The sequence below is a fragment of the Acidovorax sp. ACV01 genome, from assembly GCF_014851495.1.
GTDB classification, from domain to species: Bacteria; Pseudomonadota; Gammaproteobacteria; order Burkholderiales; family Burkholderiaceae_C; genus Acidovorax; species Acidovorax radicis.
Window position 1 is genome coordinate 222,217 of record NZ_JACUZT010000008.1, and the last position, 55,954, is coordinate 278,170.

Here is a 55,954-nt window from a genome sequence, read left to right on the forward strand (position 1 = left end):
TGTCGGCGTTGGCGTCCAGTTCGGTTTCACGCACGCGCTTGTCTTTCAGCTCCAGCGTGTAGCGCATTTTTTCCGAGGCCAGTTCTTCGGCCAGCAGGCTGTCCATGCCCCGGCGGTATTCGGCAGGCAGGTCCACCTTGCCGATCTGCAGGCTGCGCAGCGTCACGCCATCGGCAGCCAGGCGGGCGCGCAGTTCGGTTTCGATGATTTGCGAAATCTCGGCGCGCTTGGACGAGAAGATTTCACGCACCGTGTAGCGGGCAAACACCTTGTAGACCAGGCCCTGCACCGCGGGCTCCACGATGTCGACACCCACGTTGTCGGGCAGGTTGCCGGCCTTGACGGCGGGCGAGTTGGGGTCCAGGGCGTAGCGCACGCTCAGGTCCAGGCCCAGCGACAGGCCTTCCACCGACTGCAGCGGCGCGCTGCCCGTGGCCTGCCGCATGGCTTCGGGACGGTAGCTCTGGTCACGCAGCGAGAACACGCGCACCGTGTGCAGGCCAGGCACCACCCACACGCTGCCATCACGCCACAGGCTCACCGCACCGGTGAACTGGTTCAGGCGCACACCCAAGTCGCCTTGCGCCAGGTGTTGCACCGGGGGGTTGCGGTACACCATCAAGCCTGCGGCGGCCACCACCGCGCCAGCGGTCAGCCAGCGCACGGTGCGGGCGGTGGGCAGCAGGTAGGCCCAGTTCAGGCGAGGGGCATCGGCACCGCGTGCATCGGCTGCCACAGGGCTTTGCGATTCAGCGTCCAGCACGGGCTCCGTGCCTGCTTCGGACAACGGGGTAGAGCGGCGGCCCTTCAGGGTCTGCACGATGCGGTTCCAGGTGGCTTTCATGGTGTTTCTCTCTCGGGTTGGTTCGGTGTTGTTGTCGTTTCTGAGCCGTCGCCGTGGCTAGCTCATTGAGGACCGATTGTTCGGATCCACCCCGGAAGCAACAATGCAGCGCGGCCCCCAATGCGCTCACACCGCCCGCACGAACCTTCCGGCCCCGGAAGAAAAACTCACACCGGCCAGAACCGGCCACCGGGATAATCTGCCCACCCTCTACTGCCCGCCCTGCCCATGACCCGCATTGCCGTGATCGAAGACGACCAGCCCACCAGCAACCAATTGGTCGGGTGGATACGCAGCGCCAAGAGCGGCATCGTCATCGACCAGTGGTTTACCCGCGACGAGGCCGAGGCCGCGCTGGCCCGCGAGCACTACGACGCGGTGGTGCTGGACATCGAGTTAGGCCGCGAGCGCCATGCGGGCGTGGCCCTCATCAACGCCATCAACAAGCTGCGCCAGGGCACGCCGGTGCTGGTGGTGTCGGCCATGCCTGCGGCCATCTACCGCAGCATCATGAAGGCGCTGGACGCGTGGGACTACCTGCAGAAAACCACGTTCGAAGAGGCCGATTTCATCGAGACCTTTCTCGACATCCTGCGCACCACGCAGGCACAGGCCCCGGCCAGCACAGCTCCCGCCCCGGCGGGCGATGCGCTGGTGCTGGACCCGCTGTGGCAACGCACCCCCACTTGGCGCGGCGAGCGCATCAACCTGCCGCTCACGGCCCAGCGCATCCTGGCCACGCTGCACCAACGCAGTGGCGAGGTGGTGTCGTATGACGAACTCTTCGAGGTGGTGAAAAGCGGCCGCAACCGCGACAACGTGCGCAAACACGTGAGCACCATCCGCGAGGCGCTGCGTGAAGTGGATCCCAACTTTGAAGGCATTGAGAACGTGCCCATGCGCGGCTTCCGCTGGACGGGAAGGTGAACACCCCCCTGAGGCCCTGCGGGCCTTCCCCCCGCTCTCGCATTGCTGCGCAATGCGGGCAGGGGGACGCCGCCAGCGCGGCGGGGCGGCCCTTGCGCGGCGGCCCTGGCCTGGGCCATGCCAGTTTTGACCGCCCTGCACGGTACTTTCACGCGAGAGGAATGGAGTGAAACGCCTACTGCACCCCGCACTTGAAATATCGCGCCTAGAAATGCCCCGCCTGGGCCTGCCAGCGTTCCGCCTGCGCATCCTCGTGCGCGGGGTGTTCGTGCTGCTGGCACTGGCCACGGTGGCGCTGAGCGTGGTAGTGCTCAAGGACGAAAAAGAGCGCGCCTGGCAGGCTTACCAGCATGGGTTTGTGCGCAGCCAGGCCGAGGTGATGGCACGGCTGCGCCACCCCTCGGGCCAGTTGGCGCTGCTCAACGCCAGCCATCTAGGCCAGGGCGTGACGCCGCTGGCGCCGCTGCTGCTGCCCTACGCCGCCATCGACTTTGACGATCCCCAAAAATCGCAACAGGCCGTGGAGATGGCGGGCTGCTCCGTGCAGTACCCCGATGGCGCCTCGGTGTGCGCGGCGATTGGCAACAACCCCTATGCGGGCGGCTTCATTTACCTGGTGGGCAGTTTTTATGCAGGCGAGCTGATACCCCGCGAACGCGGCGCCTTGGTGCCCGCCGAGGCACACCGTGCGCGCATCACCCTGGACATGCGGGGTGCCACCTACCGCTGGATTGCGCCGTACGAGGCCATGCCTCCACAGGGCAGCGCGGCCGTGCGCGGGCGCCTGACGGGGTTTGTGGACAACGGCACGCCGCAGCTCGACGCCCGCGCGCGGCCGGTGCGCGACTTTCGCGGCTGGCTGTGGCAAAACGGCCAGTGCCGTGACCTGCCGCCCCCATCAGCCCAACAACCTTCTGGCGGGGCCGCCATCACCTCCGACTGCCTGCGCCGCACCCACTACTCCATCCGCCTGCCGGTCGAACTGTTCCGCGAAGCGCTGTTTCGCAAGGACGAGCGCCTGGTCTGGCCGCCGGAAGACCTGGGGCAGATGCGCGTGCGGGTGGAGATGCTGGCGCCGGGCGAAGACACCAAACCGCTGTTCGACAGCGACGCACCCGGCGCGCAACTGGCCGCATCGCTGAACGACCTCTCGCGCAGCCTGCTGCCGGGCGAACGTGTGCAGATCCGCAAGCTGGGCAGTGACGAGGCCAGCGCCATCACACTCAAGGGCGTCGAAGTGCAGGCCGATCCCTCAGCCCCCTGGCTGCTGCGCCTGATCCGCTGGCTGCCGCTGGAGGCTGCAGGTGTGGGCCCGGCAGCAGCCACGCCCGCCGCCCCCACAGCACTGGACATTCTGGACACGCCCACGGGCAACTACGTGGTGAATTTCACCGGCCACCTGCGCGGCGTGGAGCAAGGCCTGGCCGCTGTGGCCACGCGCCTGTCGTGGTACCTGGGCGCCATGCTGGGCGCCATTGCGCTGGCCTGGCTGGTGGTGGAGGTGGGCCTGATCCGCCGCGTGACCGCCCTGACCCGCCGCGCCGCTGCGGTGTCGTACAACGTGCAGCCCGGCCACACCGGACCCCGGCTGGGCGACCTGGATGTGTCGGACCTGCGCGGCTCGGACGAGCTGGGCATTCTGGCCGGGGGCCTGGCCGACCTGCTGCAGCGCGTGAAGGACGACCTGCAGCGCGAGCAGCTGCGCGCCCAGCAAGAGCGCGACATGTGGCACGCCGTAGGGCACGAGATCATGTCGCCCCTGCAGTCGCTGATGGCGCTGAACGGACCACAAGACCCCGGCCACCGCTATGTGCAGCGCATGCAGCAGGCCATCCATGTGTTGTATGGCACGGCATCGCCCGCCGAAGCGCTGCAGGCCGCCGATGTGCCAGAGGGGCGGCTGGACCTGGATGCCTTCTTGCGCAACGTGGCCGACAACGCCCACTTTGCGGGCATTCTGGATGTGGTGTACGACCTGGGCCCAGGCCACCCTGGCCCGGTCATCGTGCGGGCCGATGAGTTTGCGCTCGAAGACGTGGTGACCCACATCTTGCGCAATGCCGACCGCTATCGCCCCACGGGCAGCCCGATCAGGCTGACGCTCACGGCGTCGGAATCCACCGCCAGCGCTACGCTGCACAACCAGGGCTCCACCATTGCAGACGAACTGCTGGAGCGGATTTTTGAACTGGGCGTTTCCGACCCCGCCAGCCCCACCCCGCTGGGCGAGGGCGAGCACCGCGGCCAAGGCCTGTTTGTGGCCAAGACCTACATGGCCAAGATGGGCGGCACGATCAACGCGCGCAATACGGCCGACGGCGTGGCCTTCGTCCTGACTTTTCAGCGCCTGGGCTGACGAGGCCCGAAACGCGCGCCCCGCGCACGGCAGGGGGCGGCACTGTCCGACAGGGACACGCAGCAGGGGGGCCTACCCTGCAGGCATACGTTCAGACCACCGTCTGCAATTGCCCCAGGAGCCCTTTCATGAAACGCATTCCCTTTGCCACCCCCCTCTTCACCGCCGCCTTGTTGCTGGCATGCGCGGGTGCATCCGCGCAAATGCCGCCTCAGGACGCGCGGGCACGCTATGAGCAAGAGCGGGAAAAGTGCATGACCAACAACACGCAGGACAGCTTGGCCACCTGCCTTCGCGAGGCCAACAACGCGCTGGATGCTTCGCGCAAGGGCGATCTGAGCAACCCTGGAGCCGCCGCAAACGACAACGCCACACAGCGTTGTGCTGCGTTCCAGACGGCCGCCGACCAGGCTGATTGCATGCGCCGTGTGCAAAGCAGCCCGGCGAGTGGCTCGGTGTCCGGCGGCGGCGTGTTGCGTGAATCGACCACCACGACGATCACCGTCCCTGCGCAACAATAACCAAGATCCAGGAAGGCGTGGTCTGTAAAAACGGCCACCGCGCAAAGTCTGCGCAGCGGCTCAGGAGATCACCCCAGTTCTGCGCGCATCGCGTCGATGACGCCTTGGTAGTCGGGCTTGCCAAAGATGGCGCTGCCCGCGACAAAGGTGTCAGCACCCGCATCGGCCACGCGGCGGATGTTGTCGGTCTTGATGCCGCCATCCACTTCCAGGCGGATGTCCTTGCCCGAGGCGTCGATGCGCTTGCGCACAGCTTCGATCTTGCGCAGGGCCGAGTCGATGAAGCTCTGGCCCCCAAACCCGGGGTTGACGCTCATGATGAGGATCAGGTCGATGTCGTCAATCACCCAGTCGAGCACATCCAGCGGCTCGGCCGGATTGAACACCAGACCCGGTTTGACACCCTTGGAACGGATGGCCTGGATGCTGCGGTGCACATGGCCCGAAGCGTCGGGATGAAAGCTGATGTAGTCCGCACCGGCGTCGGCAAATGCGGCTGCGAGGGCGTCCACCGGCTGGATCATCAGGTGCACATCGATCGGAACGGCCACACCGGCGGCGGTCTTGGCATGGGGCTTGAGCGCCTGGCACACCATGGGGCCGAAGGTGAGGTTGGGCACGTAATGGTTGTCCATCACGTCGAAGTGGATCCAGTCTGCGCCAGCGGCAATGACATTGCGCACCTCTTCACCCAGGCGGGCGAAGTCGGCGGAGAGGATGGAGGGGGCGATTCGGAATGTGCGGCTCATCCCCCGATTGTCGCAAAGCGCAGAAGGTCTGGGGTTTTACCCCATGGACATGCACTTTCGGAGAATCTCCACGGTTACCATTCGCCCCATGCCAAAGTACCAGTTTGACGTGGAAGTGCTGCCCGAATACCTGCCCGAGCAGTCTGCGCCGGACACCGGGGTGTTCAGCTTCGCCTACACCATCACCATCACCAATTCCGGGGACGCGCCCGCGCAGCTGATTTCGCGCCACTGGATCATCAGCGATTCCCGGGGCCACACCGAAGAGGTCAAGGGCTTGGGCGTAGTGGGCCACCAGCCGCTGCTCAAGCCGGGTGAATCGTTCCAGTACACCAGCGGCTGCAGGCTGCGCACCGCCAGCGGCACCATGCACGGCACCTTTCACTGCGTGGCCGAAGATGGCGAGCCCTTCAATACCCCCGTACCCCTCTTTGTATTGGAAGCGATCAACCACGGCCCCTCGGGTGAGCCGCTGAGTGGACGGGTGCTGCATTGAAGAGTCGCCCCCACGCTCCCCACTTCGTGTGGTCGCTGCCCCCCGAGGGGGCCGCTTTTCATCTTGGGGCGGCCCGGCGATGAAAAACCGCGCCAATACCGACCTGGCCAGCCTGCTGGCGGCGCTCGACCCCACGGCCGGCCTGGCCCATCGCCACCTGTGGCTCATCCACCTGCTGGACTGGGTGCGTGGCCAGCGGGACTCGGTTCCGGCGTCCGTGGGGCGGGTGCAGCTTTTCATCGACGCCATCGCCGCCCGGCCCGACCTCCAGCAGCGGCTGCAGTCCTGGTGGGCGACGCTGGTGGACCAGGTCGATGTCACCACCTTGCTGGCGGACTTTGGCTTTGCGCCCCGCACTGCGCTGGTCAGCGAGATCGCCGAGCGCCTGCGCACCAAGTTGCTGCCGGGCAGTCCCGAGACCATCGATGCCTCCGAGCTCTTCATGCTGGCCCTGCCCAGCGCTTTTGACGCCCAGTGGCTTGCGGCGCTCGACGAAGCCCAGCTGAACCGGCTGGTCGACCTACTGGCCCCCGCCGGTGGCAACGACAGCCCCGGTGGGGCTACGCGCTGGCACCGAGCCTTGCTCGACGCGATCACCTACTGTGCGGGGCAGATTCTCTCGACCGGCTTTGCCCCCGAGCTGCGGTTGCGCATGAGCGAATCCGCGCGCGAGGCTCAGCCCTTTCATGCACTGATCCGCGATGTGGAAAGCCTGCGCGTAGAGGTGCTGCATGCGCTGCGCACGCCTGACCGTCTCAACGAGTCAGCCCAGCGCCTGCGCGAGCGCCTGGAGGCCTGCCGCGCGGCGGCGGCCACCGTGTATGCGCATTTCGAAGACAACGGCATTTCGGTGGGCCTGGTGTTCCGCCTGCGGCAGCTGCGCGAACGCATCCTGCGCGTGCGGGAGTTGCTCGATTGTCTGCTGTCGGCCCAATCGGCCGTCACGGCGGCGCAGCTCATGGCGCACCTGGTGATGGTGGGGCAGGAGCGGCGCAGCCTGCGTGCACTGCTGGCATCCAATTCCTCGCTACTGGCGGCCAAGGTGGCCGAGCGCAGTGCCGAGACAGGTGAGCACTACATTACCCGCACGGGCACCGAATACCGCTCCATGCTGCGCAAGGCGGCGGGCGGCGGCGCCCTGATGGCGTTCACCACACTGGCGAAGTTCGGCCTCTATGCGCTGGCACTGTCGGCGTTCTGGGGTGGCTTCATGGCGGGCATCAATTACGCCGTGAGCTTTGTGCTGATCCAGCTGCTGCACTTCACGGTGGCCACCAAACAACCAGCCATGACGGCGCCGGCGATGGCGGCCAAACTCAAGGAACTGGGTTCAGGCAGCGCCATCGAGGCGTTTGTGGACGAGATCACCCACCTGGTGCGCTCCCAGGTGGCGGCCGTGCTGGGCAATGTGCTGGTGGTCTTCCCGGCCGTGCTTGCGCTCGCCACGCTGATTGCCCTGGCCACGGGCGGCCCGGCCATCAGCCTGAAGGAGGCCGAGCATGTGTTCGCATCCCTGCACCTGCTCGGGCCTTCGCTGTTCTTCGCAGCCTTTACCGGGGTGCTGCTGTTTGCGTCCAGCATCATTGCGGGCTGGACAGAGAACTGGTTTGTGCTCCACCGCATGGACTCGGCCCTGCACTACAACCCGCGCATCACGGGGCTGTTGGGCACCGAGCGCGCCGCGCGTTGGGCCCGCTTCCTTCGCGAAAACCTCTCGGGCCTTGCTGCCAACGTCTCGCTGGGTTTCATGCTCGGCCTGGTACCCGCGTTTGCCGCGTTTTTCGGGCTGGGGCTGGATGTGCGCCACGTCACGCTGTCCACGGGCCAGGTCGCGGCAGCCAGCGCCACACTGGGCCTGCAGGTCCTGCATTTGCCGGCGTTCTGGTGGGCCGTGGCCTCGCTGCCATTTCTGGGGGCCCTGAATGTGTCGGTGAGTTTCTACCTGGCCTTCAGCCTGGCGCTGCGTGCGCAGAACGTCAGCGGTGTAGACCGCTCGCGCATCTACGCAGCAATTCGCGCCCGCCTGCGCAGCGCGCCCCTGAGCTTTTTTGTGCCAGAGCGGACGGCCGGCGCGGGGGTATCGTCACAGGCCTGAACCCGGGCAACCGCCGCATCTGTCCTACACGGCCGGAGTGTTTCGGCCTGTAAATTCGGGGCACCAACGCCCAAGCGCACCCCCTCCCCCCTGCGGAGGGCCTGTGCGCCGGCCCTTTCACACCAACGGGCACCGCCCGTCTGACGCAGAGGTTCCATGACATGAATGAAATCCTGAGCTTCTGGGCGCAGTGGCTGCGCCCCTCAGCCGGGTTGCCCACGGTGCAATGGTCACTGCTGTTGGCCGTGGCGGCCATGGCAGGCTATCTCACGCAGCGCCATACAGGCCTGCCCAAGGTGCTCGGTTATTCGCTGGTGGGTACCGCCGCCGGGCTGGCCGGGTTCAGCGGGGCGGTGTGGCCGCTGCAGGGCATCGGCCTGTTCCTGCTGGAGCTGGGCATTGCCCTCGTCCTCTTTGAATGTGGCGGCCGCATTCCGCTGCGCTGGTTTCGCCACAACCCCATGGTGTTGGTGCAGAGCATTGCCGAATCGGTATTGACCTATTTTGCCGTGTACTGGGTGCTGGTCTGGCTGAACCTGCCCACCCAGGTGGCCGGCCCGTTGGCCCTGGTGGCCTTGGCCGCCTCGCCTGCCGTGCTCACCCGCGTGGTGGCCGACACCCGCGCGGCGGGCCCGGTCACAGAGCGCGCCATCGTGCTCACCACCTTGTCCACGCTGTATGCGCTGACACTGGGCAGCGCCAAGGCCGAGCTGATCAACCGCCAAAGCCTTACCGTGGTGGAGACCGTGTACCCCGTGATGGTGGTGCTGGGCGTCTCCATCATCGTGGCCGCCGTGCTGGCCCTGGTGCTGCGCATGGCGCTGCGCTTCATGAGCCCCACGAGCGAAAACACCTCCATGCTTTTTCTGGCGCTGGTGGCGGCGGGCACCGCCGTGGCAGCGCACATGGGAGGCTCAGCCCCCCTGGCCGCGCTGCTGGGCGGCATGCTGCTCAAGCAGCTCAACCCCCGCCCCTGGGCCTGGCCGCGCCAGCTGGGCAACGCATCGTCGCTGCTCACCATGCTGATGTTCGTGCTGGTCTCCACCGTGGCTGCGCAGGCCGACTGGAGCGCCCCCGTGGCCGGCGTGGTGCTGGCCCTGATTGCCGTGCGCCTGGTGGCCAAGGCCACCGGCGTGGCACTGGGCAACGTGGGCAGCGGCGCAAGCTGGAAGCAGGCCCTGTGGGTGGGCTGCGCGATGACACCGATGTCGTCCATCGCGCTCTTGATCGCCTCGCAGTTCGTGCTGGCCTCGCCCTCGACCGGCCACGTGATTGCCGGTGTGGCGTTGCCTGCCATTTTGCTGATGGAAGTCCTGGGCGCCGTGATTGCCACCGTGGCCATTTACCGTGCGGGCGAAAGCTCGAAACCCTGGGCGCCACTGACCCGTGGCCACAACGGAGAGAATAGCCGTGAGTCTTGAAGCCTTCAACCATTCCGAACCGCTGACGCTGGGCGTCGAGCTGGAGTTGCAGCTCGTCAACACCAACGACTACGACCTGGCCCCCTACGCCGAGGACATGCTGCGCCTCATGAAGAAAACCCCGCTGCCCGGCAGCGTGGTGCCCGAGATGACGAACAGCATGATCGAGATTTCCACCGGCATCTGCCACTCGGCCAGCGAGGTGCTGGGCCAGCTCACGCCCATCCGCGATGCACTGGTCAAGAGCGCGGACAAGCTCAACATCGCCGTGGTGGGCGGAGGCACGCACCCTTTCCAGCAGTGGCACGAGCGGCGCATCTACGACAAGCCGCGTTTTCGCGAGCTGTCCGAGCTGTATGGCTACCTGTCCAAGCAGTTCACCATCTTCGGCCAGCATGTGCACATCGGCTGCCCCGACGCGAATGCCGCACTGCTCATGCTGCACCGCATGTCGCGCTACATCCCGCACTTCATCGCGCTGTCGGCATCGAGCCCCTACGTGCAGGGCCAGGATACGGCCTTTGACTCGGCGCGGCTGAACTCGGTGTTTGCGTTTCCGCTGTCAGGCCGCGCGCCCATGGCTCTGACCTGGGATGACTTCACCACGTACTTCGACAAGATGACGCGCACCGGCGTGGTCAAGAGCATGAAGGACTTTTACTGGGACATCCGCCCCAAGCCCGAGTTCGGCACCATCGAGATCCGTGTGTTCGACACGCCACTGACCATCGAGCGCGCCGCCGCGCTGGCGGGCTACGTGCAGTCGCTGGGCGCATGGTTTCTGGCCGAGCAGCCCTTCATGCCCGCCGAAGACGACTACCTTGTGTACACCTACAACCGCTTCCAGGCCTGCCGTTTTGGCATGGACGCGGTGTATGTGGACCCGGCCACCGGCGACCACATGCCGCTGCGCGAGCACATCCTCAAGACCATGGACAAGATCGCCGGGCACGCCGCCGTGCAAGGCGCTTCGAGCGCCATGCACATGCTGCGCACCGAAGCGGAAGCGGGCCAGAACGATGCGCGCTGGCTGCGCGAGCGCCAGCGCGAGGAGCAACTGCTGGCCGAGGTCAGCCGCCAGGCGGCGCAGCGCTTTCGCGGCGCGCCAGCCTGAACGCCTCGTCTCGCATCCGCACCTTCACGCCGCCAGCGCCAGTTTGCGCGCCTGCTGCGTGCGCCCGCCATAGCCCCAGTCGCTGGCAGGCAGCTCACGCACCACCACGTAGCTGGCGGGGGCCAGCGCGCCGTCACCGGCCAGCTGGCGCTGCAGTTCAGCAAACGCGGCCTGGATGAAGGCAGCCTTCTCCTCCTGCGTGTTCGTGCCTTGCGTGATGCTGATCTCCAGCAACGCCGTGGGCTGCTCGACCGGCACACCACCGATGTGCCAACGCGCAGCGGGCAGGTCGTCAATAACCACCGCCGTCACCTCGCGGCGCTTGCCCAGCAGGTGCACGGTCAGGTCCGTGAGCGCGCTGGCCAGTTGCCGGTAGCGCTCGGGGTTTTGCAGCGGGGCCAGTTTTAGAACGAGGGTTGGCATGGTGTTTTCAGCTCCGGGGTGGAAGGGTTCGTTGGCGCGGCTTCATCAGCAGTCCGCGCGAGGTGGAAAACCCGGCGGGCCATGCGCAGGAACCCGCGCGCCACCCTGGCATGGGCGGCGCGAATCGCCTCCTGGCGCAACTGCAGTGCGTGGCGCCTGGCCTCATCGTGCAGGCGCTGGTAGTCATCGGGGTATTGATGGGGGTACATGTGCATTCCTTTCGGGGTGAAGCCACTGTAGGCAGCGCCAGGCGCGGCGGAAACCGCCCACGGGGCAAGACCGTTTTGCACGGATCGCAAGGGTGTCTCTGCATGAATCGAGCGCGACGATTCGTGCAGGGGCTCCCAGGCCCCGCCGTTACCATTGCCCGATGCGCGATATCCGCTTTGATGACATGCACCTGTTCGTGCGCGTGGCCGACCTGGGCTCGCTCTCGGCGGTAGCGCGCGAGCGCGATGCGCCCGTGAGCCAGGTCTCCCGCACCCTGGCGCGCATCGAGAAGGCTTGCGGCGCACGGCTGCTGCACCGCACCACCCACGGCCTCACGCTCACGGCCGAAGGGCAGACCTTTCTGGACTACTGCCGCCGCCTCACCGGCATGCTCGACGAGCTGGAGGGCGAGTTCGCCCAGCAAAGTGGCCAGCCCAGCGGCTGGGTGCGCGTGGCGTCCAGCTCGGTGGTGGCCGAGCACCTGCTGATCCCCAGCTTTGACAGCCTGCAGCAAAAGTACCCGCAACTGCGTGTGGAACTGGTGGTGGACGACCGCATGGCCGACATGGCGCAGGGCGGCATCGACATCGCCATTCGCACCGGCCCACCGCTCACCGACACTGTGGTGGCGCGACCGCTGGGCAGCTTGGCACGCGCCCTGTACGCCACGCCCTGCTACCTGCAGGCACATGGCATGCCAGAGCGCCCCGGCGATCTGCGCCAGCACCGGCTCATCACCAACAGCGCGGTGGCGTTTCTGAACCACTGGCCTTTCCAGATCGACGGTGCGCCCTATGTGCTGGTGGCCGAGGGCCACTGGCGCTCGGGCAGCACGGCCATCACAGCGCGTTTGGCGCTGCAGGGCCTGGGCATTGCGCGCCTGGCCACGGTGGTGGCGGAGCCCCTGGTACGCCAGGGCCTGCTGGCACCGGTGCTGGCCGATTGCGTGGACCTGCAGCCCAGCCCCATCCACGCCATCACCCTCACCCGCAGGCACCGGCTACCCAAGATTCAGGCCTGCATCGACCACTGGGCGCAGTGGTTTTCTGCCGCAGCGCCGAGCGCCTGAGCGGGTTCGCGCCGTTTTCTTCCTCCGATTCCTTAGGACCGTACCGTGGGTGAATTCGACCTGATTGCACGTTACTTCACGCGCCCCGCGCGCCCCGGCGGTGCCGTGGCCCTCGGCGTGGGAGACGACTGCGCGCTGCTGGCGCCAGCACCCGGCATGCAGCTGGCCATCTCCAGCGACATGCTGGTGACGGACCGCCACTTCTTTGCGGACGTGGACCCCGAAGCCCTGGGCCACAAGGCGCTCGCAGTGAACCTGTCGGACCTGGCGGCCTGTGGCGCGCGCCCGCTGGCGTTCACATTGGCCTTGTCCTTGCCCCGGGTGGATGAGGCCTGGCTGGAAAGCTTCTCGCGCGGGATGTGGGCGCTGGCCGATGCCCACGGCTGCGAGCTGGTGGGGGGCGACACCACGCAGGGCCCGCTCAACATCTGCATCACCGTGTTTGGCGAGGTGCCCCCCGGCCAGGCCCTGCTGCGCAGCGGCGCGCGGCCCGGCGACGACATCTACGTGAGCGGCACCTTGGGCGACGCCCGCCTTGCACTGGAAGCCCTGCTGGGCCACACCCCCCTGCCCGCCGACGTGCTGGCCCGCGCGCGCCAGCGGCTGGAGCGCCCTACCCCGCGTGTGGCCCTGGGCCTGGCCCTGCGCGGCGTGGCCAGCAGCGCCATGGATGTGAGCGACGGGCTGCTGGGCGACCTATCGCACATCCTCAAGGCGTCAGGCGTAGGGGCCCGGATCGACACGCACATAACTTCAAAACTAATAGCTGCCAGCGCTTATCCATCAAGCGCTAGCGGCCTATTTGATGCTGAATTGATCCACCAATGCACACTGGCAGGCGGCGACGACTACGAGCTGGCCTTCACCGCCCCGCCCGCGCAGCGTGAGGCGGTGGCCGCCGCGTCGCAGGCGAGCAGCACGCCCGTCACCCGCATCGGCACGGTGCTGGCCACACCTGGCCTGCAATTGGTGGATGCACAGGGCCAACCGGTAGACAAGCGCTACGCCTCGTTTGACCATTTCCGGTAACGGGCAGCCGTGACCAGTAAAAATTTTTCGCAACCCATGAATCCTTTTGCGAAACCCGCGGCTCTTGGTGGTGGAGGCGCCCTGTGTTGGCACCTCCTTCAACCGACCAAGGAGCCAATTCCCATGCTGTACCGCAAGAACATCACCCGCCCCGAAAGCCTGCTGCGCGTTGTGGGGGGCGTCGCCCTCATCGCCGCGGGCCTCTGGTGGCTGGCCGCATCGCCGCTGGGACTTGCGCTGGCCGCCTCGGGCGTGGGCAGCATCCTGAGCGGCGCATTCGGCTACTGCCCCGCCTGCGCCATGGTGGGCCGCAAGCCTGTTGAATGACATGAAACAACACCCCCCTGAGTTGCTTCGCGCCTTCACCTCCGCTCTCACGCTGTGCGTGGGCAGGGGACCGCAGCCAGCGCGGCGGGGCGGCCCTTGCGCGGCTGCCCGCGCAGGGGTCGCACCGGTTTCACAGGCTGCGGGTGGCGCAATGCGCTGTGGAAGACCAAAACCATGACCGCACCCACACTCGCCCAGCTGCTGCCCGCCGCGCGCAGCGGCGACGCCGTGGCGATGGAGCAGCTGCTGCGCCTCACCCGCCCCGACATCCGTCGCTATGCGCTGCGCCATTGCGCAGCCACCACGGCCACCGACGACGTGGTGCAGGAGGCGCTCATCATCGTGTACCGCCGCGTGGGCGCGCTGCGCGAGGCGGCGGCGTTTGGTGGCTGGGTGGTGCGCATCGTGCAGCGCCTGTGCATGCGGCCGGTGCTGGCGTGGCTCAAGGCCGAGCCACTGGCGCAAGTCGAAGACAACCTCGCCTGGTCGCACCGCCCCGACCACGAGCTGCGCCACGACCTGGCCCTGGCCATCGATTCGCTGCCACCGATCTACCGCGATGCCCTCCTGATGCGCGACTTCGAGGAACTCACGATCGAGGAGATGGCCGGGCGCCTGGGCACCACGCGCGAGGCGGCCAAGAGTCGGCTGCACCGTGCCAGGGCCCTGGTGCGCGAGTACCTGCTGCCGCCTGCGCAGGCGGGTCGCTGAGGCCCCGTCAGGCAATCGGCCCTGCTGCGCAATAGTTCACGCAGCGGGCTCCGGGCTTGTGCGCGGCCCGTGCAACAAGGTGCAACATCGCGCTCCATGGCTTATACCTACCTGTTCTTCCAGCCCGCAAGGTTGCCGCTGTCCACCGACGAGCTCTCCCCCGACACGGTGCTGGTGCTGCGCGACATCGATCACATCAAAACATCGCTCGCGCAGATGGTGCCGGGCCTGGAATGGGCCCTGCCCACCTGGGGCCACGCCACGGTGCTGGGCCACGGGGTGGAATTCCATCTCCCCGAAGACGTGTCCGAAGGCCCGCTCGCCATGCACTGCTCGCTGCGCACTGACTACACCCCGTGGGTGCAGTCGCTCTGCGACACGCTGGGCTGGCTGGCATTCGACGAGCGGCCCATGTGCCTGCAACCCCACGGCCCACCGTTCATGGCCTGAAAAGCCAAGCCTCACGCAAGCTCCGGCGCGAAGCCTACTTCGCAATGATGGTCAGCAGCTCCTCCCGCGTGGTCGGGTCGGCCATGTATTTGGAGTAAAGCGGCGCCATGCGCCGCACGAAGGGCGAGACGTCCTTCACGCGCACGAACTGCGAGCCCTGCTTGGCGGTGGTCTCCAGCGCCTGGGCCACGCGCTTGTTCCACAGCTCGCGCATCAGCAAGGCCGACTGCGCACCCGCGTCGGCAAAGGCCTTGCGGTCCTCGGCCGAGAGCTTGGCCCACAGCGCGGTGGACACCACCAGCGCCTCGGGCGAGATCACGTGGTTGGTCACATACACGTTTTTAGCCAGCTTGTAGTGGCCGGTGGACTCGTACGACGGCATGTTGTTCTCGGCGCAGTCGATGGTGCCTTTCTCGAAACCGCCCAGCACCTCCTTGAAGGGCATCGCCACCGGCTTCGCATCCAGCAGCTTGACCATCTCGGTATAGATCTCCGACTGCTGCACGCGGATGGAAGCCCCCGCCAGGTCGCGGATGGTGGCGAGCGAGCGGTGGGCGCAGTAGAACGAACGCCCGCCACCGTCGTACCAGCCCAGCACCACAAAGCCGGCCGATTGCAAGTTGGCGGCAAAGCGCTGCCCCAGAGCGCCGTCCAGGTGGCGGAACATGTGGGCCGAGTCGGTGAAGAGGAACGGCAGGTTCAGCACCTTGATGCCGGGCACCGCATCGGACAGCGGGCCCGAGCTGAACTCGGCGATGTCAATCTCGCCGCTCTTGAGCATCTGCACGGCCTTGGGCTGATCGCCCAGGGTGGCATTGGAGAACACCTCGATCTGGTAACGCCCCTGCGTGGCCTTACCCACCTGCTGCGCAAAGCTTTTCATGGCCTCGGTGACGGGGTAGCCGTCGGGGTGGATGTTCCAGGCGCGCAGCTTGGTCTGGCCCGACGCAGCGCCTGCGTACAGCAACGCTGCCACCAACAACCCACCCACTCTCAGTCCCTTGTGCATGTCTGTCCCTCCATCCTGTTGTTGTGCGATGCATTGTTAACGTCATCATCTGACGTCGTACAAATAATCACAAATTTCTACACCGAATCCAAGGCGGTGCTGGCTCGCGCCCTCGTAGGCACAAAGGTTTCCAACTGATCTTTGAAAAACCCGAATACTTCCAGTATTCATGCGGCTTTCAAAGGCTTTTCAACCCAACGCAACAGCCCCTTCGCGCCCGATTTTGCGGCTACCAGGCCATCTGCCTGATTGGGGTAAACGCCAGTGATCGGATGAAAGCACGCGCCCAAAATCCGCGCCAAGTTGTACGACGTCTGTTGTCAAGGCGGCGTGTGGCCCGGGCCGATTGCCTTGGTGGCAGCAGGGCGCGCCCGCTTCTCCCTTTCCAGAACCCTTGCCATCCAACGAGGAGACATCCCAATGACGATGAAGCGCAGAGACTTCACCCTGAGTGCCCTGGCCCCCCTGCTGCTGAGCGCCTGCGGCGGCGGCAGCGACGACCCCGCGCCCACCTTTCCGCCCGGCCCCAAGGCCGACGCTGCCGACGCCCTGAAGCGGGCCACGCACTACATGGACGACACCGTGTCCTACCAGGGCGGCTACGTGTGGTCGTACTCGCCGGACCTGAAGCAGACCTTCGGCGAGATGGAGGCCTACCGCACCATGTGCTGGATCCAGCCGCCGGGCACGCCGTCGGTAGGCCATGTGTACCTGGACGCCTACCACGCCACCGGCGACGAACGCCACTGGCGCGCGGCCGAGCGCACCGCCACGGCCATCATGGCCGCGCAGCACAGCTCCGGCGGGTGGAACTACATCCACGACTTCGCGGGCGAGGCGTCGCTGAAAAAGTGGTACGACACCATCGGCAAGAACGGCTGGCGGCTCGAAGAGTTCCAGCACTACTACGGCAACGCCACGTTCGACGATGCGGGCACGGCCGTGGCATCGCAGTTCCTGCTGCGCATGTACCTGGAGCGGCGCGAGGCCCGCTACCTGCCGGCCGTGCAAAAGGCCATCGACTTCGTGCTCAACGCGCAGTTCGGGCCCGAGTACGGCGTGGCCAATGGTGGCTGGCCGCAGCGGTTCCCGCACTTCCCAGGCGCCGTCAGCAGCATGCCGCTGCCCAACGCATCGCAGTTGCCCGCCGGTGCCAAGGCCGGCATGGACGACGGCGACTACACGCTGCACGTGACCTTCAACGACGACGTGATGGGCGAGAACATCAAGTTCCTCACCCTGTGCGTGATGGCGCTGGGCGAGACGCGCCTGATCGCCCCCATCAACCGCGCAATGGAGTGCATGCGCCTGATGCAGCAGCCCGGCCAACAGGCCGGCTGGGGGCTGCAGCACCTCTCCCGCGAAAGGGACGGCCGGCCTGCCGGCTCGCCCGCCGGTGCCCGCAGCTACGAGCCCCGGTCGCTGGCCACGCACACCACGCAGACCAACATCCGCCAGATGTTCAACTACTTCCAGCTCACCGGCGACCGCAAGTACCTGGCGCGCCTGCCCGAGGCGATTGCCTGGCTCAAGAGCTGCCCGCTGCCGGCCGATGCCGCCACGGTGAACCCGCTGCTGGGCGGCGGCCGCACCCACCCCACCTTTGTCGAGCTGGGCACCAACGACGGCCTGTACGTGCACCGCTACGGCTCCAACATCCACAACGGCGCCTACTACTACGACAAGAACTACACCAACACCGTGAGCCACTATTCGGCCGGCCGGCCCATCGACATCGCCGGGCTGGAAGCCACGTACAACAAGCTCAATGGCATGACGGACGCGGCCGTGGCCGAGCTGGCGGCGCGCTCGCCGCTCAAGGTGACAGGCGGCGGAAAAGCGCTGCCTAAATACTTCTCGATCCGCGAGGTGGACTTTCCGGATTTGTTCACTGGTGCGGTCATGGCCACACCCGCCGTGCCCGACACGGAAGTCGCCACGCTGCTGACCGAGCTGGGCACCCGCAACTACTGGACATCGCCCGTGCCCGAGATCGTGAACCCCTACCTGGCCGACGGCCCCACCGCCCCCTACACCGGCACGGCCTACCGCAGCAAGCACGTGGGCGATGTGTACGACACCTCGCCCTACCCGGCCGACAACCCGCCCGAAGTGCCGCCGTACGTGAAGAAGGACAAGCCCCAGTTCATCGTCACCGCCGAGTGGATACGGCGCATGGGGCGGCTGATCGCGTTCGTGGCACCGGTGGCGTGACCACTCGCTCTGCGCAATTGCTATTATTTGTATAGCATTTTGCGCTTTCGCAGAAAGCGCTGGAAGGCAAAAGGGCTCAAATCCCCCGCACCAAGACAGGCCGCGCGCCGGGGGAATGGACTGCAGCCAAAAGCCGCCCGCACCGTGTTCGAGCGCTGGCGCGAGAAACCCGCCTCAGCGCATCTGGAACAGCTCCTGGTGAAAGCGCGCAGGCGAGCGCCCCAGGCGCTCCATGCCCCGGCGCACCGCCTCGGCAAAGCCCTGCGGCCCGCAGAACCACACACTCGCCGCCGGGCTCGTGCCTGCCAGCAGCGCTGCCGGTGTCACGGGCCCCGCGTCGTCACTGTAGTGCGTCTCCAGCGTCACGCTGGGCAAGCGGGCGCACAGTGCGGCCATGCGGTCGGCAAACACCGTCTCGCCCGCATGGCGCACGCAGTAGTGCAGGTGCACCCGGGGTGCCAGCGCGGGTGTGGACTGCAGGGATTCGAGCCAGGCCATGAACGGCGTGGCGCCGATGCCGGCAGCCACCCACACCTGCTCCGGTGCGCTGTCGCTGCGAAAGTCAAAACAGCCATATGGCCCCTCGATGCCTACCTGCTGCCCCAGATGGATTTGCAGAGGCAGCTGGCCCGTGTGGTCGCCCAACGCCTTGATGGCAAACCGCAGCACGCCATCGCCTTGGTCGGCATTGAGCAGGGTGAACGGGTGTGCCCCCTCGGCACGGCCAAAGGTGACAAACGCAAACTGACCGGCCGCATGCTTCCAGCCACTGGCGGGGCTGACCTGGCAGGCCACCTCCAGCACGCGGGCCCCTTGTGGCGACACGCTGACCACGCGGGCCGCATGGCGGCGGCTGCGCCCGATGGCCCCGGCCAGCGAGCGCACAGCGCACAACACCCCCACCAGCGTGCAAAGGCCCACCAGAACACCTGCCGGCTGTTGCCACCAAGCAGGCGGCGTGAGCACCACGGCATGGAAGGCCAGCACCAGGTACACCACGGCCAGCAGCTTGTGCAGGTAACGCCACACGTGGTACGGGAACCGCTGCCACAGCGTGATGACCAGCATGGCCGCCAGGAACCACACGGCCCACTCCCCCATCTCCTCGGCCAGGTGGCGGAAGGTGTTGAGCCACCAGTCCGCGCGCGGCGTGCGCACCGGGCGACCCACCCAGTCGGCCAGCAGGCTGCGCGAGAGCTGCAGCCCGTAGTGCACCAACCCCAGCACAATCGCGCCAATGCCCGCCCACTTGTGCAGGCGGTAGCTCTTGTCCAGGCCACCGAGCGGTTTTTCCAGCCACGCGGGGCGCACGGCCAGCACCATGGTCAGCGACATCAGCGCCCAGGCCCCCACCCCGGTAAGCAGGATCAGCTGGTTGCGCCACCACCAGACATCGCCCCATGCGGCCGGCGCAGGCTGGGGCACCCACAGTGCCAGCAGCCACGCTGTGAATGCCAGCGCCAGAGAGCCCCCCAAGACCTTCTTCCACATCACCAGTCCCAACTATTTGTTGCAATGCAGCAGATATAGAAACCCGCGATGAACGCCACCTGAACGGAGTGTGAAGAGGCGGCAAAGCGTGGCGGCTGGTGCCCGAGGGTTGATCTGCATCAGCAATCTGCGCGGGGGCTGCCCTCCTCGGAGTCAAGTCCGCACAAAACGCGCGAGGGGCCTGCGGGGCGTGGCAGGCACCTCGCCTTCGGGGTAGCCGATGCGGCAGAACATCTGCACGGTGGCGTCCTGCGGCGTGCGCGGCGCGGGCAGCCCCAGCACCAGCTGGTGCACACGCTCGAAGTGCGGGGCCATCTCGGCAAACTCCTGCACGGCCTGGCTCATCGGGTGCATGCCCACGCCGAGCGCAGTGGCCTGCAGCTGCTGGCGCACATAGAGGCGGCCGGTGTGGACCTGGTCGCTGCGCGTGTTGGTGCCGGTGATCCACACAAAACCCATGGCCGTGCGGCTGTGCCCTTCAAAGCGGCCCATGGCGCTTTTGTAGGCTGCGCCGCCTTCGACGGGTGGCGCCGAGCGGTCGAACATGCCCAGCGCCGACACCGCGCGCACAAACGGCGAGTTGAGCGAGATGCCGTCGCGGTGCTGCAGGATTTCCCCCGGCCCGACACGCGTGAGGTGGATGCTTTCCATCATGGTGCGCGGCGTGAGCAGCTCCACCCGGGCGGACTCCCAGCACAGCGTGCGCAGGGCGGGCAAATGGTCGGCGCTGACCGTGCCGCCGACGCCCAGCGGGGCACCGGCCTGGGCACTGCCCAGCAACTGGGCCAGCAACTCGGGCGCCACGGGGCGGGTGGTGTCGAAATCTGTCTTGGGCGTGCGGCGCAGCAGCACCTGGGCGAACAGCGGATCGGGCGCGCCGCCGGGTTGGAGCGTGATGCGCGCCACGGGGCGGCTGTCCCAGTCCTTCGGAGCCATGGGCAACTCGCCCTGCGGCCACAGCAACACTTCACTGGCCAGACCCTGCTGGGCCAGCGCCATCACCAGCAGCTCCAGGAAGGCACCATGGCCGATCAGGATCTGCCGCCCCAAGGGGTCGGTATGGGGCAGCACCCGCTCGCGGTCGGTGCGCAGGGTGATCACGCCTTCTTCGCGCAGATCCACCAGCCAGGGCTGCAGGTTGTGCGGGTTGGGCGCGGTGATGGCGTAGGCCACGGCGCGGCGGCGCGCGTCGGTCTCGCCCACGGGGCCTTTCCAGGCCTCGACCGCCTCGGCGGGATAGTGCGAGCCCACGGCGCCACAGGCGGCCAGCGTGCCTGCGGTGGCGGCAGCGATGGTGCCACCCCCGGCCAATCGGATGAAGTTGCGACGGTGCATGACAAGGTTCCTTGGGTGGGTGAATCGGTGGCGGGTTTCAGGCCAAAGCGGCGCGCGGCACCTGCGACGTGACCAGCCCCAGGTCGGCCAGCGCCTGGCGCACGGCCTGGTCGAACGGGGTGTGGGGCTCGTCGCCGATGAGGGCGCGCAGGCGGGTGTTGTCCAGCCGGTGGGGCGTGCTCCACAGGTAGCGCATGGCCGCCAGTGCGGCAAACGTGGGGGCCACCACCCCCGCCATGCGCAGCAAGGGCCATGGCAGCTGGCCCACGCGCAGCGCACCGGCATCGGGCAACCAGCCCTGTTCTGCCGCAATGGCGGTGAAGCTGTGGAGCCACTGCTGCGCGGTGACGTGGTGCCCCGCGACATGCAGGCATTCAAACGCGGGCAGCCGGTCACGCTCTTGCGCCACGCGCACAAAGCTGCGTGCCAGGTCGGGCAGATAGGCCCACGGCGTGGCCACATCCAGCGGGCCAGGCCAGGTGACGCGGCCCCGCGGCAGGTCCTTGGCGATGGCCTGGTCGATCCAGCTGCCGGTGCCGCTGCCAAAGAAGTCCCCGGCGCGCAGCACGACGGCACGCAGGTCGCCCCCTTGCGTGGCGGCCTGCAGGCGCTGCTCCAGCTGCACCCGCATCCGCCCCTTGAAGCCCGTGGCGGCCTGGGGCGTGTCTTCGCGCAGCACAGGCGGCATGCCTTCACCAAAGTTGTAGACATTGCCGGGCAGCATCAGCGTGGCGCGCAGCTGGCGGGTGACGGCAATCGCCGCGTCCATCAGCGCGGGGGCCTCTTCGCGCCAGGCCTTGTGGGTGTACGCGGGGTTGAGCGCATGCACCACCACCTGGGCACCTTGCGCCTGGGCGGCCAGCGCGGCGGTGTCATCCACCGCCACGGGCATCCACCACACACCGGGAATGGCGGGCAGCGCAGGGCTGCGCGCGCCAGGCCGCACCTGGGCCAGCACCTGCCAGCCCGCCTGGGCAAAGGCGCGGGTGGCCGCCAGGCCCAGCCGGCCCCGGGCGCCCAGGATCAGCACGGTGGAGGGGTTGTCCGTGGTGGGGCGAGAAGGGGGATGGGTGGTCATATCAGGGCTCCATTCACAAAGGATGGAGCGATTGTGAAAACGCCGGCACCGTTACACAATTGCCTAACAATTCATAGCAGCAATGCAAAATTGAATACCACCAACCGCTCCGCGGTACTCACATTGCAGGCACGCTATCGCCATGAATCAGACCTTTGACTGGAGCCTGGTGCAGTCCTTTCTGGCCGCGCTTGACCAGGGCAGCCTGTTGGGTGCGGCACGTGTGCTGGGTGCCAGCCAGCCCACCATTGGCCGCCATATTGCCGAGCTGGAGTCGCAGCTGGGGGTGGTGCTGTTCGAGCGCACGGGGCGCGGTCTATTGCCCACCGCCACGGCGCTGCGGCTGGCCGAATCCGCGCGCGCCATGGAGGCCAGCGCCCACCAGCTGGCCCGCAGCGTGTCGGGTGCCGAGGAAGGGGTGAGCGGCACCGTGCGCATCACCGCCAGCCAGCCTGTGGCCTGCGCACTGCTGCCGCCGGTACTGGCAAGGATGCGCCAGGTGCTGCCCGAGGTGCAGGTGGAACTGGTGGCCAGCAACCAGGTCACCAACCTGCTGCGCCGCGAGGCCGACATCGCCCTGCGCATGGTGCGCCCCGACCAGGCCAGCCTGGTGGCCAAGCGCATCGGCGCGGTGACGCTGGGCGCCTATGCCCACCGCGACTACCTGCGCCGCAAGGGCACGCCCCGGCAGCCGCCCGACCTGCTGCAGCACGAGCTGGTGGGCAACGACCGGCACGAGGACATCCTGCAGGGCTTTGCCGCCATGGGCTACCCGGTGGAACGCCAGCACTTTGCGTTCCGCACCGATGACCTCATGGCCTACTGGGAGGCCGTGCGTGCGGGACTGGGCATCGGCTTTGTGGGCAACTACCTGGCCCGCACCGACCCCGGCGTGGTGGCCGTGCTGCCCATGCTGCCCCTGCCCGAGCTGCCCATCTGGCTCACGGTGCACCGGGAGATCCGCACCAGCCGCAAAATCCGGGCGGTGTATGACTTCCTGGCGGAAGAGGTGCCAGGGGTGCTTTAAGAACCTGTTCAAGATCTTTTCAGGGTCGCGCAAGCGCCTTGCCGGGATGGGATGCAAGGCACGGTGCGCAGTGGATAGCCCGGCTATCCACAAGCGCCGCAACGCCGCAGACCGCCCGGCAAGGCACTTGCCCGCAGGGTTGGAGTGAAATCGGGCGATTGGACGCCCCAGCTGCTTGCATGGGCACGAGCCCATGCGGCGCATCCAAGGCATCCACTCATCCCGATTGCACTCCAACGCGACCCCCGAAAAGATTTTGAACAGGTTCTAAGAACCTGTGCGCGGCCACGGCGGCTGCTAGCATCCCATTCCCTTTGTCCACCGCGCCCAAGGAGCCCCGTGATCCATTTCCCCCTTGCCTTGCACTTGCGCTCTCCACACCCGCTGCGGCCCCTGGGCCTTGTCGGCATGGCCCTGCTGTGCAACGCGGCCTCGCCGGCCCTGGCGCAGGACACCTCCCGCATTGCCCGTGTCACCGTCTACCCCGGCAGCGCCACCGTGGAGCGTGTGGCCAAGGTGCCCGCTGGCGCACGCAGCCTCACGCTGGCCTGCCTGCCCGCGTCGCTGGATGCGCAAAGCCTGCAGATCAACGCCGACCCCGCGGTGCGCGTGGGCGAGTTCAATGTGCTGACCGAAGACCGCGACGTGGTGGCGGCCTGCGCCAGCCCGCTGGACGGCCGCATCCGCGAGCTGGAAGACCAGATCGCCGGAGTGAAGGCCGAGGCCTCGGCCCTGAAGCTGGTGGACGGCTACCTGCGCAGCGTGGCCAACACCAGCACCAGCGATGAGACGGCCCCAGGGCGTGCCGCCATCCCCACATCCGCGCAGATCACCGCCACCGCCGACGTGCTGCGCAAGTCCGGCCAGGACAGCTTCACCCGCAGCCACCAGCTCCAACGCAAGCAAGAGGCGTTGCAGCTGGCACTCAAGCCCCTGGTGGCCGAGCGCGACCGCGTGGCCAGCCAGCGCGCGCGCGTGGTGTCGGTCACCATCAACCTGGCCACCGAGCGCGAGGCCGAGCTGCGCCTGTCTTACCAGGTGCGCGGCCCGGGCTGGCAGCCCACCTACCGCGCCACGCTGGACGCCACCAAAGCCACGGTGCTGATCGAGCGCCAGGCGCTGGTGGCGCAGAACAGCGGCGAGGACTGGGGCAACGTGCAGCTCACCCTGTCGACCGGCCAGCCGGGCCGGGCCACGCAGGGCCGCCTGCCGCGTGAATGGACACTGGATGTGGCCCCGCCGCCGCGCCCCATGCCCGCGACGGCCCCCATGATGGCCATGGCCCCACCGGCCCCTTCGCCCGCCGCGCTCGCGCGCAACGCGGTCGAGGAGGACAAGCTCAGCTTCGACGTGAGTGCGATCGACAAGGGTTTCGCCACCGAATTCGCCGTGCCGCAACGCATCACCGTGCCATCGAGCGGCCAGCGCGTGACGCTGGCGCTGGGCAACCACACGGCCCCCGCCACGCTGATAACCCGCACCGCCCCGGCCGTGGAAGAGGCCGCCTACCTGGTGGCCCACATGGCCCAGCCGCCCGGCGTGTGGCCGGCCGGGCCCACGGGCCTGTACCGCGACGGCGCGTTTGTGGGCAACGGGCGCATCGACTTCGGCACACCCAGCGCGGGCGCTCCGGCGGGCAGCACCAGCCTGTCGTTCGGCCGCGATGAACTGGTCACGGTGCGGGCCGAGCCCGCGCAGGACCTGACCGGCAGCACGGGCTTCACCGGCTCGCGCACCGAGCGCAAGACGCGCCGCGCCTACAGTGTGGAAAACCGCCACAAGACCGGCATCACGCTGCAGGTGCTGCATGCCGCGCCGGTGTCGCGCAACGAGAAGATCGAGGTCGAATCGCGCTACCAGCCCCAGCCCACCGACACGGCCTGGAACCGCACACCCGGCACCGTGGCCTGGCAGCAGGCGCTGGCCGCAGGTGCCACGGCGCCGTTCAGCGCCGAGCACACCATCCGGTACCCCAAGGATGTGGAGCTGCAAGAGCGCCAGTAAATGATGAGGCACCCCCTGAGGCGCTTCGCGCCTTCACCCCTCTCTCGCTGCGCGGGAAGGGGACGCACCCGGTGGCCTGGCAAAGCCAGTTCCACGGGTACGCTGGCCTTGTGCGCGCCAGCGCTATACGCAGTGGGTTGCACGAAGCACCGTTGATTGTTGATATGACCCCCAGCTCTCCTTCCGCCCACACACCCGCTCCTCGGCGCCCCACCGTGGCGTTCATGTTTTCTCACCCGGCCCACTTCATCGCCCTGGGTTTTGGCGCCGGGCTGTCGCGCGTGGCGCCGGGCACCGTGGGCACGCTGTGGGCATGGCTGGCCTACCTGGTGCTGCAGCAGTGGCTGTCGGCGGCCGCCATCGGACTGGTGATCGTGGCGAGCACCCTGGTCGGCTGGTGGGCTTGCACCACCACCGCCCGCAACATGGCAGTGGCCGACCCCGGCAGCATCGTGTGGGACGAGGTGGTGGCCTTCTGGCTGGTGCTGTGGCTGGCGATGCCAATGGGCTGGTGGGGGCAGCTGGTGGCGTTTGGGCTGTTCCGCTTCTTTGATGCGGCCAAACCCGGCCCGGTGGGATGGGCCGACAGCCTGTTCAAGGGCTTTGGCTGGCGCGGCGGCTGGGGTATCTTGTGGGACGACTTTGTGGCAGCCTTCTGCACGCTGCTGGCCATTGCACTGTGGAGGTTCCTATGACAACCGCATCGCTATCGAATGAAGAGCTACTGGCGCTTGATACATCAGCGCTGGAGGCCAATTTGACACAGATTTCCCTGCAGCTGCTGAAACACAGCCACATGCTGGCCACCGCCGAGAGCTGCTCGGGCGGCATGATCGCAGCGGCCTGCACCGACCTGGCGGGCTCCAGCCAGTGGTTCGAGCGTGGTTTTGTCACCTACTCCAACACCGCCAAGGTCGAAATGCTGGGTGTGCCCGCCGCCATGATCGAACAGGACGGCGCCGTGAGCGAGTCCGTGGCCCGCGCCATGGCCGACGGGGCGCTCACCCATTCCCAGGCGCAGGTCAGCCTGGCCGTGACCGGCGTGGCCGGCCCCACGGGCGGCAGCGACGCCAAGCCCGTGGGCACGGTGTGGTTTGCCTGGTGCGTGAATGGCGAAACCCACAGCGAGATGCAGCACTTTGCGGGCGACCGCGCCGCCATCCGCACGGCCACGGTGCGCTATGCGCTGCAGCGGCTGCTGGCCTGGTTGCCCGCCTGAGGCGGCGTTGCCTTGCGCCGCCTCACGTCGTCTCACGCCGTTGATTCGCGTTGCCGCGGTACCGCACTGCCTGCGGCTTCCGCTTGGGCTATACAGTTGAACGCACATCCGCATGAGACGGCGCCCGCAGGCGGGTCGGCCTATGCGCGGCCGCGAAAAACACCGCGCCGCCTTGCAGGGATCGCTGCCAGCCCGAGCAGACCTGCCAGCAGCACCAGCCCCCACGACGAAAGCGTGGGCACGGCCATGGCCGCCCCCAGAGCCACGGCAAACACCCCCGACAGCAGGCCCAGGTTCTGCGGATTGCCGTGGGCGTCGCGCGCTCCCGTCACCTGCACGTCGACCGCCGGGAGCACCAGATTGCCCGCGCCCACGGTGAAGCTCTGCACATAGTGCGTGCTGTCCGTCCAGCTGCCGCCCGTGGGCGTCAGTACGGCAGCCAGGCCCGGCTGGTTGGGGAAGCTCAACACCGGCGTGCTGGCGGTGTCCATGGGTTCGCTGAAAGTGATCGTCAGCGTGAAGAGCTCCCCGGCGCGCAGAATGCTGCCGCCCCGCTGCGTGGTCAGGTCGCTGCGCAATACGGCGGTGCTGGGCGCGACCGCCAGGACGCTGGGGTTCCTGGTGTCGATGCTGAACACGCCCGTGAGTTCGAAATCGGTGTTCTTGTTGTCGGGGTCGTCCTTGCGCCCCACGCCGCCGGCGATCAGCACGTTGATGCTGTCGAACTGCTCGTCGCCATCGGCAATCGTCCAGGTCACTATGTAGCGGTTGCGGTTCGCCCATGTGGATGTGACATTGCCGAGCGTGAGCGGCGTGCCACCCGTGTTGGTGAACACCAGGTTCGTGCACAGATAGTTGAGCGGCACCCCATTGGGGCACCCGCCATAGTCGCTGGCAATGTCATACCGGATAACGAATGTGACGGTTTTCCCGATGTCGGCGTCGGTGAGGACATGGCCGCTGCCGGCCGGGTGCACCAGGATGCCGCCATCGATGACACCCTTCATGTCGACGACATGCGGGGGAGGGATGTAGAGAATCTCGAACACGTCGGCCTGAAAGCCGGGGGACTGGACCGCGCCCACGGTGTCCTTCGCGCCGCTGACCGCCACGTCCACCGGGCTGATGTTCACGACCATGCTGGCAGTGCCATAGTTCTGCCGGAACGTCGTGGCATCGAGCCAGGTTGAGGTGGTGGGCACCAGAAACGCCCCGGGGTCTTCACCCGCCGTGGGAAACGAGATGACCGGATTGACGGCAGTGTCCATGGCGACGTCGTAGGTCACCGTCAAATGAAAGGCGTCACCGCCCGACACCGGGGAGTCGCTGGGCACGACCGAGACCATCGCCGGAGCCGCCAGCGCAAACGACGCCGCCAGGCACAGGCACCACGACAGCAGCAACCGTGCCATCACCCTGCCCCGCCCCCTTGAAATCACGCCCACCCCAAGCCCAGCCCCGCCTGTACAGGCCATCTCTGTCGTACCCACAACCATTCCTTTTTCGGCCCACAGGGCCTGTTTTTTTTTGTTTCGCGCCGAGCACCTTGCCGAACCACCGGTGGAATTCAGAATCTGCGAGGGAAAACCCGGTGCCACGCGGGGCTGCCGCGCACCGAGCCCCAGGCTGCTGCCAGCTGCATGGGGACACCCCGGGGTGCCACCGCGCGAGCCGGCCATTAGTGTAACTTTGCGTAAGCAAAGACGATCCGGCGGCGGCCCGGGGCGCGAGGTGAGGCACCCGGTCTCCAACGCGCCCCTCGCGCGCACCCATCACCGCGTCCACCGCCAGCGCGCTCTTGCCCTGCAGCGCTGCGGTGTAGCATGGGCGCACCTCATTCGCGGCGCACACCATGCACTGGTTCCAAGGATTCAACACCCAACGTATCGCCACGGGCGGGGCAGATATCTTTGTGCGCACGGGCGGCAAACCCGACGGGCCGGCACTGTTGCTGCTGCACGGCTTTCCGCAAACCCATGCGCTGTGGCACCGCGTGGCGCAGCAGCTGGCGCGCGACTACTTCCTGGTCATGCCCGATTTGCGTGGCTATGGCGACTCGTCGCACGCCCCCGGCCTGCCCGACCACAGCAACTACAGCAAACGCGCCATGGCGCAGGACATGGCCGAGGTGATGACCGCGCTGGGCCACAACAGTTTCTACCTGTGTGGCCACGACCGGGGCGGCCGCGTGGCGCACCGCCTGGCGCTGGACCACGCGGCGCGTGTGCGCAAGCTGTGCCTCATCGACATTGCCCCCACGCTGGATATGTACGCCCGCACCGACGTGGACTTTGCGCGCGCCTACTACCACTGGTTCCACCTGATCCAGCCCGCGCCGCTGCCCGAGACCATGATCGGCGGCAACGCCCGCGCCTACCTGCACGCCAAGCTGGGCGGCTGGGGCAGCGCAGGCCTGGCCCACATCGAGCCCCAGGCCCTGGCCGACTACGAGCGCTGCTTTTGCACGCCCGAGGCCATCCACACCGCGTGCGAGGACTACCGCGCCAGCGCGGACATCGACCTCGCGCACGACCGCGCAGGCCGCGCCCAAGGCGAGAAGATCCCGTGCGACACGCTGGTGGTCTGGGGAGAGCACGGCGTGGTCCACCGGTTCTTCGATCCGCTGGCACTGTGGCAAGCGCGATGTGCGGGCGTGGTGACTGGCCAGGCCGTGCCCGCAGGGCATTTCATCCCTGAGCAATTGCCCGAGGCCACGGCCAACGCGCTGAGCGCCTTCATGCGCTGACAACCGGTTCCACACCGGCCCTGCAGGGCAATCGCAAGGGCCGGCCGTGCATTTGTTCACGCGGGCCACAACCAGCGCGCCCTGAGAGGCAGGCACAGGTGCCCCTGCGTTCCTAGAATCCGCCGCTTCGCACGCTGCGAAACCCATCGCGAACACAGCTTTTTCGCGAGCCCCCGCGTTCTGCAGCGCCCTCACCGTGCCTTGCCGATTGCGTGACCATGCCCCCATTTACCGCTACCCAGAATCAACTGCTCACCGAGCACCTGCGCAGCTTTCTGCCAGGCATTGAACCCGAGGCACTGGAGTTGCTGCGCGCGCAGCTGGAGTGGGTGGAGATGCCCGGTGGCAGCACGCTTATGGCCCAGGGAGAGCCCGGCGAGTCGATGTACCTCACGGTGAGCGGCCGACTGCGTGCCTATGTGCGCAGCGATGACGGCAGCAGCGGGCCACAGCGCCGTGTGGCCGACATGGGCCGGGGCCAGGTGATTGGCGAGATCAGCCTGTTCACCGATGCGCCCCGCGCGGCCACCGTGGTCGCCGTGCGCGACTCGGTGCTGGTGCGCCTGACCAAGGACGTGTTCAAGACCCTGCTGGCCAGCAGCGCCCAGGTGTCGATTGCGCTCACGCGCCAGATCATCCAGCGCCTGCAGTCGGGCACCGCAGCCAACACGGCCGCACAAGAGCGCCCCGTGGCCATGGGCCTGCTGCCCATCAGCGCCGGCGTGGACCTGCAGGGCGTTGGCCAAAGCCTGGCGCGCCAGCTCGGCACCATCGGCCGCGTGCGGGTGGTGGATTCCGCCACCGTGGACGCCGAGCTGCATGCCCCCGGCATTGCGCAGCGCGAAGGCGCCGACGCCACGGCCAACCGCCGCATTGCCATGCTGCTCGACGAGATCGAGGCCCGCAACGACTTTGTGCTGCTGCTGGCCGACCCCGAGCCCACCCCCTGGACACGCCGCGTGAGCCGCCACTGCGACGAGTTGCTGCTGCTGGCCGACGCGCAGGCCGAGCCCGCCATCCACCCGATCGAAGAAAACTGCCTGCTGCGCCGCGCGCCCCTGGCCGAGGCCGCAGAGATCCTGGTGCTGCTGCACCCCGAAGGCACCCAGTGCCCACGCGGCACCCAGCAATGGCTGGACCGCCGCCCCGTGGCCGACCATGTGCATGTGCGCCCCGCCCTCGATCGCGACATGGCGCGCCTGGCCCGCATTCAGAGCCGCACCGCCGTGGGCCTGGTGCTGGCTGGCGGCGGCGCACGCGGTTTTGCACACCTGGGCATCTACCGCGCCTTGCAGGAAGAAGGCGTGGAGATCGACTGCGTGGGCGGCACCAGCATTGGATCGGTGATGGCCGCGTATGTGGCATCCGACCGACCGCTGGCGACGGTGATGGCCAACGCCCGCGAGGCATTCCGCACCAACCCCACGGGCGACTTCAACCTGCTGCCGTTGATGTCGCTCATCAAGGGGCGGCGCCTGCGCCACATCCTGCACGAGGCCGTGGGCCGGCTGGTGGGCTTCCCGGCACAGGTGGAAGACCTGTGGAAGAACTACTACTGCGTGGCCACCAACTATTCGCGCGCCAGCGAACACGTGGTGCGCCGAGGCAGCCTGGTGAAGTCGCTGCTGGCCAGCATCTCCATCCCCGGCGCACTGCCGCCCGTGGTGCACGAGGGCGACCTGCTGTGCGACGGCGGCACGTTCAACAACTTTCCGGTGGACGTGATGCGCAGCATGCGCGGCGTCGGCACGGTGATCGGCGTGGACCTGAATTTCCGCAAACCGCGCCGGATCGAGCTGGACGACATGCCCACCAGCTGGGCCCTGCTGCGCGACAAGCTGCGCCCGCGCGCCCAGCGCCGCTACAAGCTGCCCTCGCTGGCCAGCTACCTCATGCAGGTCACCATCCTGTACAGCATGTCGCGCCAGCGCCAGTCGCAACAGCTCACCGACCTGTACTTCAACCCGCCCATGGACCGCGTCGGCATGCTGCAGTGGAACCGCTTCGAGCAGATCGTGCAGCAGGGGTATGCACATGGCATCCAGGTGCTGGACGGGCTTGACGCCACAAGGCGCCGGCGCATCGGCGGGCTGCGCACCCGCTGAGAACGCACCGCACGGGACGGTCGCCCAAGCGGCATGCAACGGGCAGGCACCGGTGTAGCATGGGCGCCCTTGAGGAGGAGACCCCATGCACCCCAACGCCCAGACCCTGCAGCGCTTTTACACCGCGTTTGCGCAGCTTGACCACGCCACCATGGCCGCCTGCTACGCGCCCGACGCCACCTTTGACGACGAGGCTTTTTCCCTGAAGGGCCGCGAGCAGGTGGGCGGCATGTGGCGCATGCTGTGCACCGCCACCCAAAAGCCCGGCGCCGCCGAGCACTGGAAGCTCACGTTCAGCGGCATTGAAGCCGATGCCAAGGGCGGCAAGGCGCACTGGGAGGCGCACTACCTCTTCAGCGCCACGGGGCGCAAGGTGCACAACATCATCGACGGCACCTTCACCTTCACGCCCGACGGGCTGATCGCCACCCACCGCGACCGCTTCAACTTCTGGCGCTGGGCACGGCAGGCGCTGGGGGCACCAGGGCTGCTGCTGGGCTGGTCGCCATCGCTCAAGCGCAAGGTGCGGAGTACGGCGGCGGGGAATTTGAAGAAGTTTCTGGCGCAGGGGTGAGGGTACCGCCCGCTCGCGTGGATGAAGATCTGTTTGCATCAGCAGCCCAACGTGAAGTCAGGAGGGAAATGCGGTTTCAGAGTGCCCCTCCGCACCAGGGTCAGGCACACAACCAACCGGGCAATCAATGCCCAACCCACCAAAAACGCAAAAATCAACTTCTGCGCCAGGGAACGAAGGAAGCCAGAAGAAGAATGAGACCGGTAATTGCGGCACCGGTTGTATTGGCCGTGTGGTCATCGTATCGGACCAACTTGGGATTGTTGGAGACGTAGGTAATGACCACGTCTTGGCGGCTGATCATTTTGTCGACGACCCACGCAGGGACGCCAGATGAAACCTCAACGCGCTCGCTATTTGCCGTCATGAAGTACGTCGTAATACCCTTGCTTTTGTATTCTCTGGGCGTGTTGTCGAAGAACGGACTCTCCTTCTTTCGCTTGAATGTTGTGGTTTTATCAATATAGCTATCGATGGGGGCCAACTGCGCTTTCAGCCCATACAACCGGAAGGCCTTGTTCTCTACATAGCACCCCCAGGACAGGCCAAACATGCCGATGGCGGCCAAAAAACAAACAATACGAATCAACACGATTCACCCCTCACGTTCATCTTATTTCCACTATTAGAAACCGGTTCGGCAGGCTGCGGGGATGCAGCGTGAAGCCATTGCGCGCGAAGCACCTGCCCCCACCCTGAAGACTGCGATGCGCCATGCTGCCTTTAAGGCGGCGCCTTATTCTCCATGCGCTTCCCCGCCCTGCTGCGCCCTGGCAGGCGTCACATCGCTTCCCAAGCGATCGATTAGCACCGCACTGGCCTCGTTCAAGCCCAGCACCTGCACCGTGCAGCCATGGTGGCGCAGGCGCTGCACCACCTTGTCGAGCGCGGCCACGGCGGTGATGTCCCAGAAGTGGGCGTGCATCACATCGATGACCACCGCGCGGCCCTCGGCGCCCAGCACGTCGAACGCCTCGATGAACGCGTCGGCCGAGGCAAAAAACACCTGGCCGGACACGCGCCAGGTGCGCCGGCCCAAGGCCGGGGCACCAGCGCCATCGGCGTGATCGGCATCGTCGTGCACGCGCACCTCCAACATGCGCGAGACCTTGAACGCAAAGGACACCCCGCTGAGCACCACGCCCACGCCCACGCCAGCCGCCAGGTTGTGGGTGGCGATGGTGACGGCCACGGTGGCCAGCATGGCGGCGCTGGACAGGCGGGGGTGGCGCACCAGGGCGCCCAGCGATTTCCAGTCGAACGTTTCGGCCGACACCATGACCATGATGGCCACCAGCGCAATGACTGGCACCTTGGACACCCAGTCTTTCAGCGCCACCATGAGGATCAGCAAAAACACCCCGGCAAACAACGTGGACAGGCGACCGCGCCCGCCGTACTTCACGTTGCCCACAGCCTGGCCGATCATTCCGCAGCCCGCAATGCCGCCGAACAGGCTGGCCGCGATGTTGGCCACGCCCAGCCCCGCACATTCGCGGTTCTTGTCGCTAGGGGTGTCGGTCAGCTCATCGACCACAGCGGCAGTGAGCACCGATTCAAGGAGGCCCACCATGGCAATCGCCAGCGCGGGCAGCAGGATGATGCGCAGGGTGTCGAGCGACACAGGCACCTGCGGCAGCGCAAACACAGGCAACGCGTCGGGCAGTTTGCCCAGGTCACCCACCGTGGGCAGGTGCAGCCCCAGCGCCGATGCCAGCACCGTGAGCACCACCACGCAGATCAGCGGTGACGGGATCACGGACAGCGCAGGCCATGCCAGCCGCTGGCCCAGCCACGGCAGGCCGTAGATGAGCGCCAGCCCCAGCGCCAACGCGCCCCAGGTGGCCGTGCTGGCGCCGTGCAGGTGCGGCAGCTGCGCGGCAAAGATCAGGATGGCCAGCGCATTGACGAAGCCCGTGCGCACCGAGCTGGACACGAAGCGCATCAACACACCGAGCTTCATCAGCCCAAACGCCACCTGCACCGCGCCCGCCAGCAGCCCCGCCGCCAGCAGATAGCCCAGCCCGTGCGACTGCACCAGCGGCGCAGCCACCAGCGCCACCGAGCCCGCCGCCGCAGACACCATCGCAGGCCGCCCGCCGGTGAAGGCGATGACCAGGCTGATGACAAACGAGGCGAAGAGCCCCACCGAAGGGTCCACGCCCGCCACGAAGGAGAAGGCGATGACTTCGGGGATGAGCGCAAACGTGGCCACAGCCCCGGCCAGCAGCTCGCGCGGAATGCTGGGCGCCCATTCGGCGCGCAGACGGGTCAGGGTGGAAGGGTTCATGCGGTGTGCCCTGCAAAAAACAAAGCGCGCCCGAAGGCGCGCTGCGATGAATTTCAGATCAAAACAGGCTCTAGCGCTTATCCATCAAGCGCCAATAGCTATCTAATCAATAGCAAATTACCCAACAAGATCAAGCCCCGTGGCACTTCTTGTACTTCTTGCCGCTGCCGCAGTGGCACGGGTCGTTGCGGCCGGGCTCGGGCGCCTTGCGCACGGTTTCCACGCGCGGGCCCATGCTCTTCCACAGCTGGCGCAGGTCGTACACGGCCCAGATGGCTTCGCCGAAGGCCTCGACGCGCGCCTGGCTGGTGCTGGGCGGGCCATCTTCGTCGTACATGCAGACCTCGGGCTTGCCGGTGTCGTCTTCGGTCAGGGCGACGATGCTGTCCAGCGCGTCGTCCAGCCACTTGGCGGCTTCCTTGTCGCGCGGGGCGGCCCAGTCTTCGGGCCAGTTCTCCACGGCAAACATGAAGCCCAGGGCCCACACTTGGCCGAAGGACGGGATCTCCTGGTCGTCGCCCATTTCGGCGCGCTGCTCGTCGGTCAGGCTGGCCACGGCGCCGCGCATGTCCATCGCTTCGGGCTGGAAGGTGCGGTCGTCGTCCAGCGTCTTCACGTCGGTGTCGAGCTGGGCCACGATCTCGGCCCAGCGGCGGTTCCACAGCTCTAAAAAGCGCGCCTGCTGGGCGGCGTCGGCAAACGCGGGCAACTGCGGCAGCGGGTCGCCTTCGGCAACATCCAGCTCGGCGCCGTCGCCCAGCAGCATGGGCAGGTATTCGGCCGGGGCGATGGGGCGGCGGCTGCAGATCAGCGCGGTCATGAAACCGTCGCAGAACTCCCACTGCGGGATTTCCTCGCCGCGCGAGCGCAGGTCGTCGAGGATGTTGTCGATCTCTTCCAGCTCCTCAGGGCCCAGCGCGGCGGCAGGGGTGCGCGTGGGGTCATCAAGATCGTCGGTGGCGGGGGGGGGGGATGTGGGTTCGGTCATGGGGAGCTCCGGTCGTCAAGCGAGAAAGCGGGGGCGGTAAAACATTGTTTTACTTTTATGATGCGCAGGCCTTGTGCCGTGGCGCTGGCGCAGCGCCAGCACGGCGGCCCGGGGTGGTGCCGGGCCTCAAAAAAGCCGCGCGCAACACGGCAACCCGACAAAAAGGCGGTCAGTGTAGCCCCCTCTCGCACCGCCACCAGAACCAGGACCCCCATGCTCCACCAACTGAACTCCCTGTACCCGGTGCGCTACACGGCCTTTGCGCTGTGCGTTTTCGGGCTGCTGCTGTCGCTGTTTGCGCTGGTGGCCTTTAGCGTGGGGCTGCCTGTGGTGCTGGTGTTCACCGCCCTGGTGGCCCTGGGCGTGTACGACCTGCAGCAGTCGCGCCACGCCATTCTGCGCAACTACCCGGTCATCGGCCACATCCGCTTCATGCTCGAATATGTGCGGCCCGAGGTGCGCCAATATTTCATCGAAAGCGACAGCGAGGCCGCGCCGTTCTCGCGCGCGCAGCGCTCGCTGGTGTACCAGCGCGCCAAGGGCGACCCGGACAACCGCCCGTTTGGCACCCACTTGGACGTGGGCGCTCAGGGCTACGAATGGGTCAACCATTCGCTCGCACCCACACAGCTGCCGTCGCACGACTTCCGCGTGTGGATCGGCGGCAACCCCGATGCACCGTCGCAGTCCGTGGCGCCTTGCACCCAGCCTTACCACGCGAGCGTGTTCAACATCTCGGCCATGAGCTTTGGTGCGCTGTCGGCCAATGCGATCCTGGCTTTGAACCAGGGCGCGAAAAAAGGCGGCTTTGCGCACGACACCGGCGAGGGCAGCATCAGCCAGCACCACCGGGTGCATGGCGGCGACCTGATCTGGGAAATCGGCTCGGGCTACTTTGGCTGCCGCAACCCCGACGGCACGTTCAGCGAAGAGCGTTTTGCCGCCAGCGCAACCGAGCCCCAGGTCAAGATGATCGAGCTGAAACTCAGCCAGGGCGCCAAGCCCGGCCACGGTGGCGTGCTGCCGGGCGCCAAGGTGACCGCCGAGATCGCGGCCGCGCGTGGCGTGAAGGAAGGCGAGGCCTGCATCTCGCCCGCCAGCCACAGCGCCTTCAGCAACCCGGTGGAGATGATGCAATTCATCGCGCGGCTGCGCACGCTGTCGGGCGGCAAGCCCACGGGCTTCAAGTTCTGCCTGGGCCACCCGTGGGAGTGGTTTGCCATCGTCAAGGCCATGCTGGTCACCGGCATCACGCCCGACTTCATCGTGGTCGATGGCGCCGAAGGCGGCACGGGCGCGGCGCCCGTCGAATTCACCGACCATGTGGGCGCCCCGCTGCAAGAGGGCCTGCTGCTGGTGCACAACACGCTGGTGGGCGTGAACCTGCGCGACCGCGTGCGCATCGGCTGCGCGGGCAAGGTCATCAGCGCCTTCGACATCGCGCGCATGATGGCCCTGGGGGCCGACTGGTGCAACGCGGGGCGCGGCTTCATGATGGCGCTGGGCTGCATCCAGGCACAAAGCTGCCACACCGGCCACTGCCCCACGGGCGTGACCACCCAAGACCCGCTGCGCCAACAGGCCCTGGTGGTGCCCGACAAGGCCACGCGCGTGGCGCAGTTCCACCGCAGCACCTTGCATGCGTTGCAAGAGCTGGTGCAGGCCGCCGGCCTGCGCCACCCCAAGGACATCACCGCCCACCACATCGTGCGCCGCATCAGCGACACCGAGGTGCGCCTCTTGTCCAACCTCATCACGCGCATGCAACCGGGCGCGCTGCTGGGCCCGCTCGACGCGCAGCACAACGTGTTCCGCCTGTACTGGCCCCTGGCTAGCGCCCACAGTTTTCAGGCCAGCGAACCCGCGATGGAACCTTCCATCCCCCACCATGTGGAGCTGGTGCACGCTGCGGCGGCCGGCACCGCTGCCGTGGTGGCAGGGGATGCCGCCGTATGACGAAGGACACCACACCACACACCATCGACTATGGCGCCCTGCTGCAGCAGCAGCTGGCCACGCAGCCCCACAACGTGATGGCCCATGTGCTGGGCGATGAACAGATCTGGATCAAGCGTGCGGCCCCCCCCCACGGCACGGGCCGCTACCGCGCCATGGCCGTGCTGGCGGGGCTGCTGCGGCTCCCGGTGCTGCGCCCCGTGCCCAACCCCGGCGGCCCCGCCGCCATTGCCACGGAGGTGCAACGCCTGCGCGACCTGGCCGCACATGGCATCCGCGTACCCGTGGTGCTGGCCGCCTTGCCGAATGGTTTTGCCATGCGCCATCTGGGCCACACGGGGGAAGAGATTCATTCGCTGGGCAACGAGATCGACCATGCCGTGCAGGCGGGCGACACGGCCACCGTGCTGGCGCTGTGGCAGCAGGGGCTGGACACGCTGGCCCAGGTGCACCGCCAAGGCACCTGCCTGAGCCAGGCGTTTGCTCGCAACATGGTGCGCTGCCCCGATGGTGAGGTGGCCTGCATCGACTTTGAGGACGACCCCGCCGCCGTGCTGCCGCTGGCGGTGTGCCATGTAAGGGATGCGCTGTGTTACGCGCACTCCACCGCGATTTATCTGCACGCCAGTGGCACGCTGGCCGAGGGGCGCGAGCGCTGGGCGGCGTGGGTGGCGCAGGGCAGCGCGGAGATGCGGGAGGTCTTGGATATCAGCGTGCGCCGGATGGGATGGATGCGGCGACTGCCCGCAAGCCGCAGGTTGGGGCGGGACTTGCAGCGGGTGCGGGCGGCATATGACCTGTTGGCATGACAAGACTAGCGCGATGAACGACTATGAGATTTACACCCCCACAGCAGAAGAAGTCCACTCCGGCGTCCTCGGCCGCCGGATGCGGCAGTTCAACTACGGATTTGTTGGCGAATACGGCCAGACGCAGCCAGTGTGGGTGAGCGCACGTGACACCAAGGGTGAATTGCTGGGCGGGCTGCGCGGATTCGTGTTTCTGCAGTGGCTGAATGTGGAACTTCTGTTTGTCGACGAATCGGCCCGGCACCAAGGGCTGGGCCGAAGCCTGCTGGCCACAGCGGAACAGAAAGCCCGCGAGCTGGGTGCGCACAGCGCGACGCTGAGTACCTTTGAGTGGCAAGCGCGGGGCTTTTACCTCAAGCAGGGCTATGAGGAGTTCGGACACATCGACAACTACATCCAGGGCTTTCAGCTGGTGTACATGAAGAAGGTACTCGCACCTTGATATCGCCGGGCAGGGAGACTGGATCTTCAGAAGCGCTAGACGAACCACAGCCAGATGGCCACGCCCAGACACCCCAGCGAGAGCACAACAAAGGCCCAGTAGAGGCCAGGAATGCCACCGATGGCAGTGAACTTGTTCGCCTGCAACCCCTCCTGTTCAGCGCGTGACAGGGGGTCCACTCCGACAGCCCGACCAGAAGATGGCGGTACAGCCCAGATCTTATGGTCTGACGTTCGCTCGAACTGACGCGCATCGAATGCAAGGTACGCGAAGAAGCCTGAGAGGACTAGAAAACCCAATGGTCCCATACCGATCCTTCCAGTGACGGTCGCATCAAGCCACTGCAGCGACGGACACTTCTTCCAGCACCACCTCCGTCGCCACATCCGCGCCCAAGCTCAACAACCGCTTGCGCATGCAGATCACCGCCTTGTCCTTGCTCAGCAAAATCGCCCGGTGCGCAGCCGCCAAGTCAATGAACTTCTGGTCGTCCGCATCCTTGCACACATAGGCCACCTTCGGCGCAATCTCCACCAGCAGTACCTGCGCGTCAAACGCACCCAGCACCTGCACGGCATCCACATGGTAGTAGTCCATGCGCTCCACGATGTGTGGATAGGCCAGCACACGCTCCAGTTCGTCGCGCATGACCTGCGTGGCAATCCATGACAGGCGCCCCTGGGCCAGCAGCGTGCGCAACGGCACGGTGCGCGGGTCGCTGAAGATCAGCAGGTCCAGCGCGACGTTGGTGTCCACCACCACGGTGCGCGCGGGCTCGCCCGCCGGGGCCTCGGCGGGCAGGCGCAGTTCAACCCGCATTGCCCGGACCGTTTTCTGGCGCTGCCTTTGCAGCGCGGTCGCGCACGGCGCCCTTGATCATGTCGAAGCGGAACATGCGGCATTCGATGGGGCCGTTCCACATCGGCACGCGGCGCGACTCCTTCAGGCGCATCTTGCCGGGCAGCTTGAGGTCGGGCGTGAGCATCCAGGCCGTCCAGCCGCTGTAGTTTTTCTTCCAGTGGGCGGCCAGCTGGCTGAAGAACTCGCCACCATCATCGGTGTGCGCAGCTTCGCGGCCCACGCTGGCGCCCAGGGCCCGCTCGGCCGCGCGTTCGTTGGCGTTCTGGCCAGCGGCACCGGCGGCGGCAATGCGCTCGCCATAGGGCGGGTTCAGCAGCATCACGCCGGGCTGGTCGCACGGCGGCATGCGCTGCAGGGCGTCGCCACCGCGCAGTTGCACGGCGTCGGCCACGCCCGCACGTTCGGCATTGCGCTGGGCAAAATCGACCATGCGGTGGGCCACATCACTGCCAAATATGGGCACAGCGCTTTTCTGTATTGCGCCTTCAGCTTCATTTTTAATAGCAGTCCAGACATGGGCCTGGAACGGCAGCAGTTTCTCGAACGCAAAGCGGCGCAGCATGCCCGCCGGGATGCGGCAGGCGATCTGTGCGGCCTCGATGGCGATGGTGCCACTGCCGCAGCAGGGGTCATACAGCGGTTGGGGGTTGTCACCGTGCGGGTCCCAGCCGCTGGCAGCGATCATGGCGGCGGCCAGGGTCTCCTTCAGCGGGGCGTCGCCCTTGTCCTCGCGCCAGCCACGCTTGAACAGCGGCTCGCCAGAGGTGTCGATGTAGATGGTGGCCTCTTCCGTGGTCAGGTGCAGGTGGATGCGCACGTCGGGCCACTGGGTGTTCACATCGGGGCGCACGCCGCTTTTGGCGCGAAAGCGGTCGGCCACGGCGTCCTTGACCTTGAGGCCCGCGAAGTTGAGGCTCTGCAGCGGGCTGTGCTGGGCGGTCACCTCGACCTTGAAGGTCTGGCGCGTGGTGAACCAGATTTCCCAGGCCACGTCGCTGGCGGCGGCATACAGGTCGTTTTCAGAACGGTAGGGGCGGTGCGCCAGCTGCACCAGCACGCGCTGGGCCAGGCGGCTGTGCAGGTTGAGCAGCAGCGCCTCGCGCCAGGACGCGCGCAGCAGCACGCCGCCACGGCCGACCAGCAGGTCTTGCCCCGTGAGGCCGGTGATGCCATGCACCTCGTCGGCCAGAAAGCCCTCCACACCGGCGGCGCAAGGGAGAAAAAGTTGGAGTTGATTCATGACGTTGGTGAGGATACGCGCTCGGAAAGTGCGTGTGAATCCGGCGTGCCCGCACGGGCCAGCAGCAACTGGCGGATGGAGTCCGGGATCGGCGCCACCTTGCGGTCGGCCTTGCCGATGAAAACGATGCCGATCTTGCCGCGCGCCACCTCGCGGCCCGAGGTCTTCTCGGTCATGCAAAAGACCAGGTCAAACCCATAGCGGTTGAAATCGGCAGGCGCCATATCCACGCGCATGGTCTCGCCGTGGAAGCCCTCGGACTTGTACTGCGCCACGATGTCGCCGACCACGATGGACAGGCCACCCACATCGGCCTCGGGGTAGCCCAGCGACTGGAAGAAGCGCACACGCGCTTCGGACACGAGGCTCAGCAGCTGCGCGTTGTCCAGGTGCCCGCCCTGGTTGACGTGGCTGATGTAGATCTGCATTTCGGTGGTGAATCCGAAGTGCGGGGGAAGGTCGAAGACGATGCGGGCCATGGCGGGGCGGCGGGTAGTAAAAAGACAATTGAACGGAAACACACAACCGGGCGCACACCCCTGCGTGCCCCTCTGCGAGTGGACCTACAGCGCCTTGCGCAGGTTGGCCGGCGCTATCTTGAGCGCCTCGCGGTACTTGGCTACGGTGCGGCGTGCGCATTCGATGCCCTGCTCCTTGAGCATCTCGGCGATCTGGCTGTCGGACAGCGGCTTGGCGGGGCTTTCTGCGGCCACAAACTGCTTGATGAGCGCGCGCACGGCGGTGCTGGATGCGTTGCCGCCGGTCTCGGTGCCCAGGCCCGAGCCAAAGAAGTACTTCAGCTCATACGTGCCAATCGGCGTGGCCATGTATTTGGCGGTGGTCACGCGGCTGATGGTGGATTCGTGCAGGCCCAGTTCGTCGGCAATGTCGCGCAGCACCAGTGGGCGCATGGCCAGCTCGCCGTGGGTGAAGAAGCTTTTTTGGCGCTCCACGATGGCGCGCGAGACGCGCAGGATGGTGTCAAAGCGCTGCTGGATGTTCTTGATGAACCAGCGCGCCTCCTGCAGGCGCTGCTGCATGCCCTGGTGGCCCTCGCCGCCCTTGTGGCCGCGCAGGGCACCGGCATAGATGTCGTGCACGCGCAGGCGGGGCATCACGTCGGGGTTGAGCGCGACGATGAAGTTGTGCTGGCCGTCACGGCCGTTGGCGCGTCCGGCTTTGCGCACGATGACGTCGGGCACGATGATGTTGCGCTCTACATCGGCAAAACGGCGGCCGGGGCGCGGCTCCAGCCGGGCAATGAGGGCCATGGCGGCGCGGGTGCGTTCCTCGCCGTCGCCACACAGCTGCGTCAGGCGGCGGATGTCGCGGCGGGCCAGCATCTCCAGCGGCTGCTGGCACACGCGCAGTGCGGTCTGCACGGTGTCGGGGTCGATCTCACTGTCTTCGTCCGCAGCCAGGGCCTTGAGCTGCAAGGTCAGGCATTCGGCCAGGCCGCGCGCGCCCACGCCGACGGGCTCCAGGCTCTGTAGCAGGCGCTGGGCGACGGTGAAGCGGTGCACCAGTTCCTCGATCTGCTCCAGGTCGTCGGGGCCGGCCAGGCCGATGGCCAGCTCTTCAAGCGGTTCTTCGAGGTAGCCGTCGTCGTTGAGCGATTCGATGAGAAAGCGCAGCGCGGCGCGGTCGATCTCAGACAAGCGCAGCGCCAGCGCCTGGCGGTGCAAAAAGGCGGTCAGCGATTCGTGCGAGCGGGCCAGTTCGGTTGCATCGGCCTCGTCGCCTTCGGAGTCGTTGCGGTTGCGGGCAGGCGCATCGCCGCCCCACTCGGCGTCGTTGGGCGCCATCTCTACCGTGCCGTCACCGCTCCAGTCGGGTTCGTCGGCACCCGCACTCGGCGTTTCAGCATCATTTTGGCCCTCAGCGCTTGTATTGCTTGCGCTGGTAGCTCCTGAAAAAATAGCATCATCGGCGCTGTACTCATCGGGCTGCGCGGGCGTGTCGGCGGCTTCGAGGCCAAACTCCTCGCGCGGAGCTTCGTCGGCATTGCGTTCGAGGAACGGGTTTTCGTCGAGCATCTGCTCGACTTCCTGCGAGAGTTCGAGCGTGGACAACTGCAGCAGCCGAATGGACTGCTGAAGCTGGGGGGTCAGTGCAAGATGCTGCGAGACGCGCAGCGAGAGTCCAGGCTTCATCACATGCGGAAATGTTCGCCCAGGTACACCCGGCGCACTTCGGCGTTGTCCACGATCTCGGACGGCGTGCCCTGGGCCAGCACTCGGCCATCGCTGATGATGAAGGCGTGGTCGCAGATGCCCAGCGTTTCCCGCACGTTGTGGTCGGTGATGAGCACACCGATGCCGCGCGCCTTCAGGAAGCCGATGATGCGCTGGATCTCGATCACGGCGATGGGGTCGATGCCCGCAAAGGGCTCGTCCAGCAGGATGAAGCGCGGTTGTGTGGCCAGGGCCCGGGCGATCTCGACGCGGCGGCGCTCGCCGCCGGACAGCGCCATGGCGGGCGAGGCCCGCAGGTGGTCCACGCGCAATTCTTGTAGCAGGGCCGTGAGGCGGTCTTCGATGGCTTCGCGCGCGAGTGGCTGGCCGTCCTCGCCACGCTGCAATTCCAGCACGGCGCGTACGTTCTCTTCGACCGTGAGTTTGCGAAAGATCGAGGCTTCCTGAGGCAGGTATGACAGGCCCAGGCGCGAACGCCGGTGGATGGGCATGTGGGCCACCGAATGGCCGTCGATGCGGATATCGCCCTCGTCACTGCGCACCAGCCCTACGATCATGTAAAACGAGGTGGTCTTGCCCGCGCCGTTGGGGCCCAGCAGCCCCACGACCTCGCCCTTTTGCACCACCAGCGACACATCCTTGACCACCTTGCGGCTGCCATAGGACTTTGCCAGGTGCTGCACCTCCAGGCGGCTACCCATCTGGGAATCAGGCCCCAAGCGGCTGCCCGCCTGGGCGTCAGGTCCGGTACTCACGACAGGCCCACTCACTTGGCGCCGCCGCCAAGGCTGTTGCTGGGGCGCAGTGCCGGTGCCGAGGCCGGGGGAGACGCCTCGGGAGCCACCGCTGCAGGGGGTGGGTCTTTGGGTGCCAGCACGGCGCGCACTCGGCTGCCCGGTGCGGGGGCATCGCCTGCGGCGTTGGTGGTGGTGCGCTTGCCGTCCACCGAGAACACGTCGGTCAGATTGTTGTAGACGATCACGGCACCCGTGATTTCGTCGCTGAGCACGGCGCCCCGGTAGCGGCGCAGCTCGGCACGGGTGATGAAGCGCACGTTGTCGGCCTTGCCGTCGTACTCGATGACCTCGCTCTCGCCTTCGATGAACTCGTCGGGCGCGCCAGCCAGGGTGTCGCGTTTTTGCCGGAAGAAGGCGCGCTTGCCGGGTTCGGCCGTGACCACGCCGTACTGGTAGCCGTCGGCGTCTTGGCGCACATCCAGCCGCGCACCGCGCAGCACGATGGAGCCCTTGGTCATGACCACGCGGCCAGAGAAAACGCTGGTCTGCTTGAGTTCATCGTGGCGCAAAGCGTCCGCCTCGATGTTCATGGGCTTGGCGCGGTCGGCCTTTTCGGCATGGGCCACACCCAGGGTGCAGGCCAGGGCCGCGAGCAGGAGGATCGGAAGGAGGCGATGGTTCATAGGGCACGAATCTTGCAATCATTGTAGCCACCCCGTCGCATTCCTCCATGAAAAAAGCCCGCAGGTGCGGGCTTTAACCAAGAGGACGGGGCGGTCGGCAGAAAACCGTCAGCCTTTGCGGGCCACCGCCGCCAGATGTTCCACCACCTGCAGCACGTTTTGCATGTTGCCGGCCATGGTGCCATCGGTGTAGAACTTGCCAGCCACGCCCATCGACGGCACGCCCTCTACGCCGTAGGCATCCTGCAGTTGCGACGCACGGCGAACCTGGTTGGACACAGTGAACGAGCCGTAGATTTCCTTGAACTTGGCGGCATCCACACCCTGCTGGGCCACCCAGGCAAAAATTTCATCGTCCTTGGCCAGCTTCTGCTTTTCCACATGGATGGCACGGAACACTTTGGCATGAAGGGCTTCGAGCTTGCCCATGCCTTCCAGGGCGTAGTAGAGCTTTTGCTGCGGCACGAAGCTCGCGTTGAAAGCCACGGGCATGCGGCGGATGGAAAGGTCCTTGGGAGCGGCCTTCACCCAGGCATCGAGCGTGGGCTCAAAGGCGTTGCAATGGGGACAGCTGTACCAGAAGAACTCGATCACATCGACCTTGCCCGCAGGCGCATCGGGCGCCACGGGCTTGTCCAGCCGCCGGAAGTCCTTGCCCTCCTTGAACTGGCGGGCCTGCGCCAGCGCGGGGGTGGCCACTGGCAGCGTCAGGGCGGAAGCGGCAACCGCCGAAGCGGCGGACAAAGAAAACTCACGGCGTTTCATGACAAAGACTCTCCTGTTACAGGTCTGGGGGATGTGAGCCATGCCCCCGCAAAAAGTTCAGAGCAGCTAGCGCTGCACGCGCACCAGCGCCGACTCCACCCCGGCGCCATCGAGCTTCTCCTTGAGCTGCTCGGCATCGTCGCGCTTGGTGAACGGGCCCACACGTACACGAAAAACGGCCCGGCCATTCTGTTCGCGTTCGCTCACGCGGGCCTCCCAGCCCAGCATGGCCAGCTTGGCGCGCTGGGCGTCGGCATCGACTTGGGTGCGGAATGCCCCGGCCTGCACAAAGTAGTCAAATGGGTCCAGATTGCCCTTGGCGGCCGCCTTGGCCACCGCCAGATCCCCCAGTGGGTCCGCGCCCGGCTTGGTTTCGGCCTTGGCCTCGGGCTTGCTGGCAGCAGGTTTGGGTGCGGACGCCGCGGCACGGACATCTGGTGGCGGCGCTGCCGCGGCAGGGGCCGATGCGACGGTGGCCGCAGGCGGCGCGGGCGCGCGCGCCGGGTTTTTGCCATACAGCGGCGAGTTCGGGTCCCAGTTCTTGTTCTTCTGGGATTCGGCAGCGTCCATGTCCACGCCCCGGCCGTTGCCCTTGTTGAGAAAGGGCACCGGTACCTTGGCCACATACACGGCCACCGCCAATGCGGCGCCCAGGCCCACGATGACCCCCACGATGAAGCCGATGATGGTCCCGCCCGTCTGTTGTTTCTTCATAGTGACTGCTTACATTCTGGCTGGAGCCGACACGCCCAGCACGGCCAGGCCATTGTGCAATACCTGTGCGGTGGCCGCGACCAGCGCCAGGCGGGCCTTCTTCAAGGCTTCGTCGTCGACCAGGATGCGCTCGGCATCGTAGTAGCTGTGGTAGCTGGCGGCCAGGTCGCGCAGGTAGAAGGTGACGTCGTGCGGGGCCTCCCCGTCGGCGGCGGCCGTGAGCATCTCGGGGTACTTGGCCAGTTGCAGCATCAGCGCCTGGGCGGGTGCGCTGTCAAGGCAAGACAAGTCCGCCGCATACAGTTCGGAAGTCACCTTACCCAACAGCTCCACACGCACCTGCTCCTCGGAGATGGCCAGCAAGCTTGCCTGGGCAGTGACGATTTCCTCAGTGAAGCCCCGTTCGCGCAACAGCACCGAGCAGATACGCGCGTGGGCGTACTGCACGTAGTACACCGGGTTGTCGTTGTTCTGCGCGACGGCCAGGTCCACGTCGAAGGTGTACTCGGTGTCGGGCTTGCGGCTCAAGAGGAAGAAGCGGACCGCGTCCTTGCTGGTCCATTCGATCAGGTCGCGCAGCGTGACGTAGCTGCCCGCGCGCTTGCTGATCTTGACCTCTTCGCCGCCCTTGACCACGCGCACCATGGTGTGCAGCACGTAGTCGGGGTAGCCCTGCGGAATGCCCACGTCGGCCGCCTGCAGCCCGGCGCGCACGCGGGCGATGGTGCCGTGGTGGTCGGTGCCCTGGATGTTGACGACCTTGGTGAAGCCGCGCTCCCACTTGGCGATGTGATAGGCCACGTCGGGCACGAAGTAGGTGTACGTGCCATCCGTCTTACGCATGACCCGGTCCTTGTCGTCGCCGTAGTCCGTGCTTTTCAGCCACAGCGCGCCGTCCTGCTCGTAGGTCTTGCCGTTGGCGACGAGCTTGTTCACCGTGGCATCCACGCGGCCGCTGGTGTACAGGCTCGATTCCAGGTAGTACTCGTCGAACTTGAGGTTGAAGGCCTGCAGGTCCTTGTCCTGCTCATTGCGCAGGTAGGCCACGGCGAACTGGCGGATGGATTCGAGGTCTTCCACATCGCCGCTGGCGGTGAACTCGCGGTCGTCGGCCTTGACGGTCTTCTTCGCGAGGAAGTCGTTGGCGATCTCCTGGATGTACTCGCCGTTGTAGAACGCCTTGGACGCCGGGTTCTCCGGGTCGGTGGGCCAGCATTCGTCACCGGGCTTGAAGCCCTTGGCGCGCAGCTGGGTGCTAGTAGTGAGCGTCTGGATCTGCACGCCCGCGTCGTTGTAGTAGAACTCGCGGTGCACGTTCCAGCCCTGGGTGCTGAACAGGTTGCAGATCGCGTCGCCCAGGGCCGCCTGGCGGCCGTGGCCCACGTGCAGGGGCCCGGTGGGATTGGCCGAGACGAACTCGACCAGCACGCGCTGGCCGTTGTCCTTTTGGTAGCCAAAGCGCTCGCCAGCGGACAGCACCTCGCGCACTACTTCCTGCTTGGCGGCGGGCTTGAGGCGGATGTTCAGAAAGCCCGGGCCGGCGATCTCGATGGCATTGACCCAGCGGGCGAAGGCCGGCGTGGCCTCCAGCGCCGCCTTGAGCTGTTCGCCCAGCGCACGCGGGTTGAGCTTGAGCGGCTTGGCCAGCTGCATGGCGGCGGTGCAGGCGAAATCGCCATGCGCGGCCACTTTGGGGGATTCGAACGCAGCGCGCCCCGCAGAGCCGGGCGACAGTTTTTCCAGCTCGCCGGCCAGGGCCGCGAGCAATTCATTTTTTGCAGTGAGCATCGGCGGATTTTACGGGGGCCGCCAACCTGCCAGCCAAAGGCACAATAAGCGCCAGCCCCCATCCAACAGGACATTGCGCATGCAGCCCCATCCCATCCTGCTGTATCGACGCCGCTGGACCCTGTTTTTTCAGGTGCCTTTTGCGGTGTTGATGGCCGTCCTTACGGCCTATGCCATCTTCATGGCGTTGGTGTTTGACGACCGGCTGTTCACCGTCTTGTTTTCGTTTGCCGCTTTCTGCACGTTCTGTCTTGCGTGGACGCTGGGCCGGGGCGCCCTGGAGGCGCACAAAAACAGGGAGCCTGCGGTGGTCATCGACGAAACGGGCATCACCGACTTGCGGGACGAGGACCCGCAACCCGTGCCCTGGGAGGCCATGGAGCGTGTGCGCCTTGATAGCGAAGATCGCATCGTGGTCAGGCTGCATACCTCGGACAAAGTCTCTGCGTTGCGTGTCATCTCCCAGGCCCTGCAACGCTGGCAACAAGGCGGCGATGTGGTGGTTTCGCTGGCGGGACTGGCGCACAACCCGCACATCCTGCAGCGCACGCTGAGCACATTTCACAAGGCCGCCGCAGCCTCGGCGCAAACGCCCAGGTGAATGCGGAGACAAGTGCGCCAAGGAATGCGCCACGCAATCACACCACAAACGCATCGCCGCACGGCTTTTCCGCGTTGTCCCGCGCTGCGTTCTATGGTGCAATTCCGCCGGGACCCACCAATAACGCATTCACTCCAGGAGCTTCCATGAAACAGCTGATTTCCCTGACTGCACTCGGCCTGGCCCTGACCCTGGGCGCAGGCGCGCACGCCGCCGAAGACGCCAAGGCGCCGACCAAGCAACAATCCAAGATGGCCACCTGCAACGCCGACGAAAAGGCCAAGACGCTCAAGGGCGACGAGCGCAAGGCGTTCATGAAGGAATGCCTGTCTGCCAACAAGCAAGAGAAGCAGCAGACCAAGATGAAGACCTGCAACGCCGACGAAAAAGCCAAGACGCTCAAGGGCGACGAACGCAAGGCCTTCATGAGCGAGTGTTTGAAGAGCAAGTAAGCCCAGCACCCCGCCCACAAAAAAAGCCGCTGCCCGTTTCGGGTCAGCGGTTTTTTTGTGCGTGGCGGAGTGTACGAACTACCAGCCCCGCGCCCAGAACACCGCGATCACCGCCACCACGGGCAGCACATGCGACTGGATCATCACCAGGCGGCGCACCTTCTTCACCTCCAGTGCGTCGGGCAGGGCGCCCGTGGCCCGCAGGTTGCCGCGCCAGCGCCTAAACATGATGGACGGCCAGATCGACAGGATGGCCATGGCCACCACGATGGTGATCTTGATGTGAAACATGGGCTGGGACACATACCAGGACATGCCCTTGATGCCCCAGGCCAGGCGCGCCAGGCCACTGGCAATCATCAGCACGGCGGCCACGCCGTAGATCACGTCCAGCCGGGCCAGTCGCTCGACCACGGCGGCATTCATCCATTCCATGCGGCACAGGGCAGCCTGGCTCGAAAGAAAGACCACAAAGGTCAGGATGGCCACCAGGTGCAGGGCGGCGAGTACGGCTTCGAGGGTCATAGGGTTCCTTTGCAATACCCCCGTGCCTTGAGTGCGAGCGACCTTTCAGAAACCGGGGCGGCTGCCATTGTGCTTGAGGCGTGCGGGAGAAAGTCGCCTCGCTGTCGCACGCGGCCTGCCTGTGTTCATGCGAAGCCGCAGCTTCGGGGAAGTCGAAACGAAAAAGCGGTGCAAGCCCGAGAGCCTGCACCGCCTGGATGAAGCACTGAAGACCGCGCGATCAGGCCACCGTGCGGGCCATCGCACCTACCGGCACATCTGCGGCCACCACCGGCTCCGCCACCGAGGCTGGGGCTGGCAGGGGATGGCCGTTCAGTGCGGCGTCCAGGCGTTCATGGTCCAGCGCGTTTTCCCAGCGCGAGACGACCACGGTGGCCACCGCATTGCCAATGAAGTTGGTCAGCGAGCGGCATTCGCTCATGAAGCGGTCCACCCCCAGGATCAGCGCCATGCCGGCCACGGGCACTTCGGGCACCACCGCCAGCGTGGCGGCCAGGGTGATGAAGCCCGCGCCGGTCACGCCCGCCGCGCCCTTGGAGCTGAGCATCGCCACCAGCAGCAGCGCCACCTGGTGGCCCAGCGTCAGTTCGGTGTTGGTGGCCTGGGCGATGAACAGCGCGGCCAGCGTCATGTAGATGTTGGTACCGTCCAGGTTGAACGAGTAGCCCGTAGGCACCACAAGGCCCACCACCGACTTGCTGCAGCCGGCCTTTTCCATCTTCTCCATCAGCGAAGGCAAAGCCGACTCGGACGACGAGGTGCCCAGCACCAGCATCAGCTCGGCCTTCAGGTAGCGGCACAGCTTGAACACCGAGAAACCGCACAGCCGGGCCACAAAGCCCAGGATGACCACCACAAACAGCAGCGAGGTGATGTAGAACGAGCCCACCAGCCACGCCAGGTTGACGAGCGAGCCCAGGCCGAACTTGCCAATGGTGAACGCCATGGCACCGAACGCACCGATGGGCGCGGCCTTCATCACGATGCCCACCACCTTGAACACAGGGGTCGTCAGGGCTTCCAGGAAGTTCTGCACCGGGCGGCCTGCCTCACCCACCATGGCCAGGCCGATGCCGAACAGCACGGCCACCAGCAGCACCTGCAGGATGTTGTCGCCCACGAACGGGCTGACCAGCGTCTTGGGGATGATGTCCATCGCAAAGCCGGTGAGCGACATCTCGTGCGACTTGGCCACGTAAGTCTTCACGGCCGTCTGGTCCAGGTCGGCCGGGTTGATGTTCATGCCCGCGCCGGGCTGCACCACGTTGGCCACCACCAGACCGACCACCAGGGCCAGCGTGGAGAAGAACAGGAAATACGCCATGGCCTTGCCAAACACGCGGCCCACGGTGGAGAGCTGCGACATGCCCGCGATGCCGGTCACGATGGTCAGGAAGATCACCGGGGCGATGATCATCTTGACCAGCTTGATGAACGCATCACCCAGCGGCTTGAGCGCCTCGCCATAGGCGGGCTCGAAATGGCCCAGCAACACCCCCAGAACGATGGCGACCACCACCTGGAAATACAGTTGCCGGTAAAAGGGCAGCCGCACGGGGTGGGCTGTGGGGGCGGAAATGGCGTGCATGGATGTCTCCTGAAATCACGAAGGACTGCACCACCGGGGTGCGTCGAGGTGGCCGTTTGTACCGCTGCACGCTGTTTGAGCCGATAACCTATTGGTATTAGTCGCTGGCACCGCCATAGGGCACCGCTTGCCCCAATATAGGGAAAACCCCTAGCACTTGGGCAAGGTGCGGCACACTCGCTCCCCGCAACATCTCAGCCTCTGGACTGCGCCAGGAACCCCTTTTCCCCATGACGACGCCCCGCCTCCGAAAATTCTGGACCCTGCTGATCCTCCTGGGGGGCATGGTGGGCAGCATGCTCGCGGCCGGCCAGTGGGCCTGGCAGCGTTCATTGCACGACGAAAACAGCAGCGTACAGAGCCAGCTGGCCCTGTATGGCCAGGCGCTGGCCCAGCGCATCGACCGCTACCGCACCCTGCCCGAGGTACTGGCCCTGGACGCGCAGCTGCGCGATGCCCTGAGCCGCCCCCTCAGCACCACCGACGTGGAGCAGCTCAACCACAAGCTGGAGCAGGCCAACGGGGCCAGCCAGTCGTCCACGCTCACGCTGCTCAACCGCGACGGCCTGGCCCTCGCGGCCAGCAACTGGCGCACGGCCACGAGCAATGTGGGCGTGGACTACAGCTTTCGCCCCTATGTGCAGCAGGCGCTGGCGCAGGGGCGCGGCAGCTTCTACGGCATCGGCGTGACCACGGGCGAGCCCGGCTACTTCCTGTCGCAGGCCATCCGCGACAACAGCGGCCACACGCTGGGCCTGGTGGTCATCAAGATCGCCCTGCAGGAACTGGAGCGTGAATGGCTGCAGACGACGGACATCGTGCTCGCCTCGGACGCACATGGGGTGGTCTTCCTGGCCAGCCAGGACGTGTGGCGCTACCGCCTGCTGGAGCCACTGGACGACGAGGATCGCCGCGAGCTGAACGCCACCCGGCAATACGCCGAGCAGCCGCTGCGCCCGCTGGAATACCGCGTGGTGGAAACCATGGACCACGGCGGCCGGCTGGTCAGCGTACAGGCCCCCGCCCTGGCCGGCCGCGTGCTATGGCAGACCCAGCAACTGCCCGGCACCCCATGGCAGCTGCACCTGCTGCACGAGACACACAACAGCTTCGCGGACAGCCGCTGGGCCGCTGCGGCGGGCGCGGGCGGCTGGCTGGCGCTCGGCCTGCTGGTGCTGTTCGTGCGCCAGCGCCAGCGCCTGTCCAGCCTGCGCCAGCGCAGCCGCCAGGAGCTGGAAACCGTGCTGCACCAGCATGCCCAGGAACTGCGCACCGCACAGGACGGCATCGTGCAGGCGGCGCAGCAGGCCGCACAGCAGACCGATACGGGGCTGTCGCGCAGCCTGGAACACCTGCCGCAGGGCGTGGTCATCATCGACGCCGACCTGAACCTCGTGGCCTGGAACTCGCGCTACGTGCAGCTGTTTCGCTTTCCCGGCGACCTGATGCGCGTGGGCCAGCCGATTGCCAACCTGCTGCGCCACAACGCGCGCCGGGGCCTGCTGGGGCCTGGCCCGGTGGACGAGGCCATTGCACGCCGGCTGGCCCATCTGCGCAGCGGCACGCCGCACCTGCACGAAAGCGCCAAGGACGACGGCACGGTGCTGGAGATCCGGGGCAACCCACTGCCCGAAGGCGGCTTTGTGACCAGCTACGCCGACATCACCAGCTACAAGAACGCCGCGCGCGAACTGCGCAGCCTGGCCGACGCGCTGGAGCAGCGCGTGGCCGACCGCACGCGCGACCTGGATGCCGCCCGGCGCGAAGCCGAGCAGGCCAACCGCTACAAGACCCGCTTTGTGGCGGCCGCCGTGCACGACCTGCTGCAGCCGCTGAACGCCGCGCGCATGTTCACCTCGCTGCTGCGCGGCCACCTGCAGGGCGAGGCCGAGCGGCATGCGGTGGACAGCATCGACGGCGCGCTGGCCTCGCAGGACGCGATCCTCAACAGCCTGCTGGACATCGCGCGCATGGAGTCGGGGCAGCTCGACGTGCGCGTGCGCGATGTGGCGCTGGGCCCGCTGCTGCAGGTGCTGGGCCACAACTTTGGCGTGCTGGCCGAAAGCCAGGGCCTTGCACTGCGCTGCGTGCCCACCACCGCGGTGGTCCGCACCGACGAAAACCTGCTGCGCCGCATCCTGCAGAACTTTGTCTCCAACGCCATTCGCTACAGCCGGCACGGGCGCATCGTGGTGGGCTGCCGCCGCGAGGGTGACCACCATGTCCGCATCGAGGTGCATGACCAGGGCCCGGGCATCCCCGAGGCACTGCAGCGCGAGATCTTCGAGGAGTTCCGCCGCCTCGACGAGGGCCAGGGCGGCGACCGGGGCGCAGGCCTGGGCCTGGCCATTGTCGAGCGCCTGGGCCGCCTGCTGGGCCACCCGATCGGACTGCGCTCGCAGCTGGGGCGGGGCAGCGTGTTTTCGGTGCGCGTGCCGCTGGGCGACCCGGCCGCCGTGCAACCCATCGGCCCCGCCACCACGTTGCCCGAACAGGGTGACGACGCCCCACTGCACGGCAGCAGCGCCTGGGTGATCGAGGACGACGGCCCCACCTGCGCCGCCACCCGGGCCCTGCTGGAACGCTGGGGCTGCCAGGTGCCGCTGGCCGCTGGCGCGCCCGAAGCGCTGGCCCAGGCCCAACCCGGCCAAGCCCCGCAACTGGTGCTGCTGGACGTGCACCTGGGCCCCGGCCACCATGGCCCCGATGTCTATGCCACGCTGTGCCAGCGCTGGGGACAGACGCCCGCCGTGATCCTGGTCACGGCCGAGCGCGACGCCACCTTGCGCCGCCAGGCCGCCGAACGCGGCTGGGGCTTTCTGGCAAAGCCGGTGCGGGCGCCAGCGCTGCGGGCGCTGATGAGCCAGACGTTGTTGCGGCTGAGGCAAGGGTCATCCCCCTGAGCCGCTGGCGCGGCATCTCGCGCATCGCGCCGGGCCCCGTTGTGAGGCAGCAATCGAATCGCTCCATTTTTGATAGCAATAAGCGCTTTTCACATAAGCGCTAGCGGCCTTTTTACTCAAGAAATTGCCACAAACTACCGTCCATCAATCCGAAACACCGTCCTCCGTCTCCAGGCTTTTGACCAGCACCGCAGCCTGTGTGCGGCTGTAGCACGCGAGCTTCTTGAGGATGGCGGTGACATGCACCTTGACGGTGTTCTCGGCCAGGCCCAGTGCGGCGGCGATCTGCTTGTTGAGCAGCCCGTCGGCCAGGCACAGCAGCACGCGGAACTGCTGGGGCGTGAGCTGCGCCAGCCGCGCGGCCAGTTCGGCGTCGGCCTCGGAGCGCTCGGCCGCCATGGGCGGGAACCCGCTGCCGCCGTCGAGCACGGCCTGGATGGCGTCGCCCATGGCGTCGGCGGGCGCGGACTTGGGGATGAAACCCGCCGCACCAAACTGCTGCGCGCGCCGGATGACACGCGGGTGGTCGTTGGACGAAATGATCACCACCGGCAGCTCGGGGTATTCGCCGCGCACATGCAGCAGGGCCGAGAAGCCGCGTGTGCCGGGCATGCTCAGGTCCAGCAGCACGAGCTCGATCTCCGGGTGCTCCTGCAGCGCCGTGCCCAGCGTGGCGGCGCTGGCCGCCTCCAGCGTGCGGTACTGGGGCAGCCGTTCGCGCAGCACGTGCAGCACGGCCGCGCGGAACAGCGGGTGGTCGTCAGCGACGAGGAGCGTGGGCTCGGACATGGAATGTGCAGTCTGCCACGGGGCGGTGGTCAGCCGCCCTGGGGACCTTTCCAGAACGCGGGCTGTGCGTACTGGTGCTTCAGGAAGTCGATCCACAGCCGCACGCGCAGCGGCAGGTGTTTGCGCTGGGGGAAGACCACGTAGATGCCGTTGGGCGGCGCGGCGAAATCCTCCAGCACCGCGACCAGGCGGCCGGCGGCGATCTCGGCCTCGACCTCCCAGGTGCTGCGCCAGGCGATGCCCCAGCCGCCCAGGCACCAGTCGTGCAGCACCTGGCCGTCGGAGCAGTCGAGCGGCCCCCCGGGCTTGAGGTGCATGACCTCCGTGGCGCCATCCGCAAGGGGCACCCGGAACGCCCAGCCGCGGGTCTGCGATGCGTCGCTCGACAGCGTGAGGCAGTCGTGCTGCACCAGCTCGGCCGGGGCGCGCGGGGTGCCGCGCCGGGCCAGGTATTCGGGCGTGGCCACACACAGGCGGCGGTTGTCGGCGATGCGCACGCTCACCAGCGACGAGTCGGGCAGGTCGCCCACGCGCACGGCGCAGTCAAAGCCTTCGCCCGCCAGGTCCACCACGCGGTCGCTGAGGTTGAGGGAGATGGTCACGTCGGGGTGCGCCGAGCGAAAACGCGGCACCAGCGGCGCCACATGGCGGCGGCCAAAACCAGCCGGGGCGGTGATACGCAAATGGCCCGTGGCCTTGACCCCGCCTTCGGACACGCTGGCCTCGGCATTCGCCACGTCGGACAGCAGGCGCTGGCAGTCTTCCAGAAACGCGCTGCCCTCGTGCGTGAGGCTGATGCGGCGGGTGGTGCGCACCAAGAGCTTCACGCCCAGGTGCTCTTCGAGCGCATCCAGCCGACGGCCCATGATGGCGGGTGCCACGCCCTCGGCCTTGGCGGCTGCCGTGAGGCTGCCGCGCGTGGCCACCGACACAAAGGATTCGAAGGCCTTGAGTTTGTCCATGGGCGGTGATTATGGAGACATCGGTGGGGGGCCGGGCAGCCGCGCCGCACGGCACGCTATGCACACTGGTTTTTAGAGAAAAAACAGGCTCCAGCGCTTTATGGACATGCGCAATTAGCTATTATTTATATAGCAATCAAAGCAAGCGCGACTTCAAGAATCCCACCGTGCCATAGCGCTTGACCTCCGCATAGTGGTCGCGCGTGAGGCCCTGCACCATGGCCGCGTAGGCATCGGCCAGGTCGGGCACGATGGTGAAGTGGTCGTAGTTCACGATCACCCCCACGCGCTCGCCCTTCAACGCGAGGGGGGCGAGCAGGCGGCGCACCTCTTGCTCGATGGCGTCGATGGTGGTGGCCGTGTTGATCTGCAGGCCCGAGAAGTCGATGTGCAGCAGCTGGCGCGCAGCGTCCAACTCGAAGCGCTGCACCAGCGGACGATTGAGCAGCTGCTCGCGCAAGCCCAGCGGGCCGGGCTCGAAGAGGCGCAGGTCCATGGTCTGCAGGCCGGGGCTGATGCGCGGCGTGAATGCCATGTGGGCCAGCACGTCGCGGTGCAGGTCGATGCCGGGCGCCAGCTCAATCAGCTCCAGCGCGCCGCTGCCATCCGCCTCGCCCGAGGGCACCAGGCGGAACACGCAGCGCTCGGTCACATACAACACGCGCTGGCCGCGCCGCAGGGCTTCGGCGCCGCTGAAGGTTCGGTGCTCGACCTCGCGCACCAGCTTGCGCGCGCCGCCTTCGTGGAGGATGTGCAGGTGGCCGTCGACCGCCTCGACCTGCAGCGCGCCCGCCGTGAAGGTGCCGACAAACACCACGGTTTTGGCGTTCTGGCTGATGTTGATGAAGCCGCCCGCACCCGCCAGGCGCGGGCCAAACTTGCTCACGTTGAGGTTGCCGTGCTGGTCGGCCTGCGCCAGGCCCAGGATGGCGATGTCCAGGCCGCCGCCGTCGTAGAAGTCGAACTGGTTGGGCTGGTCGATGATGGCCTGCGGGTTCACGGCGGCGCCGAAGTTGAGGTCCCCGGCGGGGATGCCGCCGATCACGCCGGGCTCGGCCGTGAGCGTGACCAGGTCGATGATGCGCTCCTCGGCCGCCACGTTGGCCACGCCCTCGGGCATGC

Annotated in this window: 52 protein-coding genes (2 of these 52 running past the window's edge); 26 read left to right on the forward strand and 26 right to left on the reverse strand. The window is 66.8% G+C overall.

Features of this window, described 5'->3' with window-relative positions; translation table 11 throughout:
- Positions 1 to 844, reverse strand: the 5' portion of a protein-coding gene (locus IB243_RS21965; protein WP_192429364.1) for an SPFH domain-containing protein. The gene continues 506 nt to the left of window position 1, outside the view; only the first 844 of its 1,350 coding nucleotides appear in the window; it begins with the start codon at positions 842 to 844; its stop codon lies beyond the left edge, outside the window.
- A 228-nt stretch (positions 845 to 1,072) separates the two neighbouring features.
- On the opposite strand from IB243_RS21965, the gene IB243_RS21970 reads away from it, so the two are divergent.
- The 3 genes from IB243_RS21970 to IB243_RS21980 all read left to right on the forward strand — a co-directional run bounded on the left by IB243_RS21970 (position 1,073) and on the right by IB243_RS21980 (position 4,648).
- Positions 1,073 to 1,771 (forward strand): response regulator transcription factor, encoded by a 699-nt coding sequence (locus IB243_RS21970; RefSeq protein WP_192429365.1) that lies wholly within the window; start codon positions 1,073 to 1,075, stop codon positions 1,769 to 1,771.
- Positions 1,772 to 1,937: 166 nt separating this feature from the next.
- Entirely contained in the window at positions 1,938 to 4,127 is a 2,190-nt protein-coding gene (locus IB243_RS21975; protein WP_192429366.1) for a HAMP domain-containing sensor histidine kinase, read from the forward strand.
- 128 nt (positions 4,128 to 4,255) lie between these two features.
- The gene (locus IB243_RS21980) at positions 4,256 to 4,648 is read left to right on the forward strand and encodes a hypothetical protein (protein WP_192429367.1); all 393 of its coding nucleotides are present in this window, start codon (positions 4,256 to 4,258) and stop codon (positions 4,646 to 4,648) included.
- A 68-nt stretch (positions 4,649 to 4,716) separates the two neighbouring features.
- Here IB243_RS21980 and rpe read toward each other — a convergent pair whose 3' ends face one another.
- Positions 4,717 to 5,397, reverse strand: a complete 681-nt coding sequence (gene rpe, locus IB243_RS21985; RefSeq protein ID WP_055395586.1) for a ribulose-phosphate 3-epimerase — start codon at positions 5,395 to 5,397, stop codon at positions 4,717 to 4,719.
- Between the two features lie 88 nt (positions 5,398 to 5,485).
- On the opposite strand from rpe, the gene apaG reads away from it, so the two are divergent.
- From apaG to IB243_RS22005, 4 genes are all read left to right on the forward strand, one after another.
- On the forward strand, positions 5,486 to 5,893 hold the full coding sequence (gene apaG, locus IB243_RS21990; RefSeq protein ID WP_010466397.1) for a Co2+/Mg2+ efflux protein ApaG: 408 nt from the start codon (positions 5,486 to 5,488) through the stop codon (positions 5,891 to 5,893).
- Between the two features lie 79 nt (positions 5,894 to 5,972).
- On the forward strand, positions 5,973 to 7,988 hold the full coding sequence (locus IB243_RS21995) for a site-specific recombinase (RefSeq protein WP_192429368.1): 2,016 nt from the start codon (positions 5,973 to 5,975) through the stop codon (positions 7,986 to 7,988).
- Between the two features lie 161 nt (positions 7,989 to 8,149).
- Entirely contained in the window at positions 8,150 to 9,409 is a 1,260-nt protein-coding gene (locus IB243_RS22000; protein WP_010466399.1) for a cation:proton antiporter, read from the forward strand.
- Entirely contained in the window at positions 9,399 to 10,523 is a 1,125-nt protein-coding gene (locus IB243_RS22005) for a YbdK family carboxylate-amine ligase (protein ID WP_010466400.1), read from the forward strand. The genes IB243_RS22000 and IB243_RS22005 overlap by 11 nt, the downstream gene beginning before the upstream one ends.
- Positions 10,524 to 10,547: 24 nt before the next feature.
- Here the strand turns inward: IB243_RS22005 and IB243_RS22010 are convergent, their stop codons facing one another.
- Complete coding sequence (locus IB243_RS22010) at positions 10,548 to 10,946, reverse strand: tautomerase family protein (protein WP_057229976.1); 399 nt, start codon at positions 10,944 to 10,946, stop codon at positions 10,548 to 10,550.
- The gene (locus IB243_RS22015; RefSeq protein ID WP_192429369.1) at positions 10,928 to 11,155 is read right to left on the reverse strand and encodes a hypothetical protein; all 228 of its coding nucleotides are present in this window, start codon (positions 11,153 to 11,155) and stop codon (positions 10,928 to 10,930) included. Before IB243_RS22015 ends, IB243_RS22010 begins: the two co-directional genes overlap by 19 nt.
- Before the next feature lie 161 nt (positions 11,156 to 11,316).
- On the opposite strand from IB243_RS22015, the gene IB243_RS22020 reads away from it, so the two are divergent.
- The 5 genes from IB243_RS22020 to IB243_RS22040 all read left to right on the forward strand — a co-directional run bounded on the left by IB243_RS22020 (position 11,317) and on the right by IB243_RS22040 (position 14,742).
- Positions 11,317 to 12,225 (forward strand): LysR family transcriptional regulator, encoded by a 909-nt coding sequence (locus IB243_RS22020; protein ID WP_192429370.1) that lies wholly within the window; start codon positions 11,317 to 11,319, stop codon positions 12,223 to 12,225.
- A 45-nt stretch (positions 12,226 to 12,270) separates the two neighbouring features.
- Positions 12,271 to 13,254, forward strand: a complete 984-nt coding sequence (gene thiL, locus IB243_RS22025) for a thiamine-phosphate kinase (protein ID WP_192429371.1) — start codon at positions 12,271 to 12,273, stop codon at positions 13,252 to 13,254.
- A 123-nt stretch (positions 13,255 to 13,377) separates the two neighbouring features.
- Complete coding sequence (locus IB243_RS22030; protein ID WP_010466405.1) at positions 13,378 to 13,581, forward strand: DUF2892 domain-containing protein; 204 nt, start codon at positions 13,378 to 13,380, stop codon at positions 13,579 to 13,581.
- 174 nt (positions 13,582 to 13,755) lie between these two features.
- Positions 13,756 to 14,292, forward strand: coding sequence for an RNA polymerase sigma factor (locus IB243_RS22035; RefSeq protein WP_192429372.1), 537 nt, complete (start codon positions 13,756 to 13,758; stop codon positions 14,290 to 14,292).
- A 96-nt stretch (positions 14,293 to 14,388) separates the two neighbouring features.
- Complete coding sequence (locus IB243_RS22040) at positions 14,389 to 14,742, forward strand: hypothetical protein (protein ID WP_057272576.1); 354 nt, start codon at positions 14,389 to 14,391, stop codon at positions 14,740 to 14,742.
- A 34-nt stretch (positions 14,743 to 14,776) separates the two neighbouring features.
- Here the strand turns inward: IB243_RS22040 and IB243_RS22045 are convergent, their stop codons facing one another.
- The gene (locus tag IB243_RS22045) at positions 14,777 to 15,751 is read right to left on the reverse strand and encodes a TRAP transporter substrate-binding protein (protein WP_192429373.1); all 975 of its coding nucleotides are present in this window, start codon (positions 15,749 to 15,751) and stop codon (positions 14,777 to 14,779) included.
- 420 nt (positions 15,752 to 16,171) lie between these two features.
- Between IB243_RS22045 and IB243_RS22050 the strand changes: the two genes are divergently transcribed.
- The gene (locus IB243_RS22050; protein ID WP_225585177.1) at positions 16,172 to 17,965 is read left to right on the forward strand and encodes a pectate lyase; all 1,794 of its coding nucleotides are present in this window, start codon (positions 16,172 to 16,174) and stop codon (positions 17,963 to 17,965) included.
- 174 nt (positions 17,966 to 18,139) lie between these two features.
- Here the strand turns inward: IB243_RS22050 and IB243_RS22055 are convergent, their stop codons facing one another.
- The 3 genes from IB243_RS22055 to IB243_RS22065 all read right to left on the reverse strand — a co-directional run bounded on the left by IB243_RS22055 (position 18,140) and on the right by IB243_RS22065 (position 21,869).
- A complete protein-coding gene (locus IB243_RS22055; RefSeq protein ID WP_192429374.1) occupies positions 18,140 to 19,456 on the reverse strand; it encodes a ferric reductase-like transmembrane domain-containing protein in 1,317 nt (438 codons plus the stop codon).
- 153 nt (positions 19,457 to 19,609) lie between these two features.
- Positions 19,610 to 20,791: a twin-arginine translocation pathway signal protein gene (locus IB243_RS22060; RefSeq protein WP_192429375.1), complete on the reverse strand. Its 1,182-nt coding sequence runs from the start codon at positions 20,789 to 20,791 to the stop codon at positions 19,610 to 19,612.
- 37 nt (positions 20,792 to 20,828) lie between these two features.
- Complete coding sequence (locus IB243_RS22065; RefSeq protein WP_192429376.1) at positions 20,829 to 21,869, reverse strand: NAD-dependent epimerase/dehydratase family protein; 1,041 nt, start codon at positions 21,867 to 21,869, stop codon at positions 20,829 to 20,831.
- Between the two features lie 142 nt (positions 21,870 to 22,011).
- On the opposite strand from IB243_RS22065, the gene IB243_RS22070 reads away from it, so the two are divergent.
- The 4 genes from IB243_RS22070 to IB243_RS22085 all read left to right on the forward strand — a co-directional run bounded on the left by IB243_RS22070 (position 22,012) and on the right by IB243_RS22085 (position 26,119).
- Complete coding sequence (locus IB243_RS22070; RefSeq protein WP_192429377.1) at positions 22,012 to 22,896, forward strand: LysR family transcriptional regulator; 885 nt, start codon at positions 22,012 to 22,014, stop codon at positions 22,894 to 22,896.
- A gap of 408 nt (positions 22,897 to 23,304) precedes the next feature.
- Positions 23,305 to 24,900, forward strand: coding sequence for a DUF4139 domain-containing protein (locus tag IB243_RS22075; protein ID WP_192429415.1), 1,596 nt, complete (start codon positions 23,305 to 23,307; stop codon positions 24,898 to 24,900).
- 164 nt (positions 24,901 to 25,064) lie between these two features.
- Positions 25,065 to 25,595, forward strand: a complete 531-nt coding sequence (locus IB243_RS22080; protein WP_192429378.1) for a phosphatidylglycerophosphatase A — start codon at positions 25,065 to 25,067, stop codon at positions 25,593 to 25,595.
- The gene (locus IB243_RS22085; RefSeq protein WP_192429379.1) at positions 25,592 to 26,119 is read left to right on the forward strand and encodes a CinA family protein; all 528 of its coding nucleotides are present in this window, start codon (positions 25,592 to 25,594) and stop codon (positions 26,117 to 26,119) included. The genes IB243_RS22080 and IB243_RS22085 overlap by 4 nt, the downstream gene beginning before the upstream one ends.
- A 140-nt stretch (positions 26,120 to 26,259) precedes the next feature.
- On the opposite strand, the gene IB243_RS22090 is transcribed toward IB243_RS22085, so the two are convergent.
- Positions 26,260 to 27,531 (reverse strand): IPTL-CTERM sorting domain-containing protein, encoded by a 1,272-nt coding sequence (locus IB243_RS22090; protein WP_225585179.1) that lies wholly within the window; start codon positions 27,529 to 27,531, stop codon positions 26,260 to 26,262.
- A gap of 440 nt (positions 27,532 to 27,971) precedes the next feature.
- Between IB243_RS22090 and IB243_RS22095 the strand changes: the two genes are divergently transcribed.
- The 3 genes from IB243_RS22095 (at position 27,972) to IB243_RS22105 (ending at position 31,544) form a co-directional block, all read left to right on the forward strand.
- A complete protein-coding gene (locus IB243_RS22095) occupies positions 27,972 to 28,865 on the forward strand; it encodes an alpha/beta fold hydrolase (protein ID WP_192429380.1) in 894 nt (297 codons plus the stop codon).
- 218 nt (positions 28,866 to 29,083) lie between these two features.
- Positions 29,084 to 30,970 carry a cyclic nucleotide-binding and patatin-like phospholipase domain-containing protein gene (locus IB243_RS22100; protein WP_192429381.1) on the forward strand — a complete coding sequence of 629 codons (1,887 nt, stop codon included), beginning with the start codon at positions 29,084 to 29,086 and terminating at the stop codon, positions 30,968 to 30,970.
- 85 nt (positions 30,971 to 31,055) lie between these two features.
- Entirely contained in the window at positions 31,056 to 31,544 is a 489-nt protein-coding gene (locus IB243_RS22105) for a nuclear transport factor 2 family protein (RefSeq protein ID WP_192429382.1), read from the forward strand.
- Between the two features lie 154 nt (positions 31,545 to 31,698).
- On the opposite strand, the gene IB243_RS22110 is transcribed toward IB243_RS22105, so the two are convergent.
- The 3 genes from IB243_RS22110 to IB243_RS22120 all read right to left on the reverse strand — a co-directional run bounded on the left by IB243_RS22110 (position 31,699) and on the right by IB243_RS22120 (position 34,822).
- Positions 31,699 to 32,136, reverse strand: a complete 438-nt coding sequence (locus tag IB243_RS22110; RefSeq protein WP_140426337.1) for a hypothetical protein — start codon at positions 32,134 to 32,136, stop codon at positions 31,699 to 31,701.
- A gap of 144 nt (positions 32,137 to 32,280) precedes the next feature.
- Positions 32,281 to 33,834, reverse strand: coding sequence for a SulP family inorganic anion transporter (locus IB243_RS22115; protein ID WP_192429383.1), 1,554 nt, complete (start codon positions 33,832 to 33,834; stop codon positions 32,281 to 32,283).
- Positions 33,835 to 33,964: 130 nt separating this feature from the next.
- Positions 33,965 to 34,822 carry a YecA family protein gene (locus IB243_RS22120; protein ID WP_192429384.1) on the reverse strand — a complete coding sequence of 286 codons (858 nt, stop codon included), beginning with the start codon at positions 34,820 to 34,822 and terminating at the stop codon, positions 33,965 to 33,967.
- 213 nt (positions 34,823 to 35,035) lie between these two features.
- Between IB243_RS22120 and IB243_RS22125 the strand changes: the two genes are divergently transcribed.
- Genes IB243_RS22125 through IB243_RS22135 form a run of 3 tightly spaced genes read left to right on the forward strand, consistent with a single transcriptional unit; the run spans position 35,036 to position 38,029 of the window.
- Positions 35,036 to 36,778, forward strand: coding sequence for an FMN-binding glutamate synthase family protein (locus IB243_RS22125; RefSeq protein ID WP_192429385.1), 1,743 nt, complete (start codon positions 35,036 to 35,038; stop codon positions 36,776 to 36,778).
- Positions 36,775 to 37,587 (forward strand): hypothetical protein, encoded by an 813-nt coding sequence (locus IB243_RS22130; RefSeq protein WP_192429386.1) that lies wholly within the window; start codon positions 36,775 to 36,777, stop codon positions 37,585 to 37,587. The genes IB243_RS22125 and IB243_RS22130 overlap by 4 nt, the downstream gene beginning before the upstream one ends.
- A 13-nt stretch (positions 37,588 to 37,600) precedes the next feature.
- The gene (locus IB243_RS22135) at positions 37,601 to 38,029 is read left to right on the forward strand and encodes an N-acetyltransferase (protein ID WP_057230013.1); all 429 of its coding nucleotides are present in this window, start codon (positions 37,601 to 37,603) and stop codon (positions 38,027 to 38,029) included.
- Between the two features lie 333 nt (positions 38,030 to 38,362).
- Here the strand turns inward: IB243_RS22135 and IB243_RS22145 are convergent, their stop codons facing one another.
- The 9 genes from IB243_RS22145 to argS form a co-directional block, all read right to left on the reverse strand.
- A complete protein-coding gene (locus IB243_RS22145) occupies positions 38,363 to 38,848 on the reverse strand; it encodes a putative toxin-antitoxin system toxin component, PIN family (protein WP_192429388.1) in 486 nt (161 codons plus the stop codon).
- Complete coding sequence (locus IB243_RS22150; protein WP_192429389.1) at positions 38,838 to 40,130, reverse strand: class I SAM-dependent RNA methyltransferase; 1,293 nt, start codon at positions 40,128 to 40,130, stop codon at positions 38,838 to 38,840. Before IB243_RS22150 ends, IB243_RS22145 begins: the two co-directional genes overlap by 11 nt.
- Positions 40,127 to 40,609: a thioesterase family protein gene (locus IB243_RS22155; RefSeq protein WP_192429390.1), complete on the reverse strand. Its 483-nt coding sequence runs from the start codon at positions 40,607 to 40,609 to the stop codon at positions 40,127 to 40,129. The genes IB243_RS22150 and IB243_RS22155 overlap by 4 nt, the downstream gene beginning before the upstream one ends.
- Before the next feature lie 84 nt (positions 40,610 to 40,693).
- Positions 40,694 to 42,283, reverse strand: coding sequence for an RNA polymerase factor sigma-54 (locus IB243_RS22160; RefSeq protein WP_192429391.1), 1,590 nt, complete (start codon positions 42,281 to 42,283; stop codon positions 40,694 to 40,696).
- Positions 42,283 to 43,026, reverse strand: coding sequence for an LPS export ABC transporter ATP-binding protein (gene lptB, locus IB243_RS22165; RefSeq protein WP_192429417.1), 744 nt, complete (start codon positions 43,024 to 43,026; stop codon positions 42,283 to 42,285). Before lptB ends, IB243_RS22160 begins: the two co-directional genes overlap by 1 nt.
- A 65-nt stretch (positions 43,027 to 43,091) precedes the next feature.
- Positions 43,092 to 43,745, reverse strand: coding sequence for a lipopolysaccharide transport periplasmic protein LptA (gene lptA / locus IB243_RS22170; RefSeq protein WP_192429392.1), 654 nt, complete (start codon positions 43,743 to 43,745; stop codon positions 43,092 to 43,094).
- A 108-nt stretch (positions 43,746 to 43,853) separates the two neighbouring features.
- Positions 43,854 to 44,510, reverse strand: a complete 657-nt coding sequence (locus IB243_RS22175; RefSeq protein WP_010466431.1) for a thiol:disulfide interchange protein DsbA/DsbL — start codon at positions 44,508 to 44,510, stop codon at positions 43,854 to 43,856.
- A 66-nt stretch (positions 44,511 to 44,576) separates the two neighbouring features.
- Positions 44,577 to 45,224 carry an SPOR domain-containing protein gene (locus tag IB243_RS22180; protein WP_192429393.1) on the reverse strand — a complete coding sequence of 216 codons (648 nt, stop codon included), beginning with the start codon at positions 45,222 to 45,224 and terminating at the stop codon, positions 44,577 to 44,579.
- Positions 45,225 to 45,233: 9 nt separating this feature from the next.
- Complete coding sequence (argS, locus tag IB243_RS22185) at positions 45,234 to 47,012, reverse strand: arginine--tRNA ligase (RefSeq protein WP_192429394.1); 1,779 nt, start codon at positions 47,010 to 47,012, stop codon at positions 45,234 to 45,236.
- A 79-nt stretch (positions 47,013 to 47,091) separates the two neighbouring features.
- Between argS and IB243_RS22190 the strand changes: the two genes are divergently transcribed.
- Both IB243_RS22190 and IB243_RS22195 read left to right on the forward strand, forming a co-directional pair.
- Positions 47,092 to 47,613 (forward strand): hypothetical protein, encoded by a 522-nt coding sequence (locus IB243_RS22190; RefSeq protein WP_192429395.1) that lies wholly within the window; start codon positions 47,092 to 47,094, stop codon positions 47,611 to 47,613.
- Between the two features lie 146 nt (positions 47,614 to 47,759).
- Positions 47,760 to 48,065 carry a PsiF family protein gene (locus IB243_RS22195; RefSeq protein WP_010466435.1) on the forward strand — a complete coding sequence of 102 codons (306 nt, stop codon included), beginning with the start codon at positions 47,760 to 47,762 and terminating at the stop codon, positions 48,063 to 48,065.
- A gap of 78 nt (positions 48,066 to 48,143) precedes the next feature.
- Here the strand turns inward: IB243_RS22195 and IB243_RS22200 are convergent, their stop codons facing one another.
- Positions 48,144 to 48,590 carry a DUF2214 family protein gene (locus IB243_RS22200; protein ID WP_057230028.1) on the reverse strand — a complete coding sequence of 149 codons (447 nt, stop codon included), beginning with the start codon at positions 48,588 to 48,590 and terminating at the stop codon, positions 48,144 to 48,146.
- A gap of 220 nt (positions 48,591 to 48,810) precedes the next feature.
- Positions 48,811 to 50,178, reverse strand: a complete 1,368-nt coding sequence (locus IB243_RS22205; RefSeq protein ID WP_010466437.1) for a dicarboxylate/amino acid:cation symporter — start codon at positions 50,176 to 50,178, stop codon at positions 48,811 to 48,813.
- 230 nt (positions 50,179 to 50,408) lie between these two features.
- Between IB243_RS22205 and IB243_RS22210 the strand changes: the two genes are divergently transcribed.
- On the forward strand, positions 50,409 to 53,081 hold the full coding sequence (locus IB243_RS22210; protein ID WP_192429396.1) for a PAS-domain containing protein: 2,673 nt from the start codon (positions 50,409 to 50,411) through the stop codon (positions 53,079 to 53,081).
- Between the two features lie 144 nt (positions 53,082 to 53,225).
- Here IB243_RS22210 and IB243_RS22215 read toward each other — a convergent pair whose 3' ends face one another.
- From IB243_RS22215 to IB243_RS22225, 3 genes are all read right to left on the reverse strand, one after another.
- Entirely contained in the window at positions 53,226 to 53,870 is a 645-nt protein-coding gene (locus tag IB243_RS22215) for a response regulator transcription factor (protein WP_192429397.1), read from the reverse strand.
- Positions 53,871 to 53,899: 29 nt separating this feature from the next.
- Positions 53,900 to 54,832, reverse strand: a complete 933-nt coding sequence (locus IB243_RS22220; protein ID WP_192429398.1) for a LysR family transcriptional regulator — start codon at positions 54,830 to 54,832, stop codon at positions 53,900 to 53,902.
- Positions 54,833 to 54,968: 136 nt separating this feature from the next.
- Positions 54,969 to 55,954 carry the 3' portion of an acyl CoA:acetate/3-ketoacid CoA transferase gene (locus IB243_RS22225; RefSeq protein ID WP_192429399.1) on the reverse strand. The gene runs 940 nt beyond the window's last position, so 986 of the gene's 1,926 nt are visible here — the last part of the coding sequence; its start codon lies beyond the right edge, outside the window; it ends in the stop codon at positions 54,969 to 54,971.

Excerpts from the sequence above, each read along its gene's own strand:
- IB243_RS21970 (WP_192429365.1), top strand. The coding sequence starts at position 1,073 with ATGACCCGCATTGCCGTGATCGAAGACGACCAGCCCACCAGCAACCAA.
- IB243_RS21980 (WP_192429367.1), top strand. The coding sequence starts at position 4,256 with ATGAAACGCATTCCCTTTGCCACCCCCCTCTTCACCGCCGCCTTGTTG.
- rpe (WP_055395586.1), bottom strand. The coding sequence starts at position 5,397 with ATGAGCCGCACATTCCGAATCGCCCCCTCCATCCTCTCCGCCGACTTC.
- apaG (WP_010466397.1), top strand. The coding sequence starts at position 5,486 with ATGCCAAAGTACCAGTTTGACGTGGAAGTGCTGCCCGAATACCTGCCC.
- IB243_RS21995 (WP_192429368.1), top strand. The coding sequence starts at position 5,973 with ATGAAAAACCGCGCCAATACCGACCTGGCCAGCCTGCTGGCGGCGCTC.
- IB243_RS22000 (WP_010466399.1), top strand. The coding sequence starts at position 8,150 with ATGAATGAAATCCTGAGCTTCTGGGCGCAGTGGCTGCGCCCCTCAGCC.
- IB243_RS22010 (WP_057229976.1), bottom strand. The coding sequence starts at position 10,946 with ATGCCAACCCTCGTTCTAAAACTGGCCCCGCTGCAAAACCCCGAGCGC.
- IB243_RS22015 (WP_192429369.1), bottom strand. The coding sequence starts at position 11,155 with ATGTACCCCCATCAATACCCCGATGACTACCAGCGCCTGCACGATGAG.
- IB243_RS22020 (WP_192429370.1), top strand. The coding sequence starts at position 11,317 with ATGCGCGATATCCGCTTTGATGACATGCACCTGTTCGTGCGCGTGGCC.
- IB243_RS22030 (WP_010466405.1), top strand. The coding sequence starts at position 13,378 with ATGCTGTACCGCAAGAACATCACCCGCCCCGAAAGCCTGCTGCGCGTT.
- IB243_RS22035 (WP_192429372.1), top strand. The coding sequence starts at position 13,756 with ATGACCGCACCCACACTCGCCCAGCTGCTGCCCGCCGCGCGCAGCGGC.
- IB243_RS22040 (WP_057272576.1), top strand. The coding sequence starts at position 14,389 with ATGGCTTATACCTACCTGTTCTTCCAGCCCGCAAGGTTGCCGCTGTCC.
- IB243_RS22045 (WP_192429373.1), bottom strand. The coding sequence starts at position 15,751 with ATGCACAAGGGACTGAGAGTGGGTGGGTTGTTGGTGGCAGCGTTGCTG.
- IB243_RS22050 (WP_225585177.1), top strand. The coding sequence starts at position 16,172 with ATGACGATGAAGCGCAGAGACTTCACCCTGAGTGCCCTGGCCCCCCTG.
- IB243_RS22055 (WP_192429374.1), bottom strand. The coding sequence starts at position 19,456 with ATGTGGAAGAAGGTCTTGGGGGGCTCTCTGGCGCTGGCATTCACAGCG.
- IB243_RS22060 (WP_192429375.1), bottom strand. The coding sequence starts at position 20,791 with ATGCACCGTCGCAACTTCATCCGATTGGCCGGGGGTGGCACCATCGCT.
- IB243_RS22065 (WP_192429376.1), bottom strand. The coding sequence starts at position 21,869 with ATGACCACCCATCCCCCTTCTCGCCCCACCACGGACAACCCCTCCACC.
- IB243_RS22070 (WP_192429377.1), top strand. The coding sequence starts at position 22,012 with ATGAATCAGACCTTTGACTGGAGCCTGGTGCAGTCCTTTCTGGCCGCG.
- IB243_RS22075 (WP_192429415.1), top strand. The coding sequence starts at position 23,305 with ATGGCCCTGCTGTGCAACGCGGCCTCGCCGGCCCTGGCGCAGGACACC.
- IB243_RS22080 (WP_192429378.1), top strand. The coding sequence starts at position 25,065 with ATGACCCCCAGCTCTCCTTCCGCCCACACACCCGCTCCTCGGCGCCCC.
- IB243_RS22085 (WP_192429379.1), top strand. The coding sequence starts at position 25,592 with ATGACAACCGCATCGCTATCGAATGAAGAGCTACTGGCGCTTGATACA.
- IB243_RS22090 (WP_225585179.1), bottom strand. The coding sequence starts at position 27,531 with ATGGCACGGTTGCTGCTGTCGTGGTGCCTGTGCCTGGCGGCGTCGTTT.
- IB243_RS22095 (WP_192429380.1), top strand. The coding sequence starts at position 27,972 with ATGCACTGGTTCCAAGGATTCAACACCCAACGTATCGCCACGGGCGGG.
- IB243_RS22100 (WP_192429381.1), top strand. The coding sequence starts at position 29,084 with ATGCCCCCATTTACCGCTACCCAGAATCAACTGCTCACCGAGCACCTG.
- IB243_RS22105 (WP_192429382.1), top strand. The coding sequence starts at position 31,056 with ATGCACCCCAACGCCCAGACCCTGCAGCGCTTTTACACCGCGTTTGCG.
- IB243_RS22115 (WP_192429383.1), bottom strand. The coding sequence starts at position 33,834 with ATGAACCCTTCCACCCTGACCCGTCTGCGCGCCGAATGGGCGCCCAGC.
- IB243_RS22120 (WP_192429384.1), bottom strand. The coding sequence starts at position 34,822 with ATGACCGAACCCACATCCCCCCCCCCCGCCACCGACGATCTTGATGAC.
- IB243_RS22125 (WP_192429385.1), top strand. The coding sequence starts at position 35,036 with ATGCTCCACCAACTGAACTCCCTGTACCCGGTGCGCTACACGGCCTTT.
- IB243_RS22130 (WP_192429386.1), top strand. The coding sequence starts at position 36,775 with ATGACGAAGGACACCACACCACACACCATCGACTATGGCGCCCTGCTG.
- IB243_RS22135 (WP_057230013.1), top strand. The coding sequence starts at position 37,601 with ATGAACGACTATGAGATTTACACCCCCACAGCAGAAGAAGTCCACTCC.
- IB243_RS22145 (WP_192429388.1), bottom strand. The coding sequence starts at position 38,848 with ATGCGGGTTGAACTGCGCCTGCCCGCCGAGGCCCCGGCGGGCGAGCCC.
- IB243_RS22150 (WP_192429389.1), bottom strand. The coding sequence starts at position 40,130 with ATGAATCAACTCCAACTTTTTCTCCCTTGCGCCGCCGGTGTGGAGGGC.
- IB243_RS22155 (WP_192429390.1), bottom strand. The coding sequence starts at position 40,609 with ATGGCCCGCATCGTCTTCGACCTTCCCCCGCACTTCGGATTCACCACC.
- IB243_RS22160 (WP_192429391.1), bottom strand. The coding sequence starts at position 42,283 with ATGAAGCCTGGACTCTCGCTGCGCGTCTCGCAGCATCTTGCACTGACC.
- lptB (WP_192429417.1), bottom strand. The coding sequence starts at position 43,026 with ATGGGTAGCCGCCTGGAGGTGCAGCACCTGGCAAAGTCCTATGGCAGC.
- lptA (WP_192429392.1), bottom strand. The coding sequence starts at position 43,745 with ATGAACCATCGCCTCCTTCCGATCCTCCTGCTCGCGGCCCTGGCCTGC.
- IB243_RS22175 (WP_010466431.1), bottom strand. The coding sequence starts at position 44,510 with ATGAAACGCCGTGAGTTTTCTTTGTCCGCCGCTTCGGCGGTTGCCGCT.
- IB243_RS22180 (WP_192429393.1), bottom strand. The coding sequence starts at position 45,224 with ATGAAGAAACAACAGACGGGCGGGACCATCATCGGCTTCATCGTGGGG.
- argS (WP_192429394.1), bottom strand. The coding sequence starts at position 47,012 with ATGCTCACTGCAAAAAATGAATTGCTCGCGGCCCTGGCCGGCGAGCTG.
- IB243_RS22190 (WP_192429395.1), top strand. The coding sequence starts at position 47,092 with ATGCAGCCCCATCCCATCCTGCTGTATCGACGCCGCTGGACCCTGTTT.
- IB243_RS22195 (WP_010466435.1), top strand. The coding sequence starts at position 47,760 with ATGAAACAGCTGATTTCCCTGACTGCACTCGGCCTGGCCCTGACCCTG.
- IB243_RS22200 (WP_057230028.1), bottom strand. The coding sequence starts at position 48,590 with ATGACCCTCGAAGCCGTACTCGCCGCCCTGCACCTGGTGGCCATCCTG.
- IB243_RS22205 (WP_010466437.1), bottom strand. The coding sequence starts at position 50,178 with ATGCACGCCATTTCCGCCCCCACAGCCCACCCCGTGCGGCTGCCCTTT.
- IB243_RS22210 (WP_192429396.1), top strand. The coding sequence starts at position 50,409 with ATGACGACGCCCCGCCTCCGAAAATTCTGGACCCTGCTGATCCTCCTG.
- IB243_RS22215 (WP_192429397.1), bottom strand. The coding sequence starts at position 53,870 with ATGTCCGAGCCCACGCTCCTCGTCGCTGACGACCACCCGCTGTTCCGC.
- IB243_RS22220 (WP_192429398.1), bottom strand. The coding sequence starts at position 54,832 with ATGGACAAACTCAAGGCCTTCGAATCCTTTGTGTCGGTGGCCACGCGC.